This window comes from Bartonella sp. AA168HLJHH, from assembly GCF_042197365.1.
GTDB lineage: Bacteria > Pseudomonadota > Alphaproteobacteria > Rhizobiales > Rhizobiaceae > Bartonella.
Genome location: NZ_JBHIRS010000005.1, coordinates 57,672 through 115,342, shown reverse-complemented (window position 1 = coordinate 115,342; position 57,671 = coordinate 57,672). Strand labels below are relative to the sequence as shown.

53 protein-coding genes, 2 tRNA genes and 1 pseudogene (2 of these 56 cut by a window edge) are annotated in these 57,671 nt (G+C 35.7%); 27 read left to right on the top strand and 29 right to left on the bottom strand.

What is annotated here, in order from left to right:
• Together ACFINM_RS04920 and ACFINM_RS04915 are read left to right on the top strand one after the other, a co-directional pair.
• Positions 1-383, top strand: the 3' portion of a protein-coding gene (locus tag ACFINM_RS04920; protein WP_375613983.1) for a DUF488 family protein. The gene continues 106 nt to the left of window position 1, outside the view; 383 of the gene's 489 nt are visible here — the last part of the coding sequence; the start codon falls outside the window, past its left edge; its stop codon occupies positions 381-383.
• Positions 384-479: 96 nt separating this feature from the next.
• Positions 480-683 carry an AlpA family transcriptional regulator gene (locus tag ACFINM_RS04915; RefSeq protein ID WP_273790351.1) on the top strand — a complete coding sequence of 68 codons (204 nt, stop codon included), beginning with the start codon at positions 480-482 and terminating at the stop codon, positions 681-683.
• A gap of 99 nt (positions 684-782) precedes the next feature.
• Here the strand turns inward: ACFINM_RS04915 and ACFINM_RS04910 are convergent.
• From ACFINM_RS04910 to ACFINM_RS04895, 4 genes are all read right to left on the bottom strand, one after another.
• A tRNA-Thr gene (locus ACFINM_RS04910) sits at positions 783-858 on the bottom strand.
• A gap of 195 nt (positions 859-1,053) precedes the next feature.
• Positions 1,054-2,412, bottom strand: a complete 1,359-nt coding sequence (gene accC / locus ACFINM_RS04905) for an acetyl-CoA carboxylase biotin carboxylase subunit (protein ID WP_375613402.1) — start codon at positions 2,410-2,412, stop codon at positions 1,054-1,056.
• 14 nt (positions 2,413-2,426) lie between these two features.
• A complete protein-coding gene (gene accB, locus ACFINM_RS04900) occupies positions 2,427-2,924 on the bottom strand; it encodes an acetyl-CoA carboxylase biotin carboxyl carrier protein (RefSeq protein ID WP_273787930.1) in 498 nt (165 codons plus the stop codon).
• A gap of 241 nt (positions 2,925-3,165) precedes the next feature.
• Positions 3,166-4,038, bottom strand: a complete 873-nt coding sequence (locus ACFINM_RS04895) for a DsbA family protein (RefSeq protein WP_375621287.1) — start codon at positions 4,036-4,038, stop codon at positions 3,166-3,168.
• Positions 4,039-4,383: 345 nt separating this feature from the next.
• Between ACFINM_RS04895 and glpD the strand changes: the two genes are divergently transcribed.
• From glpD to cobT, 3 genes are all read left to right on the top strand, one after another.
• Positions 4,384-5,913, top strand: coding sequence for a glycerol-3-phosphate dehydrogenase (gene glpD, locus ACFINM_RS04890; RefSeq protein ID WP_375621286.1), 1,530 nt, complete (start codon positions 4,384-4,386; stop codon positions 5,911-5,913).
• 702 nt (positions 5,914-6,615) lie between these two features.
• On the top strand, positions 6,616-7,596 hold the full coding sequence (dusA, locus tag ACFINM_RS04885; RefSeq protein WP_375621285.1) for a tRNA dihydrouridine(20/20a) synthase DusA: 981 nt from the start codon (positions 6,616-6,618) through the stop codon (positions 7,594-7,596).
• Positions 7,597-7,988: 392 nt separating this feature from the next.
• Complete coding sequence (gene cobT / locus ACFINM_RS04880; RefSeq protein WP_375640810.1) at positions 7,989-8,975, top strand: nicotinate-nucleotide--dimethylbenzimidazole phosphoribosyltransferase; 987 nt, start codon at positions 7,989-7,991, stop codon at positions 8,973-8,975.
• 48 nt (positions 8,976-9,023) lie between these two features.
• On the opposite strand, the gene ACFINM_RS04875 is transcribed toward cobT, so the two are convergent.
• From ACFINM_RS04875 to topA, 7 genes are all read right to left on the bottom strand, one after another.
• Positions 9,024-9,515 carry an Lrp/AsnC family transcriptional regulator gene (locus ACFINM_RS04875; protein WP_375608344.1) on the bottom strand — a complete coding sequence of 164 codons (492 nt, stop codon included), beginning with the start codon at positions 9,513-9,515 and terminating at the stop codon, positions 9,024-9,026.
• A gap of 21 nt (positions 9,516-9,536) precedes the next feature.
• On the bottom strand, positions 9,537-10,166 hold the full coding sequence (locus tag ACFINM_RS04870; protein ID WP_375640809.1) for a uracil-DNA glycosylase family protein: 630 nt from the start codon (positions 10,164-10,166) through the stop codon (positions 9,537-9,539).
• Between the two features lie 28 nt (positions 10,167-10,194).
• A complete protein-coding gene (locus tag ACFINM_RS04865) occupies positions 10,195-10,758 on the bottom strand; it encodes a thermonuclease family protein (protein WP_375640808.1) in 564 nt (187 codons plus the stop codon).
• Between the two features lie 315 nt (positions 10,759-11,073).
• Positions 11,074-11,241, bottom strand: coding sequence for a 50S ribosomal protein L33 (rpmG, locus tag ACFINM_RS04860; protein ID WP_004864083.1), 168 nt, complete (start codon positions 11,239-11,241; stop codon positions 11,074-11,076).
• 102 nt (positions 11,242-11,343) lie between these two features.
• Positions 11,344-12,516 (bottom strand): MFS transporter, encoded by a 1,173-nt coding sequence (locus ACFINM_RS04855; protein WP_375640807.1) that lies wholly within the window; start codon positions 12,514-12,516, stop codon positions 11,344-11,346.
• A 276-nt stretch (positions 12,517-12,792) separates the two neighbouring features.
• Positions 12,793-15,063, bottom strand: coding sequence for a ribonuclease R (gene rnr, locus ACFINM_RS04850; RefSeq protein ID WP_375640806.1), 2,271 nt, complete (start codon positions 15,061-15,063; stop codon positions 12,793-12,795).
• A 3-nt stretch (positions 15,064-15,066) separates the two neighbouring features.
• A complete protein-coding gene (topA, locus tag ACFINM_RS04845; protein WP_375640805.1) occupies positions 15,067-17,640 on the bottom strand; it encodes a type I DNA topoisomerase in 2,574 nt (857 codons plus the stop codon).
• Positions 17,641-17,904: 264 nt separating this feature from the next.
• Here topA and ACFINM_RS04840 point away from each other — a divergent pair, with 264 nt between their 5' ends.
• Complete coding sequence (locus tag ACFINM_RS04840; RefSeq protein WP_005773510.1) at positions 17,905-18,111, top strand: hypothetical protein; 207 nt, start codon at positions 17,905-17,907, stop codon at positions 18,109-18,111.
• Here the strand turns inward: ACFINM_RS04840 and dprA are convergent.
• From dprA to ACFINM_RS04820, 4 genes are read right to left on the bottom strand one after another with little or no spacing between them, the layout of a single operon-like run.
• Positions 18,041-19,273: a DNA-processing protein DprA gene (gene dprA / locus ACFINM_RS04835; RefSeq protein ID WP_375629880.1), complete on the bottom strand. Its 1,233-nt coding sequence runs from the start codon at positions 19,271-19,273 to the stop codon at positions 18,041-18,043. The two genes, ACFINM_RS04840 and dprA, sit on opposite strands and share 71 nt — an antisense overlap.
• Positions 19,230-19,862, bottom strand: coding sequence for a glycerol-3-phosphate 1-O-acyltransferase PlsY (gene plsY / locus ACFINM_RS04830; protein WP_375629877.1), 633 nt, complete (start codon positions 19,860-19,862; stop codon positions 19,230-19,232). The genes dprA and plsY overlap by 44 nt, the downstream gene beginning before the upstream one ends.
• 11 nt (positions 19,863-19,873) lie before the next feature.
• Positions 19,874-21,175, bottom strand: a complete 1,302-nt coding sequence (locus ACFINM_RS04825) for a dihydroorotase (protein ID WP_375629874.1) — start codon at positions 21,173-21,175, stop codon at positions 19,874-19,876.
• Positions 21,172-22,137: an aspartate carbamoyltransferase catalytic subunit gene (locus ACFINM_RS04820; RefSeq protein WP_375621278.1), complete on the bottom strand. Its 966-nt coding sequence runs from the start codon at positions 22,135-22,137 to the stop codon at positions 21,172-21,174. Before ACFINM_RS04820 ends, ACFINM_RS04825 begins: the two co-directional genes overlap by 4 nt.
• Before the next feature lie 125 nt (positions 22,138-22,262).
• Between ACFINM_RS04820 and ACFINM_RS04815 the strand changes: the two genes are divergently transcribed.
• Positions 22,263-23,882, top strand: coding sequence for an acyl-CoA dehydrogenase family protein (locus tag ACFINM_RS04815; protein WP_375621277.1), 1,620 nt, complete (start codon positions 22,263-22,265; stop codon positions 23,880-23,882).
• Here the strand turns inward: ACFINM_RS04815 and ruvX are convergent.
• On the bottom strand, positions 23,867-24,346 hold the full coding sequence (ruvX, locus tag ACFINM_RS04810) for a Holliday junction resolvase RuvX (RefSeq protein ID WP_375629871.1): 480 nt from the start codon (positions 24,344-24,346) through the stop codon (positions 23,867-23,869). The genes ACFINM_RS04815 and ruvX overlap by 16 nt on opposite strands.
• Positions 24,347-24,494: 148 nt before the next feature.
• Between ruvX and gatC the strand changes: the two genes are divergently transcribed.
• Positions 24,495-24,782: an Asp-tRNA(Asn)/Glu-tRNA(Gln) amidotransferase subunit GatC gene (gene gatC, locus ACFINM_RS04805; RefSeq protein ID WP_375621275.1), complete on the top strand. Its 288-nt coding sequence runs from the start codon at positions 24,495-24,497 to the stop codon at positions 24,780-24,782.
• Between the two features lie 31 nt (positions 24,783-24,813).
• Positions 24,814-26,298 carry an Asp-tRNA(Asn)/Glu-tRNA(Gln) amidotransferase subunit GatA gene (gene gatA, locus ACFINM_RS04800; protein WP_375640804.1) on the top strand — a complete coding sequence of 495 codons (1,485 nt, stop codon included), beginning with the start codon at positions 24,814-24,816 and terminating at the stop codon, positions 26,296-26,298.
• A 94-nt stretch (positions 26,299-26,392) separates the two neighbouring features.
• On the opposite strand, the gene ACFINM_RS04795 is transcribed toward gatA, so the two are convergent.
• From ACFINM_RS04795 to ACFINM_RS04775, 5 genes are all read right to left on the bottom strand, one after another.
• Positions 26,393-27,103 carry an ABC transporter ATP-binding protein gene (locus ACFINM_RS04795; RefSeq protein ID WP_273791026.1) on the bottom strand — a complete coding sequence of 237 codons (711 nt, stop codon included), beginning with the start codon at positions 27,101-27,103 and terminating at the stop codon, positions 26,393-26,395.
• Complete coding sequence (locus ACFINM_RS04790; RefSeq protein ID WP_375621273.1) at positions 27,090-27,872, bottom strand: ABC transporter ATP-binding protein; 783 nt, start codon at positions 27,870-27,872, stop codon at positions 27,090-27,092. The genes ACFINM_RS04795 and ACFINM_RS04790 overlap by 14 nt, the downstream gene beginning before the upstream one ends.
• Positions 27,869-28,927 carry a branched-chain amino acid ABC transporter permease gene (locus ACFINM_RS04785; protein ID WP_375621272.1) on the bottom strand — a complete coding sequence of 353 codons (1,059 nt, stop codon included), beginning with the start codon at positions 28,925-28,927 and terminating at the stop codon, positions 27,869-27,871. Before ACFINM_RS04785 ends, ACFINM_RS04790 begins: the two co-directional genes overlap by 4 nt.
• Positions 28,927-30,003, bottom strand: a complete 1,077-nt coding sequence (locus ACFINM_RS04780) for a branched-chain amino acid ABC transporter permease (RefSeq protein ID WP_375621271.1) — start codon at positions 30,001-30,003, stop codon at positions 28,927-28,929. Before ACFINM_RS04780 ends, ACFINM_RS04785 begins: the two co-directional genes overlap by 1 nt.
• 114 nt (positions 30,004-30,117) lie before the next feature.
• Positions 30,118-31,251, bottom strand: a complete 1,134-nt coding sequence (locus tag ACFINM_RS04775; protein ID WP_375621270.1) for an ABC transporter substrate-binding protein — start codon at positions 31,249-31,251, stop codon at positions 30,118-30,120.
• A gap of 324 nt (positions 31,252-31,575) precedes the next feature.
• Between ACFINM_RS04775 and ACFINM_RS04770 the strand changes: the two genes are divergently transcribed.
• The 4 genes from ACFINM_RS04770 (at position 31,576) to ACFINM_RS04755 (ending at position 34,516) form a co-directional block, all read left to right on the top strand.
• Positions 31,576-32,151 (top strand): cold-shock protein, encoded by a 576-nt coding sequence (locus ACFINM_RS04770; protein WP_273791031.1) that lies wholly within the window; start codon positions 31,576-31,578, stop codon positions 32,149-32,151.
• Positions 32,152-32,402: 251 nt separating this feature from the next.
• Entirely contained in the window at positions 32,403-32,915 is a 513-nt protein-coding gene (locus ACFINM_RS04765) for a DUF192 domain-containing protein (RefSeq protein WP_375621269.1), read from the top strand.
• A complete protein-coding gene (locus ACFINM_RS04760) occupies positions 32,912-33,685 on the top strand; it encodes an alpha/beta fold hydrolase (RefSeq protein ID WP_375611926.1) in 774 nt (257 codons plus the stop codon). The genes ACFINM_RS04765 and ACFINM_RS04760 overlap by 4 nt, the downstream gene beginning before the upstream one ends.
• 618 nt (positions 33,686-34,303) lie before the next feature.
• On the top strand, positions 34,304-34,516 hold the full coding sequence (locus ACFINM_RS04755) for a DUF3126 family protein (RefSeq protein ID WP_375621268.1): 213 nt from the start codon (positions 34,304-34,306) through the stop codon (positions 34,514-34,516).
• Positions 34,517-34,560: 44 nt separating this feature from the next.
• Here ACFINM_RS04755 and radC read toward each other — a convergent pair whose 3' ends face one another.
• Genes radC through sfsA form a run of 3 tightly spaced genes read right to left on the bottom strand, consistent with a single transcriptional unit; the run spans position 34,561 to position 36,912 of the window.
• The gene (gene radC / locus ACFINM_RS04750) at positions 34,561-35,355 is read right to left on the bottom strand and encodes a DNA repair protein RadC (protein WP_375621267.1); all 795 of its coding nucleotides are present in this window, start codon (positions 35,353-35,355) and stop codon (positions 34,561-34,563) included.
• Positions 35,356-35,372: 17 nt separating this feature from the next.
• Positions 35,373-36,203, bottom strand: coding sequence for a type I methionyl aminopeptidase (gene map / locus ACFINM_RS04745; RefSeq protein ID WP_375629859.1), 831 nt, complete (start codon positions 36,201-36,203; stop codon positions 35,373-35,375).
• Positions 36,196-36,912 carry a DNA/RNA nuclease SfsA gene (sfsA, locus tag ACFINM_RS04740; RefSeq protein ID WP_375640803.1) on the bottom strand — a complete coding sequence of 239 codons (717 nt, stop codon included), beginning with the start codon at positions 36,910-36,912 and terminating at the stop codon, positions 36,196-36,198. The genes map and sfsA overlap by 8 nt, the downstream gene beginning before the upstream one ends.
• A gap of 302 nt (positions 36,913-37,214) precedes the next feature.
• On the opposite strand from sfsA, the pseudogene ACFINM_RS04735 reads away from it, so the two are divergent.
• From ACFINM_RS04735 to ttcA, 4 genes and pseudogenes are all read left to right on the top strand, one after another.
• A pseudogene (locus ACFINM_RS04735) lies at positions 37,215-38,052 on the top strand (RNA methyltransferase).
• Complete coding sequence (gene murI / locus ACFINM_RS04730) at positions 38,045-38,872, top strand: glutamate racemase (RefSeq protein WP_375640802.1); 828 nt, start codon at positions 38,045-38,047, stop codon at positions 38,870-38,872. Before ACFINM_RS04735 ends, murI begins: the two are co-directional and overlap by 8 nt.
• A 170-nt stretch (positions 38,873-39,042) precedes the next feature.
• The gene (rpsD, locus tag ACFINM_RS04725; RefSeq protein WP_273722651.1) at positions 39,043-39,660 is read left to right on the top strand and encodes a 30S ribosomal protein S4; all 618 of its coding nucleotides are present in this window, start codon (positions 39,043-39,045) and stop codon (positions 39,658-39,660) included.
• A 267-nt stretch (positions 39,661-39,927) separates the two neighbouring features.
• On the top strand, positions 39,928-40,803 hold the full coding sequence (ttcA, locus tag ACFINM_RS04720) for a tRNA 2-thiocytidine(32) synthetase TtcA (RefSeq protein WP_375634106.1): 876 nt from the start codon (positions 39,928-39,930) through the stop codon (positions 40,801-40,803).
• A gap of 532 nt (positions 40,804-41,335) precedes the next feature.
• Here ttcA and rimO read toward each other — a convergent pair.
• The gene (rimO, locus tag ACFINM_RS04715) at positions 41,336-42,649 is read right to left on the bottom strand and encodes a 30S ribosomal protein S12 methylthiotransferase RimO (RefSeq protein WP_375640800.1); all 1,314 of its coding nucleotides are present in this window, start codon (positions 42,647-42,649) and stop codon (positions 41,336-41,338) included.
• 460 nt (positions 42,650-43,109) lie between these two features.
• Complete coding sequence (gene lexA, locus ACFINM_RS04710) at positions 43,110-43,814, bottom strand: transcriptional repressor LexA (protein WP_375621262.1); 705 nt, start codon at positions 43,812-43,814, stop codon at positions 43,110-43,112.
• Positions 43,815-45,024: 1,210 nt separating this feature from the next.
• Between lexA and ACFINM_RS04705 the strand changes: the two genes are divergently transcribed.
• From ACFINM_RS04705 to ACFINM_RS04665, 9 genes are all read left to right on the top strand, one after another.
• Positions 45,025-45,100, top strand: a tRNA-Lys gene (locus ACFINM_RS04705).
• Positions 45,101-45,639: 539 nt separating this feature from the next.
• Positions 45,640-46,539 carry a septal ring lytic transglycosylase RlpA family protein gene (locus ACFINM_RS04700; protein ID WP_375621261.1) on the top strand — a complete coding sequence of 300 codons (900 nt, stop codon included), beginning with the start codon at positions 45,640-45,642 and terminating at the stop codon, positions 46,537-46,539.
• 1,089 nt (positions 46,540-47,628) lie between these two features.
• A complete protein-coding gene (locus ACFINM_RS04695; protein ID WP_375640796.1) occupies positions 47,629-48,792 on the top strand; it encodes a D-alanyl-D-alanine carboxypeptidase family protein in 1,164 nt (387 codons plus the stop codon).
• A 28-nt stretch (positions 48,793-48,820) separates the two neighbouring features.
• Positions 48,821-49,465 (top strand): dTMP kinase, encoded by a 645-nt coding sequence (gene tmk / locus ACFINM_RS04690; protein WP_375621259.1) that lies wholly within the window; start codon positions 48,821-48,823, stop codon positions 49,463-49,465.
• Positions 49,462-50,505, top strand: a complete 1,044-nt coding sequence (locus ACFINM_RS04685; protein ID WP_375621258.1) for a DNA polymerase III subunit delta' — start codon at positions 49,462-49,464, stop codon at positions 50,503-50,505. Before tmk ends, ACFINM_RS04685 begins: the two co-directional genes overlap by 4 nt.
• A 76-nt stretch (positions 50,506-50,581) precedes the next feature.
• Positions 50,582-52,141, top strand: a complete 1,560-nt coding sequence (metG, locus tag ACFINM_RS04680; RefSeq protein WP_375621257.1) for a methionine--tRNA ligase — start codon at positions 50,582-50,584, stop codon at positions 52,139-52,141.
• Entirely contained in the window at positions 52,131-52,904 is a 774-nt protein-coding gene (locus ACFINM_RS04675; protein ID WP_375618142.1) for a TatD family hydrolase, read from the top strand. Before metG ends, ACFINM_RS04675 begins: the two co-directional genes overlap by 11 nt.
• 10 nt (positions 52,905-52,914) lie before the next feature.
• The gene (locus ACFINM_RS04670; protein WP_375640792.1) at positions 52,915-53,724 is read left to right on the top strand and encodes an MBL fold metallo-hydrolase; all 810 of its coding nucleotides are present in this window, start codon (positions 52,915-52,917) and stop codon (positions 53,722-53,724) included.
• Between the two features lie 110 nt (positions 53,725-53,834).
• On the top strand, positions 53,835-54,194 hold the full coding sequence (locus ACFINM_RS04665; protein ID WP_273791051.1) for a hypothetical protein: 360 nt from the start codon (positions 53,835-53,837) through the stop codon (positions 54,192-54,194).
• A gap of 301 nt (positions 54,195-54,495) precedes the next feature.
• Here ACFINM_RS04665 and ACFINM_RS04660 read toward each other — a convergent pair whose 3' ends face one another.
• The 3 genes from ACFINM_RS04660 to pcsA are packed head-to-tail and all read right to left on the bottom strand — an operon-like array spanning position 54,496 to position 56,791.
• The gene (locus ACFINM_RS04660) at positions 54,496-54,909 is read right to left on the bottom strand and encodes a DUF6163 family protein (protein ID WP_375613429.1); all 414 of its coding nucleotides are present in this window, start codon (positions 54,907-54,909) and stop codon (positions 54,496-54,498) included.
• Positions 54,906-55,952, bottom strand: coding sequence for an enoyl-CoA hydratase/isomerase family protein (locus ACFINM_RS04655; RefSeq protein WP_375640787.1), 1,047 nt, complete (start codon positions 55,950-55,952; stop codon positions 54,906-54,908). The genes ACFINM_RS04660 and ACFINM_RS04655 overlap by 4 nt, the downstream gene beginning before the upstream one ends.
• 26 nt (positions 55,953-55,978) lie before the next feature.
• A complete protein-coding gene (gene pcsA, locus ACFINM_RS04650) occupies positions 55,979-56,791 on the bottom strand; it encodes a phosphatidylcholine synthase (protein WP_375621252.1) in 813 nt (270 codons plus the stop codon).
• A 185-nt stretch (positions 56,792-56,976) separates the two neighbouring features.
• On the opposite strand from pcsA, the gene ACFINM_RS04645 reads away from it, so the two are divergent.
• Positions 56,977-57,671 carry the 5' portion of a UbiH/UbiF family hydroxylase gene (locus ACFINM_RS04645; RefSeq protein WP_375629829.1) on the top strand. 532 nt of this gene lie beyond the right edge of the window, so 695 of the gene's 1,227 nt are visible here — the first part of the coding sequence; its start codon is at positions 56,977-56,979; its stop codon lies beyond the right edge, outside the window.

Sequence of the window (57,671 nt, the reverse complement as noted above, 5' to 3'; positions counted from 1 at the left end):
TCATAGAAAACAATATCAAAACTTTATGTGATGTTCGTAAAAATCCAATAAGTAGAAAACACGGATTTTCGAAAAGACAATTAGAGGAAGCTGTGAGCAATATTGATATTGAATATATGCATATGCCTGAACTTGGAATTGCTTCTGAAAAACGAAGAAATTTGAAAACACAAAAAGATTATGACCGCCTTTTTGAAGATTATCAAAATACAACTCTCAAGAATAATTCTTGTGCAATAAACAAATTATATAAAATGTTTTTAAACAAAAAGCGCGTTGCAATCACCTGTTTTGAAGCCAATGTATGCATGTGTCATAGAGGACAACTCGCATTAGCTCTTACTCAATTGCCTGATTGGAAATATGAAATTAAGCACATCTAAAAAATAAACTTGCAAATTTTTAAAAGTTGGAGTGCTTCACATGCCTTCCAGCACTCCCACCCATTTAATTAATATAAAAAAGAGAAAGGTAATGAGATGATATTTGATGATGGAGATAGATATGTAACGACACGTGAGTGTGCACAGCTTTTTAGTGTATCCACAACAACGATTCGCAATTGGGTGCTTCAGGGGTTGTTTCCGGAGCCATATAAGCTAGGGAGAGCAGTGAGATGGAGAAAAAAAGAGATCTTAGACTTCACTCCAAAGAAAAATAAGGAGCAAATAAGAACAAATTAGGTAAAATTATATAAACTGTAGAAGGTGGTCTAAAAGGTGGTCTGAAAATGGCTATTTAAAGAAAAAATCTATATATTTCAATATGTTTAAGAAATAAAATGGTGCCCCCAGAGAGACTCGAACTCCCGACCCCCTGATTACAAATCAGGTGCTCTACCAACTGAGCTATAAGGGCGTAACCATGTAGGGGTTAGCACAAACTAACAAAAAGGAAAACAGAAAATTATTAAATTTTATGCATATTAAAAGAAAACTATATAAAAAATAACCAATTTATTTCCTTTTTCCACTTTTTACAGCAAGGTTGGAACTATCCTTATGTTGATATCTTATAGAGTCTTTTATAAGAATGCACCGTTTTGCTATCGAATTACGAATCTGAAGACTTTGATTGATGAGCAAGGTAATTTTCTAGCCAGTGAATATTATAATTACCATCAGCAACATCTTGATTATTAATAAGATCGCGAAAAAGAGGTAGTGTAGTTTTTATCCCATCGACGACAAATTCATCTAAAGCACGCCGTAAACGCATCATACATTCTAAACGGGTACGTCCATGAACAATTAGCTTTCCAATCATGCTATCATAGTAAGGAGGGATACGATAACCTGAATAAGCGCCTGAATCAACACGAATCCCTAAACCTCCAGGTGTATGAAAATGTGTAATGGTTCCAGGTGATGGCGTAAAGTTAATGGGATCTTCTGCATTAATACGGCATTCAATGGCATGACCAGAAAAACAGACTTCATCTTGTGTTACCGAAAGTTTACAGCCTGATGCAATATGGATTTGTTCGTGGACTAAATCTATACCTGTAATTGCTTCAGTTACAGGATGCTCGACTTGTAAACGTGTATTCATTTCAATAAAATAAAATTCGCCATTTTCATAAAGAAATTCAATAGTACCAGCTCCACGATATCCAAGTTGAGCACAGGCATTTGCAACAATATTTCCAATTTTTTTCCGTTCAGTTTCATTAAGTGCAGGTGACGTAGCTTCTTCCCATACTTTTTGATGCCGTCGTTGAAGTGAACAATCGCGTTCTCCTAAATGAATAGCATTTCCCGCACCATCACCTATAACTTGAATTTCAATATGACGAGGTTTTTCTAAATATTTTTCTATGTAAACAGCGTCATCACCAAAAGCAGCTTTCGCTTCTGAACGCGTTGTTTTGAGAGCTATAGAAAATTCTTGTTCAGAATGAACGACTTTCATACCACGTCCGCCACCACCGGCAGAAGCTTTTATAATAACTGGATAACCAATTTCACGAGCAGTGCGTAAAGCATCTGATTCTTCAGTGACTGCTCCATCTGAACCTGGAACTACAGGAATACCAAGTTTTTTGGCGGTTTTCTTTGCTTCGATTTTATCGCCCATGATGCGGATATGAGTAGCTGTTGGACCGATGAATGTAATATCATGGGCTTCTAGAACATCTGCAAATTTTGCATTTTCAGAAAGAAAGCCATAACCTGGATGAACAGCATCCGCTCCTGTAATTTCACAAGCAGCAATAATTTGCTGAATACTCAAATAAGAATCACGAGCGGGAGGAGGGCCAATACAAACACTTTCGTCAGCAAGACGAACATGCATTGCATCTGCATCAGCGGTAGAGTGAACAGCCACGGTTTTTATGCCAAGTTCTTTACATGCACGTAAAACGCGAAGAGCAATTTCTCCTCGATTAGCAATGAGGATTTTTCGAATCATGGTTGCCCCTCGCTTTATTCAACAATAATAAGTGGTTCACCAAATTCAACAGGTTGGCCATCTTTGACAAGAACAGTGGTTACCGTGCCTGAGCGTGGTGATGAAATTTGATTCATTGTTTTCATGGCTTCAATAATAAGTAATGTCTCTCCTTCAGAAACATTTTGTCCTACTTCTACAAAAGGTTGTGCACCTGGTGAAGGTGCAAGATAAGCTGTTCCAACCATTGGAGAGGTTATTGTGTTTTTGGATTTATCTTCTTGGATAGATTGTATGGGAGATTCAGTTGTTGGGACCGGAGAAGATGTTACAGAAAAAGTAGGAGTAGAAACAGGAGCATAGATTGCTTGCTCAGAAGAAGTTAAGGTATTTTGGCGTGAGACACAAATACGAAGCTCCCCTTGTTCAACTTCAATGTTCGTTAAATTGGTATCATTCAAAATTTCAGCAAGATCACGAATAATTTTCGTATCAATTGCGGTTTTTGCCGAATCCATTTTTTTTGTTGCCATTTTATTTCTAACTCCTTGATCAATGAAGATCGTCATTATCTCATTTTATGACCGAATATCTCTAGATTAGGGATGAGATCTTTTGAGGCTTTAAAGATTTTTATTTCCTTTAAATCATTATAGTTTGCAATTTAAACTCGTATCTGCTTTACGTAAAATTGCACTTATAAGCCTGTTATCAAAAAAGAGAAAGCATAAAATTACCTCATTTACAGTATTCTTCCTAAAACGGATCAGGTATTCACTGTGTATTATCTATCGCTTGTTTTAGAATATCTTGTCTGGCTGCGCCGATGAATATTTTATCACCAATGATGTAAGAAGGTGTTCCCGTAATATGAAGTGCAGAGGCAATTTGAATGTTTTCTTTAAAAGCGTTTTGCAGAGTGGGATCTTTTATTGCATTATGTAGTTTTTTTTCATCTGCTCCTAATGAAACAGCTACTTTAATAGCTTTAGCTTCATTTGCACGACCCTGATACATTAAAAGCGTTTTGTGAAACTGAGGATATTTCTCTGGAAATTGTTTTCGAAATGCGTAGGCAACAGTATGGGCTGCCATAGAATCAGAGCTTAAAATTGGTAAGTCCTTGATAATAACCTTTAAATCTGGATATTCTTTTATCAAGTCTTCTATATTTGAATAGGAAATTTTACAATAACCACAGTTGTAATCAAAAAAATTGACAAGCACTCTTTTACCATTTGGGTTTCCCAAAACAGCGTCATGAGGAGAATGAAAAATCTCTTTTTCTAATGAATGAATGACAGAAGTTTGTTTTTGGTTTTCGTATTCATTCTGTTTTTCCAGCTTATCTTGAAGAATAAGCTGCATTTCAATCATAATTTCTGGATGAGTAAGAAGATACTCTCTGACGATTTGTTGAATATGATGAGAATCAGTATGTGGTATCATTTTTTCTTTAAGCTTAGATAAAAAGCTAGAATCTTCCAAAAGTTGTGATTTAAGCTTTTCTAAGCTTAAATCATTTGCTGTTTTTGAGTGTGATGTTGCGTTTGATAAAGAAGGTAAAAAGATTAAAATACTCGACATAACTATGACTAAAATTTTTGAAAAAAGTGTTATTTTCGAGTTTTGAGAGTGATAATTCATTTGTATACCTTCACATTTTTTAGGGTGTCATTGAGTGAACTATATGAAAAGCGCTATCTATGTGCAATGAAGCATTTAGTTATAGTGTATCTTTAAGAATGAGAAAAAACATCAATTTTTCTCTAAAAAGATTTCATATGATAAACCTTGGCTTGGTAAGGATTATGTTTTGTAAAAGATAAAAAAATTCTCTTTAATTTGTCAAATGTTGTTTTGATGTATAAGGGTATCAAAAGCTTTTTGTGCGTGTTTATTTTAGGAAAAAGTACGTTGATAATACAATGAAGAACATTTGTATTATTTTTTCCTGTTGCTTTATTGAGTACTGAGAAACAAAATTAAATAATGAAAAGTGAAATTATGAAAACCACAACACATTATGATCTGTTTATCATTGGAGGAGGGATAAACGGCTGTGGATTGGCAAGAGATGCAGCAGGACGCGGATTTAAAGTGGGATTGGCTGAAATGAACGATCTTGCATCTGGGACCTCAAGTGCGTCAACAAAGCTTATTCATGGTGGGCTTCGTTATCTTGAACACTATGAGTTCAAACTTGTTCGTGAAGCATTGAAAGAACGCGAGATTATTTTACGTATGGCTCCACATATTGTGCGTCCTTTGCGTTTTCTCCTTCCTTATCATAAAGAATTGCGCCCTGCTTGGATGTTGCGTTTTGGACTTTTTATTTATGATTATTTAGGGAATTGGAATCAGAAATTGTGGCGCAGTAAAACGATTAATTTTTCACAAAAATTTTGCTCTACACTGAAGAAAGAATATCAGAGAGGTTTTGAATATTCTGATGCAAGAGTAGATGATGCGCGTTTAGTTATTGGCAATGCTCGTGATGCAGAAAAGTGGGGAGCTGATATAAAAGTACGAACAGAAGTTCTCTCTTTAAAAAAAGAAGACAATAAATGGCGTATCTTTCTTCAAGACAAGTTAAGTAGCAAAGAATATAGTGTCACAGCTTCTTATGTCGCGAATATGACAGGTCCTTGGATTGATCATGTTTTAGCAAGCATATTAGATTGTAAAGAACATCCACCAGTACGGCTTGTTAGAGGTTCTCATATTTTAGTTCCCAAGCTTTATACTCATGATCGTGCTTATATTTTTCAAAATGGTGATGGGCGTATTATATTTGCTATTCCGTATCAAGAAGAGTTTACCTTACTTGGAACAACAGATTGTAATTATCAAGGAGATCCGGCTGACGTTCATATTACTGATACAGAAATTGATTATATTTGTGCAGCAGCCAGTGAATATTTCATACAACCAGTGTTGCCTGAAACGATTGTCTGGTCTTACTCTGGAGTTCGTCCACTCTATGATGATGGAGCTTCAAAAGCACAAGAAATTACGCGCGATTATGTTTTAAAAGAAATGGGAACAGGAACGACACCAAAGATACTTAATCTTTATGGTGGAAAGATTACAACTTATCGTAAGTTGGCTGAAGATGCGATGAAATTTGTTGAAAAAGAGCTTGGTAAAAAGGGAGCATCATGGACGGCTAAGGCAGTACTTCCAGGGGGTGATTTTCCCTATAACAAATTAGATACAATCGAAAATAGGATTGCTCTTTTAATGCCAGATTTAGATGCTTTTACACATCGCAGGCTTGCACGCTCCTACGGTACGGAAGCATTGGTGATCTTTGCACATGGTAAGGCAAATAAAGGAAAAAATTTTGGACATGGGCTTTATGAAGTAGAAGTAAAATGGTTGATGGAAAAAGAATGGGCTAAAGTATGTGAAGATGTGTTATGGCGTCGTTCAAAACTGGGGCTCCTATTTAATGAACAAGAGGTTGATACTCTTTCTTCCTATATGCAAAGCCAACAAGAGATTGAACAACGTTTATGATCATTTCATTTTACAGATTGTATCTGCAATATTGTAAAATATTTTCCTTCGAGAGATACTGATATTAGTTATAGATATTAAAAAGGCAATGGTTGTCTATACCCTGATTTTAGTTTTTTTTTGCAAGAATCACAAAATGGCAAAATTAGATAGAATATTTAAGATGAAATTTGTCTATCTTATAAAGTGAAATCTAAGAATATTACCAAAAAGAACTCATTGATAAAAAATAATTTATAATTAGATTCGTGTGAAATAAGGTTTTTTTCTTCTTTAAGAGAAGATAAAAGCTACTTTCTGTATCGTTTATTTGCACAATGAGTTAAAAAAATATAAAGAAAATTAAATCGATCATGAAAAATTCTATAATGTGTTAGTTTAGCATTTATTATCTTAAACGCTGTACTAAATCATGTAAGGGAAGAGGCTTGAAGAGCGTAATAAGAAGAACTTATAAATGAGTTTTTTATATTATAGTAAAAATCTTCTTTTTTCATGTTTATATACCTGAACACTAATCTATGAGAAATGCGATATTGTGTTGTGGCATGATTGATTGTAGTAAACCTTGATATCAATTGAAAATAATGAGCTGTTATTATACTCATGATAGTATAAGAGAATAAAATTTTCCGTAAACTAAAAGTAAGTATTTTTTTATGTATAAAGAGAGAGCTATAGGGACATGAGAGTAATACCCTCATGATATTTTACAACCTTCCATCGCCTATAAAATTTGCAGTAGCACCAATGTTGGACTGGACAGACCGACATTGCAGATTTTTTTATCGTCTTTTAACGAAAAAAGCTCTCCTTTATACGGAAATGATGGTAGCAGATGCTGTCATTCATGGTGTTCGCGAACAATTGTTGGCTTTTAGCGACAAAGAATGTCCAGTTGCATTACAATTAGGGGGCGCAGATCCGAAAAAGTTAGCAGAAGCTGCACGAATTGCTGAGGATTTTGGCTACAACGAAATAAATCTCAATGTTGGTTGCCCATCAAATCGTGTTCAAGCAGGTGTCTTTGGAGCTTGTTTGATGCTACATCCAGACATTGTGGCAAATGCCGTAGAAGCAATAAAACGAGAGGTTACTATACCTGTAACTGTCAAATGTCGGATTGGAGTGGACGAACAAGATGAAGAGTTAGCGTTAGATCTTTTGGCTAATCAGGTTTGGAATGCTGGATGTGATGCGCTTTGGATACATGCACGCAAGGCATGGCTACAAGGATTGAGTCCGAAAGAAAATCGCAATATTCCGCCCCTTAATTATGAAAGGGTTTACAAATTAAAACGTCAATATCCTCATAAATTCATTGGGATAAATGGTGGAATTAAATCGATTGATGAGATCAAAGAACACTTAACTTTCTGTGATGCTGTCATGGTTGGTCGCCAAGTTTATCATGATCCAACTTTGTTAAAACATATTGATTTTGAACTCTATGGTGAGTCGCAGAATAGTCTAAGTGAGAGTGATCTTATTGAGGTTATGTGTGATTATGCGGCTCGACATATTGCATCGGGGGGGCGGCTTTCTCATGTGACGCGTCACATGATTGGTTTATTTCATGGGCGGGGTGGGGCACGTCGATGGCGGCAAATACTATCAAATGATGCGACAAAACCAAACGCAGATATATGTACTTTAAAAGAAGCTTTTTATGCTCTCATTTAATAACAGTCAGACAATTAACATATATTAGAGTTGAGATCCTTTGCGTTTTGATTTCTTTGCGATAATTTTGATCCTTTTAATTTTATAAGTTTTTGAAAGTTTATAACTTTTATTATGAATAAGAATGTTAGAATTTATATATTAAACGGCATGCTGATTATACTTATTAAATAAAAAATAACTTAAGGGTATCACTGTAAAGGTAGTCATAAGATATTAATAACATTTTGAATCTTGCACGTTTGTTATTGGGGTAGAAAATAGAATATAGAAATTATTGCCTTCATAGTATTTAACTTTTTTAAAGCACTGTTAAAAAAACAATAAATTATTTATATCCTGTATATATGACGTGATTTTCATAAACATTGTAGATTTTAAAAGGTATCCTTATGATCGCTAGTCCATTTGATGATTTTCGTGCTTTGCTTACAAATTTACCTGTTGCTGATGAGTTTTCTATAATTTTGGCAAAAAAACGGCAAAAAAACTTAACAAAAGAGCAAGGAACATTGGGAAAACTAGGAGATATTGCTGTTTGGTATGCGGGGTGGAGGGGTACAGAAAAACCTATCGTAACGCGACCTTTGGTTGCTATTTTTTCTGGAAACCATGGTATTGTAGAGGAGAATATTACACCATTTCCACAATCTATGACACAAAAAATGGTAGAAAATTTTGCATCTGGTAGAGCTGCTATCAATCAAATTTGTATTGCTTATGATCTTGGATTAAAAATTTTTGATTTAGCATTGGAATATCCAACAATGAATATTACGAAGGATGCCGCAATGGATGAGCGGAGTGCGGCTGCTACAATGGCATTTGGAATGGAATCCATTGCGGGTGGGACAGATCTTTTATGTATTGGAGAAATGGGAATTGGAAACACAACAATAGCTTCAGCTTTATGCTTAGCATTGTTTGGAGGGGAAGTGGAAGAATGGACAGGAAATGGTATGGAATCAGAAGGCGATTTTTATCAGCGTAAAATTGCAGCGGTTAAGACAGCCATTTCTTTGCATAAGGATTATTTTAATGATCCTTTTGAGATAATGCGTCGCTTAGGAGGACGTGAGATTGCTGCTATGGTTGGTGCTATTTTAGCAGCAAGAATAGAAAAAATACCCGTTATTTTAGATGGTTTTGTGGCAACAGTAGCTGCAGCGGTTCTTTATAAAATGCATCCAAAAGCTCTTGATCATACCCTTGTTGGACATGTTTCTTCTGAGACAGCTCATCGTAAACTTTTAAAAAAAATTGGCAAAGAACCACTTCTAGATTTAGGGATGCGTCTTGGTGAAGGAACAGGAGCAGCTATGGCAGCTGGTATTGTCAAAGCTGCTGTTTTAACACATGCACAAATGGTGGTTTTTTAACAAGAAAGTTTGAATGCCTAAAAGATCATAAGACGGATATAAAAAATCTTAAGAGCTTTGTTCATGCGTCTTGTCGTGTAATTTAATATAATTAAGTGGAAGTTCTGTTGTATATTTAATCTGTTCCATTGCGAAAGAAGAAGAGACATCACGGATGTCAATTTTAGAAATTAATTTTTTATAAAAAAGATCATAAGCTTCAATGTTGGGCACAACAACACGCAATAAATAGTCAATATCTCCACTCATTCGATAAAATTCAATGACTTCACGGAATTCTTGCACAATTTTTGAAAAACGCTTAAACCATTCATGACTATGTGTATTTGTGCGAATAGACACAAAAACAGTGACGTGTGCGTTTACTTTTTCTGGAGAAAGAACAGCAACACGACGCTGAATGACGCCATCTTCTTCAAGTTTTTGAATTCTACGCCAGCAAGGAGTGGTCGAAAGTCCCACTTTTTTAGCAATATCAGCAACAGAAAGTGTCGCATTTTCTTGCAAAAGATGTAAAATTTTTCGGTCAAGACGATCCATATTTTTTCTCAATATTTTAATTTATAAAAATTTACGCACTAAACGACGCAGATATACAATAAGCTCATCGTTAAACCATGGGTTTTTCTGTAACCAAAAAGTATTTCGCCATGACGGATGAGGCAAAGGCATAACATTATAGCCTCGAGGTTGAGGAATGGAAAGAATATTTCTCCAATCACCAACAGTTGCAGAAACGGTTTTATGTTTTAATTCTGTAATGTGCCACTTTTGCGCATAACTGCCAATAGCAAGAACAAGCTTTATTTGAGGCATTGCCTGAAATATCTTTTCATGCCATATTTCTCGACATTCACGTCTTGGTGGTAAATCAGCTTTATTTTTATCATAACCTGGAAAACAAAATCCCATAGGAACAATAGCAAAGAGAGATTTATTATAAAATTCTTCTTTCGTGACACCTAGCCAATTACGCAATTTTTCGCCAGAGCGATCATTAAAAGGGATAGAAGTTTCATGGACACGCAACCCTGGTGCTTGGCCTGCAATTGCAATCGAAGCAGTATCGGATAAATAAACGACAGGGTTTGGTTCATGAGGAAGAGGAGGAAAATAATGGGGTTGTTGGACGCAAACACGACAGGAATAGATCTCTTTTTCAAGTTTGATAATTGGGCTACATTGTTTCATTAGTAAATAAAATTAAAAAATATTTTTTTTATTCTGTGCGAGGATTTGCTTTGCGCCATTCTTTTGGTCGTTGAAAACTTGATGCCCATATTCCTTTCTTTTTCTTTCTAGCTTCTTGCTCTTCTTTGGGGTATTCATAATAATTTACAGCCCAACCATTATGTACAAGTGTTGCGTTGATATTGCTAACTTGTTTTGTTTTACATGTTGCAAGAATACGGCGATATTTATCTGTTTTTTTCCAGTGACATGTAACAGTTTGATTTTTTAATAGTTTTTCTAAATATTTTTTTGCCTCAAGCCCACAAGGGTAGCGCGCTTCCTTTTTTCCACAAAATTGGTGGAGTTCAGGAGCATCAATTCCAGCTAGTCGAATCTTAATTGAAGAAATCATAATGGTATCGCCATCAATGATTAATGCATTTCCTTCAACAGAGTTTTGAGAAGAAAATTTTTCTTTTTGAGGCAACCGCTGAGTTTTCTTAAAATAAGTTGACATAATGATAAGAATGCTAGCAGCAACAAAAATACTGAAACCGATAACTTTTAGATTAAAGCTTCTTAGATTAAAATGAGAAAAAGATTTTTTCATGAAATAAAGAAACTGCTAACATTATTATAACTCTATTTTAGTATCGAGAAACTTTATTCATATGACGAAACAATGTTTCGTTTTAATGACAAAATTTTCATTAGATATCACAATAATCAAATACTCATACAGAATATATGTAAGCAACTTAAATAATAAATCAACTTATCCAAATCCGTACAAAACATACAAAGTTTAAAGTAAACTTTTTAAACTTAAGGAAATAAAAAACACCCCTCAAAAAATAAATTTGAAGAGCAATACTCCCACATTTCTTTTGGAATATAAAATCTATCAATTCAATGATAATTTTATTTATTTAATTTTTGTTTCTTTAAATTCAACGTGTTTTTTTACAACTGGATCATATTTACGCTTGCTCATTTTATCTGTCATTGTACGGCTGTTTTTCTTTGTTACATAGAAAAAACCAGTATCCGCAGTTGATAAAAGCTTGATCTTAATGGTTGCTGCTTTAGCCATAATGTAAGTACCCTATTTATACTGAAAAAATATTATTGCTGTCAAAACTTATTTCCGACATCATCAGATTTTCCGGCAACACTACGGATGTTCTCAAAAAAGTCAAGAGCTGATTAATTTTCTCATAAGTTGGACAAACACGAAAATGACATATAAACCGAAAAAAACAGCCATAGCTATTGAAAAACCAAAGGGTTTAAAGATATCCATGGATTTTCCGATAAAGGTCGGTCCGATGAGCATACCAATTCCATAACAAAAAATAAAAGCAGAATTAGCAGCAGCAAGCTCTTGCCCCTTGAGACGGGCTCCTAAATGTGCAAGACTAATTGTATAAAGGCTCGCTGATACACCACCCAGAAAAAACAAATCAAGCATCAGAATCCATGGATATTGAAGAATCCATGGTACTATAAAAGTTCCTATAAAACCTAAAATAGCGCAACTCATCAGCGGGTAGCGTCGATCTTTGGCGTAGTCGCTTATAATGCTGATAGGAATTAAGAGGAAAATATTCCCAAGTGCAAGGGTTGCCATAAAATGTGCTGCTTCATTCTCATTATAACCAATGGATAAACTAAAGGGTATTATAAGAGTTAATACGCCCATTTGAATGGCCCCGTAAACAAGGACCGCCATCATTGCACTTGGAACGTGAAAAAGATAACGAAAAAATGGCATATATTGATTTTTTTGAAATTCTGGACTTAATTTCCAAGCGGTAAGAATTGGTATAGTAGCAAGTATAATAAGGCTATATCCAACAGCAAAAGGAATAAATCCTTGTGTTCCCACTTTTGCTAGCAGCGTTAGACCTATTATAAACCCTAATCCTAAGACAATAGCATAAATAGAAAGGATAAAACCGCGTTTTTTGGGGGGAGCATAACTGTTGATCCAAAACTCTGACAGGATAAACATAACTGTCATGCTGAAATGTAATATAAACTTTAAAATAAACCAAACCCATATGGGATCAAAAAAATAGAATCCTAAAAAACTTAAAGATCCTATCGCCATCATAAGCAATATTGTTTGAGCGATTCCTAAGCATAAGGCAATTCGAGACGTAAAAATAGCTGCAATAATTATGGCGATTCCACCAACTGTTCCACTATAGCCGATTGTACTGTTGGAAAGTCCTTTCTCTGCCATAAGAAGAGAGACAAGTTGTGTTCCCATTGCCAATGCTGTTCCAACAGTGCCAATGGTTGCAATAGCGGCAATAATTGCACGCAAAGAATTATTTTGAGAGTCAAAAGGTTTTTTTTTCATGAGAATGGCTTAAGGTACTCTTGTTTATTTAAACAATGAAAAGATGAGCTGAAATGAAAGGGAGCCAAAACTATCCTTTGCAGTTTCTCTCATTTCCTAAGTATAAAAAACTGCAAGATTTTTATATGGTTATTATAGACTTAATAATAAAATTTATCCTCTTGTATACTAAAGAAATAAGATTGTATATATAAAATAATATAAATATTATATAATATAAGTCATTTCTTAAATTGAATTTATTATTCATATTCTATGTAATTGAGGGAAAGAAGCTTAATTTTTTCTTTTCCCATAAAGAGTATACTTTTGTTTTTTTAATTTGTTTTTATGGTAGGATGTCGGTGAAAATTTTATTGGACGAGGTTTTGTTAACAGTTCAAAGCATAAAGCGCCAGCAAAAGGTTGTACCGTTATAAGTTTTACTTCTACAACATCACTGAGCTGATAGCCTTTATGGCTACGCTGTCCTACAAGAACATGTTGTGCTTCATCAAAATGATAATAATCATTTTTAAGTGTAGAAATATGGACAAAACCATCTGTATTGAGTTTATCAAGTGAGATAAAAAGACCTGCTTTTGTAACTCCGGAAATGCGACCTGTAAAAATACGACCGATTTTATTCATTAAATAGTGAGCAACAAGCCGATCAATCGTTTCTCTTTCAGCCATCATTGCACGGCGTTCGTATAAAGAAACTTGCGTAGCAATTTCTGCAAGATTTTGTTCTTGTGTATCTGTTAATTGATCATTTCCTAATTTGAGAGCTTTAATGAGTGCTCGATGAATAATGAGGTCAGCATAACGGCGAATTGGTGATGTAAAATGCGTATAGTTCTGCAAATTCAAACCAAAATGGCCACTGTTTTTAGGGTTGTATTCTGCCTGTGATTGTGAACGCAAAATAACTTGATTGATCAGTTCTTGTTGTTCAGTATGAGCGACCTTTTCTAAAATTCTATTAAGACGTGCTGATGTTAGTTCTGCACTTTTAGAGAGTGATATCCCTAAACTTTGAAGAAAGCTCCGAAGTATTTCTTGCTTAGCAAGAGAAGGTTTTTCATGAATACGATAAATGAGCGGCTGGTGATGTTGTTTTAATGTTTCAGAAGCTGCAATATTGGCTTGTATCATAAACTCTTCAATCAAACGATGGGCTTCTAGATGTTCTTCACTCACAACATCTTGGATAGATCCATTTTGATCAAGAATAATCTTTTTTTCTGCAATTTCTAATTCTAGTGGTTGGCGACAATTTCGCGCAGTTTTAAGGCATGCATAGGCTTCCCATAAGGGGTGCAAAATGCTCTCAAAAAGAGGGGCTATTTTTTCATTTATATTACCTTCAATTGCCAATTGTACTTCTTGATAAGAAAGTTTGGCTCTTACACGAATCATAGTACGATGAAAACTATGTTTTCGTTTATTACCGTTTGCATCAAAAATCATACGAACGGCTAAAGCTGGTCTTTCTTTTCCTTCATGCAGAGAACATAAATCATGAGAAAGGCGTTCAGGTAACATTGGCACAACGGTATCGGGAAAATAAACAGAATTTCCACGTTTCAATGCTTCTTTATCTAAAGCGCTTCCTGTTTTGATATAATAAGAAACATCTGCAATGGCTACAATAATAATCCAACCATCATTATTTGCTGGATCCTTATCCTTGGTTGCATAAACTGCATCATCATGGTCTTTGGCATCTGGTGGATCGATCGTAATAAATGGTAATTGTCGCCAATCTTCGCGGTTATCCATCTTGGCAGCTTTGATATGTTTAACTTGCTCAAGAACGCTTTCAGGAAAAATATAAGGAATTCCTTTTGAGAGAAGAGCAATCATGGAGAGTGTTTTTTCACTCTTAATATGTCCTAAGACATTTTTTACTTGTGCACTTTTTAGTCCATAACCAGTATTTTTTTTTATTTCAACTTCAACAAGATCACCCGTTTCAATCTTCATGTCTGGAGACATTTCAACTATGAGCTCATTGGTTTTGCGATCTATAGGATCAAGGCGCCATTGATTATTTTCCAACTTTCGTACAATACCAAATGCGCTCTTTGGGGATAGTTCAATTTTACGAATAATTCGCCCCCTATATGGGGGATTTTGAGAATTTTTATTTCGAAAAACTTTTACAAGAACATGATCTCCAACGCCAACACTCCCTCCCTTTATGTGATGAAAAGAGTGTATTTCAATATTGGGCTTTGGCGTATCTTCCCATTCAAGAGGTTGTGCAATAAAACCGCCATCTTTATCACGTTCACTAATTTTTACTAAAGCAACAGGAGGCAATTTTCCTTTGTTTATTTCTCTTTTGCGCTGTTTAGATATAAGATTTTGATCCTTTAACGCACGTAATATATCTTTAAGCCAGATACGAGAATTACCTTTTAAGTTAAAAGCTTTGGCTATTTCTCGTTTATTTGATCGATCAGGATTCTCATTAATAAAGGAAATAATTTCTTCCTTATTGGGCAATTTTTCTCCCTTGAATGAGGAGAGATATTTTACGTTTTTTTCATCTTTAGCCAAAATTTATGTCTCTTTTGTCTTTGCTTTTGTCTTGGAAGAAGCTCTTTTTGAAGTTGTCTTTTTGCTCGATTCTTTGGCCAATATAAGTTCTAATGCCTCTGGAAGTGTTACACTAATGGGATCTTTCTCTTTTGGCAATGTTGCATTAATTTTACCCCAATTGACATAAGGACCGTAACGTCCATTGCGTACGGTGACTGTTCCGCCTTCTGGATGCTCTCCTAATGTTGCCAATGCTGCAGATGTTGCTCTGCTTTGCTTGGTTTTATTTTCTTGTTGTTCTGCCAATACTGTAACAGCGCGATTAATACCAATATCAAAAACTTCATCTGCATGAAGAAGGCGTGCAGATTTTCCATTATGACTAAGGTAGGGACCATATCGTCCAATTGTCGCGGTAATCATTTTGCCAGTTTCAGGATGAAGGCCAATTTCACGGGGAAGGGATAGTAAAGCCAAGGCCTTTTCGAGGGTTATGTTTTCTGCCTGCCATTCTTTTGGTAGTCCTGCGCGCTTAACTTCTTTGCTTTCACCTCGTTGAATATAGGGACCAAAACGGCCATTGCGAAGAGAGATATCTTTTCCTGTTTCAGGATCAATCCCAAGTATAACAGGTTCGTCATTGTGCGCAACTTCATTATCTTCTTTTGTATCTGTACCAAGTTGGCGTGTGTATTTGCATTCAGGATAATTGGAACAGCCAACAAAAGCGCCATAACGGCCGAGTTTTAATGATAATTGACCATTTTTACAAAGAGGGCAGGAACGCACATCACTTCCATCTTCGCGTTCAGGAAAAGCAAGAGGTGCTAATGTTACATTTAAAATATCAAGGACATTGGTGATACGGAGTTCTTGGATATTGCTAATAGAGGCATTAAATCCATCCCAAAAATCGCGTAATACATCTTTCCAAGAAAGTTTGCCATCAGAGATAAGATCCAGTTTTTCTTCAAGATCTGCTGTAAAACTATATTCTACATAGCGATTAAAGAAATTTTCAAGAAAGGCTGTAACAATACGCCCCTTAGCATCAGGAATAAGTTTTCGCTTATCAATGATAATATATCCACGATCACACAATGTCGCCAATGTGGAGGCATAAGTTGAAGGACGACCAATTCCTAATTCTTCAAGCTTTTTAATTAAGGAGGCTTCAGAATAACGGGGAGGGGGCTCTGTGGTATGTTGTACAGATTCAACTTTTTCTTTTGTAAGTGCTTCACCAGTGTTTATTTGTGGTAAACGTGTTGTTTCATTTTCTTCATTATTTTCTTCGTCTCGTTGATCCGTGTAGACGGAAATAAAGCCATCAAAGCGAATAACAGATCCTGTTGCCCGTAGATTTGCACAGTTTTCTCCTGTCTGTGCTTCAATTTCAACAGTTGTACGTTCAATTTCAGCAGAGCGCATTTGGCTGGCAATGGCACGCTTCCATATCAGATCATAGAGCTTTGCTTGATCGCTATCGAGAAAATTACGGACTTGACTAGGATTGCGTTGAAAATCTGTTGGGCGGATCGCTTCATGTGCTTCCTGTGCATTTTTTGCCTTTGTTGAATAAAAACGTGGCTTTTCAGGAATATAGTCTTTTCCGAAAGTTTCATGAATAACTTTTCTTGCTGAATCAATAGCCTCTGGTGCTATCTGCACACCATCGGTACGCATATAAGTAATAAGCCCTGCCGTTTCACCATTAATTTCAATGCCTTCATAAAGCTTTTGGGCAATTTGCATAGTGCGAGAAGCTGAAAAACCTAGTTTTGAAGAAGCTGCTTGTTGTAGTGTAGAGGTTGTAAATGGAGGAAAAGGATTTCTCTTTGTAGGTTTTGCTTCAACACTGAGTGTATGATATTGAGCTTTCTCCAGCATAAAGCGAATTTGGTCTGCTTGTTCTTGAGATTGAATATCAAGCTTGCCTATTTTTCTTTGATTAAACATTGTCAATCTTGCTTGGAAACTATCATTTCGGATGGTTTTTAACTGTGTTGTAATGGACCAATAATCTTCTTTGATAAAATGTTCTATTTCTGATTCACGATCACAAATAATACGCAAAGCAACCGATTGAACGCGTCCTGCTGAACGCGCACCAGGGAGTTTACGCCATAAAACAGGTGAAAGTGTAAAACCAACGAGATAATCGAGAGCACGACGTGCAAGATAAGCATCGACAAGGGATGTATCAATATCACGTGGATTGTTCATAGCATCAAGCACAGACTTTTTGGTGATGGCATTGAAGACAACTCTTTTAATAGGTTTATCTTTTAAAACTTTTTTTTGACGAAGAACATCCAGAATATGCCATGAAATAGCTTCCCCTTCACGATCAGGGTCTGTTGCTAATATAAGGCTATCAGCTTCTTTAACGGCTTTTGCTATTTCATTTAAACGTTTAGCGGCAGCAGAATCTATATCCCATTTCATAGAAAAATCTTGATCCGGTAAAACAGAACCATCTTTTGCAGGCAAATCACGAACATGTCCAAATGATGCGACAACTTTGTATTGAGACCCAAGATATTTATTAATTGTTTTTGCTTTTGCTGGAGATTCAACGATAACGATATTCATAATTTTACCCAAATATTGAAATAAAAATTTTTTTATAAACGCCTTTTACGCGAATAGCTAATGCCAATTGCTTAAGAGCACATAAAAAAATATTAGCCATATAAAAAACATGAATATTGTACAACTTATGATTGTTATTATTAGAGTACACCCTATATAGAATTACACGATTTATTTTCCACTGTTATTACAAAAACATACGGCGAAATACTAAGATAACGTCTATTGAGAGGTAGGAGGGGAAATGCTCAAGGATAGAGGATTATGTTTATAAATCATTTAAAAGTTATCCAATATATTACAGACATGTCAAAGCAAATGAATCAGATGGCACGTCAGGCGCACAGTCCGCTTTTAGCATTGCTTTTGGATATGGTTGCCAAAGAAGGGCAAAGCATTATTAATAGTGCTGAGGCTCTTGGGGAAGATCAAGATTCGACAATGACACACAACCACCAGAGTGTCGAATAAGCTTTCCAGCAAGGTCGAGTTCTACCAACAAGAGGTAGAGAGCTGGGAGTGAAACACCTGAGTGGATACTGAGTGTGTCTAAATCGATTGGCGTTGTTGAAAGAGCGGAGAGAACTGCTGCACGTGCTGCATCATCATCTGCTAAAGAGAGATCGCTGTTTTTTTCATCTGCTAAATTAAAATTCTCCTTTTCAAGTTGTAAAGAGGATGGTTCCTCAAAAAAATTGAGTTGCGAATTTGGAAGCGGTGAAATTAATGGCGTAAGTGTTTCTATAATGTCAGAAGGATGTGTGGTGAGTAGAGCACCGTCTTTGATAAGATTGTTTGTACCAACAGATCTTGGATCAAGTGGAGAACCGGGAATGGCAAAAATTAGCCGTCCCATTTCAGCTGCTTGACGTGCGGTAATTAAGGACCCTGAGCGCAGGGCTGCCTCTACAACCAAGAGACCAAGTGATAGAGCTGCAATAATACGGTTTCTTCTTGGAAAATCGATAGCACGCGGCTTCCAAGAAATGGGCATTTCGCTGATGATGGCTCCACCGTTGGCAATAATATCTTCATGCAACTTTTTATTTTCAGGAGGATAGATATGATCAATTCCTCCCGCCATGACTGCAACAGTTCCTGTTTTTAAACTTGCTTGATGCGCAACGCTATCAATTCCACGAGCGAGCCCAGAAATTGTTACAAAGTCTGCTTCTCCGAGAAAACGCCCAAATTGAGCCGTAAGCTTTTTTCCCGCAGCTGAAGCATTTCGAGAACCTATAATTCCAATAGAAGTTTTTTGAAAAATTGAAACATTACCTTTGATAGCAATAAGCGGCGGAGGGGCTTCTGTAACCTTAAGAAAAGCTGGATAATCTGGTTCTCCCATACCGATAAACCGAACACCTAATCTTTCAGCTTCTTGCATTTCTTTTTCTGCATCTTCTAAGCTTGCTATTTTAATAGATACAGAACCACCACCTTTTCTACTAAGCTCTGGCAGTGCTGCCAGAGCATTTTCTGCTGTTTTATAATGATCAATGAGATTGCGAAAACTAACAGCTCCAATATTTTCACTGCGCAATAACCGTAACCAGCTTAGACGTTGATGATCAGTAAGTAGGATTCCTTTATTTATCTCCGCTTTGCGTACCAATCTTACTTTCTTCCCCAATTAATAATCTACCGATATTTGTATAATGTTTTATGAACACAAATATGCTCATCGCAATCAGCATACAACAGAAATAAGAATCGGAAAAATAAAAAACAAATATCGGCGTGATCATAACAGCAACGAGTGCGGATAATGAAGAATAGCGTGTGAGGAGAAAAATCGCACTCCATACAATAATAAAAATAATTGCTGCGGGCCAGTAGGTCCCTAAGCAGACCCCTAGATAGGTAGCAACACCTTTGCCACCTTTAAATTTAAGCCATACGGGGAAAAGATGTCCTAAGAAAACAAAAAAGCCTGCTAGAGAAACAAGGATACTATTGTCTAGCGGATCACTAAAAAACTTTATAACGAAAACAACGATAGTTCCTTTCAACATATCACAAAGAAGTGTTAGAGCAGCAAGCTTTTTATTTCCTGTTCGTAAAACATTTGTTGCTCCAATATTGCCGGAACCGATTGTTCTTATATCACCAATTTTGAACAATTTCGTAAAAAGAAGCCCAAATGGAATCGAGCCAATGAGATAAGATACGAGGAAAATAAACCATGGAGTGGATTGAAAAAATATTTCTGCTTCATTCATTAAGAATCTCATTAAGTTTGTTGATCAAGTTTAAAAACGTTTTTCCCTTTCACAAAAGTCTGGATCACGCGTCCTTGAAAACGTGCATTCTCAAAAGGGGTATTTTTTGAACGTGAATAGAGCTTCTCTTTCGAAACAATCCATGGTTCTTCAAGATCAACCACAATAAGGTCTGCATGAGCCCCTTTTTTGAGTGTTCCTGCATTGAGTCCAAAGAGCTTTGCAGGCGCCGTTGACAAAAGTTCCGTTATCCGTAGAAGAGATAGGCTCTCATCATGATAAAGGCGTAAAGCTGCACTCAATAAGGTCTCCATACCAATAGCGCCAACTGCCGCGTCATTAAATGGTAAATGTTTTTTGTCGATACTCTGAGGATCATGAGAAGAGACAATAACATCTATAGTCCCATCCTTTATTGCTTCAATCATTGCTATACGGTCTTCTTCTGTACGCAATGGGGGCATTAAGCGAAAAGAGGTGCGATATTGTCCAATGTCATTTTCATTGAAAGATAAATGATTAATAGATACACCCGCTGAAATCTTCTCACTGCGTTTTTTACCTAAACGGAGTGCATCAACAGAGAGTGCTGTTGATATTTGAGCGGCGTGATAACGTGTTTGCGTTAATACTGCTAATCGCAGATCTCTTTCAAGTGGAATAACTTCTGCTTCGCGAGGGATGCCAGAAAGACCAAGCCAACTGGCAAGCAGTCCTTCATTCATCACACCTTGCCCTGTAAGATCTTTATCTTGCGTTTCATGTATCAATGGAACATCAAAATCACGTGCATAAGTCATTGCACGCCGTATAACAGATGAATTTTGAAGTGTTTTTTTTCCTTCACTAAAAGCAACGGCTCCTGCATCTTTGAGCAAACCAAATTCGGTTATTTCTTGTCCGTTGAAACCTTGTGTGATTGAAGCAACGGGATAAATATTGACCAATGACATTTCCTGTGCTGTATGCGTAATAAATTTAACGAGTGCTACATTATCAATAACTGGATGCGTGTTTGGCATCATAAGAAAGGAAGTAATACCACCTGTTGCGGCCGCGTAACTTGCTGATGTAATTGTTTCACAATGTTCATTCCCTAATTCTTCAACAAAAACGCGCGCATCAACAAGTCCAGGGAGAATTGCTTTGTTTTGTGCGTTAATAACTTCTGCTTCTTCAGGGAATCCCTGATTCAGAGCTTCTTTTCCAGCGGCTATAATTCGTCCATTTTTAACAATAACTGTACCAATTTCATCGATTGCGCGCGAAGGATCAATAATACGAGCATTCTGAAAAACAATTGGTTTTATCATTTTTTTTCTCCACTGATCTTTGTGCGTGAATCTAATAAAGCCTCCATGACAGCCATACGCACTGCAATTCCCATTTCTACTTGTGTCTGAATCATACTTTGTGGTCCATCTGCTATATCGGATGCAATCTCTACACCACGGTTTATTGGTCCAGGGTGCAGAATAATAGAATCATTTTTGGCATAGGCTAAATTTTCTTTATGTAAGCCAAAATAATGGAAATATTCACGCGTAGAAGGAATAAAAGAGCCTGTCATCCGTTCATGCTGTAAGCGCAACATCATGATAACGTCAGCATTTTTAAGACCTTCTTTCATCGTGTTAAAAACCTCAACACTCATATGAGCAATTTCTGCAGGTAAGAGTGTTGAGGGAGCAACAGCACGAACACGAGCACCCAAAGCATTGAGACACAGGATATTGGAACGGGCAACACGCGAGTGTAAGATATCTCCGCAAATCGCAACAGTTAATCCTTCAATACGACCTTTTGCCCTTTTAATGGTTAGAGCATCTAATAAAGCTTGGGTTGGATGTTCGTGGGCACCATCACCCGCATTAATAACACAACAATCAACTTTTTGCGCTAATAAAGCTGCCGCTCCTGCACTGTTATGGCGAAAAACCAGTATATCGGGCTTCATCGCATTGAGAGTTGTAGCAGTATCAAGTAATGTTTCTCCCTTTTTTACAGATGAGTTGCCGATCGCAAGACTCATCACGTGTGCACCTAGCCTTTTACCCGCTAATTCAAAAGAAGATTGTGTTCGCGTAGAGGCTTCAAAAAAGAGATTAATTTGAGTCCGTCCATGCAAAGTAGATTTTATTTTATCAATTTTGTTAGAAAGGATAATATTTGCTTCTGCACGATCAAGCAATGTATTAAGATCTTGTACACTCAGATCTTTAATAGCTAAAAGATGTTGATGAGGGAAAAGTGGGAAAAAATTATCTTGCATCATAGCATTCTTCTTTATCTCTCTCTAAACAGGTTAAACAAGCATTTGTTTGAATATGATAAATGTTTCTTAACTCTAAAAAGACAAATAGTCTATGATATGAATGATTTGAATGTAGGAATATACCTATGAGTGCTGTATCTGCGCAAAATACTCGTCGAAAAAATACATTTCTTAGCGATACGCTTATGTTTCGTATTGCTTCTACTTTGCCTAAGTTTTTGTTAGCAAGTTTTGAAGAAATAGGGGATTTTGCCGCGAGTCGAGAAGCATGGAAACTTTCTTGCTTAGCGAATCATTATAAGCCTTTACTATGCTATAATGATGAATGGGGGCAACCAACAGAAAGATTAGAGATCCATTCTTCCTATCAAGCTCTTCAACAATATTCTAGACAAGCAGGTTTGGTTACCTCGCTTTGGGAAAATACGAGCTCAGAAAATGGAGTACGCTATCAAGCGCGTGCGATTCGTTTAGCTTTATCTGCTGGTTTAGAAACAGGACATTTGAATGAAGTTATCATAACGAGTGCAGCTATTGCTGTTTTAATTAGTGATATCGAGCTCTTCAAAAAATGGCAAAATGTACTTTTATCACGCCAATATGATTCCTCATCAAAACCTATTCATCATAAAAAGGCTGCTTCTCTAACTTGTGCATTTGACGATATTGAAAAATACGCTTTCAATTTTCCAAGTGTTAAGAAAATTTCTTTCGATGAAAGTATGGAACGTGATCTATATCGTTTAAATGTTGTAAAAACCAACGTTATTAATCCTACCGCTGACGGATATCTTGTTAGTGCAGATTTAGATGGTCATTTAAGTTGTTTTTTTATTCCACGCATACAAGAAAATGGCGCATTAAATGGATCTATATCGATTCGTCATTTAATTCAGCGTTCTGGAGAACTTTTAACACCAGAGGGGGTTGTCGACTTCCAAGGCAGTTATGGCTGGCTTTTGGGAAATGCTGGAGAAGGGCTTAAAGTTATTAAAGATATCGAGACGATGATGCGTTTCGATCAATCTGTCATATCGGCAGGTGTTTTACGAGCGGCTCTTCAATTTGGTATGGATTTTTTCCGGAAAAAAATGCCCAATCAGCCTTTACCTCCACTGACAGAACGTATTTTTGCAGATATTGCATTAGATATAGCTGCCTCACAAGCATTGGTTTTACGTTTAGCGAGAGCATTTGACAATGCAGCAAATGACCGTTCTGAAGCAGCTTTTGCCCGCATTATGACACCTATTATTGCTTATCATGTAAGTCAATTGGTTGTGCCTATTATTGGTGAAATTATCGCACAACTTGGTATTGAAAGTTTTATAGAGAATAATCCATTATCACAAATGTTGCATAATGGGCCTGCGCGGATTGTGAGAAATAGTTCTGCTAATCAATTGGTAAAGGATGCCATTCTTATTGCTGAAAAAGCACCGGGATTGTTTCAGAAATTGTTGGAAAAAATTGCTCTTGATATTGGACCAGCAGGACCCCGAGCAATTGAAATTATTAAGTCAGCAGGTGATATGGCATCAGCAAATGAAGGTGCAGGAAGATTTTTTGTTGAACAAGTAGCTTATGCAGCAGCAGCAGCAGCATTACGTTCTACAGACATAGAACATGTTGCGAATGCCTATATGGAAAGCCGCCTTGGGGGACAATGGAGATCTTCTTACGGGATGCTCATTGCACGATATAATGCAGGGCATTTGCTCAATGTTCTCTATCCTTCCATATGATGAAAGTTTTGAATTCTATTGAGAGCACCTTGCAATATAAAAGCGGCGGCTGCTGAATCAATACGGCTTGCTCTTTTAGCGCGCGATACATTCATTTCTAAAAGAGACCGTTCCGCAGCAATTGTTGATAAACGTTCGTCCCAAAAAACAAATGGAATTTTTGTATAAGCTTTCATATTACTCACAAAAGCTCTGGTTGCTTGAACACGAGAGCCACTGCTTCCATTCATGTTAAGAGGTAAGCCAATGATAATAACGCCTACATTTTCACGGTCAAAAATTTTAATAAGTCTGTAAGCATCTTCTGTAAATTTTTTTCGCTGTAGTACAGGACGCGGATTTGAGACAGTCAGCCCCCTATCAGAAATCGCAATTCCGATAGTTTTTGTCCCTAAATCTAAGCCTGCTATTGTTTGTCTAGGCAAAAGATGTTTTATAACTTCATCTATATTAATAACAGTCATAAAGGTATAATACGTTTTTTAATGTTTCAGATCTATAGTTATATTCTTTATTCATGTTATCTAATATTCTTGCACTTACAAGTGCAGCCTTGTATAGCCAGAATAAAGATCAAATAAATAAACAAAAAAGCAGAAAGGCGTAAAGAGTATGTCTGTTGATCAAGAGACAGTCAAGCGGATAGCACATTTAGCAAGGATTGCCCTCCACGATGATGAGATAGAACCTGTGACAAAAAAATTCAATGCTATTTTAGGTTTTGTAGAGCAATTGAATGAAGTTGATGTCAGTGGAGTTGAGCCATTAACATCTGTGATGCCGATGACTCTACGAATGCGTGAAGATACTGTTACAGATGGCGATAAAGCAGAAGATATTGTAGCCAATGCCCCTGTTACAGAAGAAAATTTTTTTCTTGTCTCAAAAATTGTTGAGTAACTTTTTATATTTTTGAAATTTGAGAACCAATATGACTGATTTAACAACTCTCACAATTGCGCAAGCTCGTGATGCTTTAATAAAGAAAAATCTCAAAGCAACAGAATTAACGGAAGCTTATTTACAAGCAATAGAATCAGCTAATCCAGTTTTGAATGCTTATGTAACAATAACAGCAGAACAGGCAATGAAAATGGCTGCTGAATCAGACAGTCGCTTAGCGAAAGGGCAGGGAGGGCTTTTGGAAGGAATTCCCTTGGGGATTAAAGATCTTTTTGCAACCTATGGTGTTCATACTCAAGCCTGTTCAAATATCCTTGATGGTTTTAAACCGCACTATGAATCAACTGTCACGGCTAATTTATGGCAAGATGGTGCTGTGATGTTAGGAAAACTTAATATGGATGAGTTTGCTATGGGCTCATCCAACGAAACATCATATTATGGTCCCGTTATTAGTCCATGGAGAAAAAAAGGCTCAAATGAAAAACTCGTACCCGGTGGTTCTTCGGGAGGATCCGCAGCCGCTGTTGCTGCACAAATTTGTGCTGGTGCAACTGCAACCGATACAGGTGGCTCAATACGTCAACCAGCAGCTTTTACTGGAACTGTGGGAATAAAGCCAACTTATGGACGTTGTTCGCGATGGGGCGTTGTCGCGTTTGCTTCATCTCTTGATCAAGCTGGACCTGTTGCTAGAGATGTTCGTGATTGTGCTATCTTACTCAGATCAATGGCCTCTTTTGATGAAAAAGATTCTACTTCCGTCAATTTACCAGTTCCTGATTATGAAAGTTATCTTGGTCAATCAATCAAAGGAATGAAAATCGGTATTCCAAAAGAATATCATGTGGATGGAATGTCTCCAGAAATTATTGAGCTTTGGCAAAAAGGAATAAATTGGTTAAAAGAAGCAGGTGCTGAGATTAAAGATATTTCTTTGCCCCATACAAAATATGCTCTACCTTCTTATTACATTATAGCTCCTGCAGAAGCCTCTTCTAATTTAGCGCGTTATGATGGTGTGCGTTTTGGTTTGCGCATGCCTGGGAAAGACATCATTGAGATGTATGAAAATACGCGTTCTGTTGGTTTTGGTGATGAAGTCAAGCGGCGTATTTTGGTGGGAACTTATGTCCTTTCATCTGGTTATTATGATGCCTGTTATCTAAGAGCTCAAAAAGTAAGAACACTCGTAAAACGTGATTTTGATCAATGTTTTGCTTCAGGCATTGATGCTATTTTGACACCAGCAACACCAACACCTGCTTTTGGTATTGCTGATGAAAAAATAAAAAATGATGCTGTAGCAATGTATCTTAATGATATTTTTACGGTACCAGTTAATATGGCTGGTTTACCAGGAATTTCTGTTCCTGCTGGTCTGTCATCAAATGGTTTACCTCTAGGATTGCAATTGATTGGTAAACCTTTTTCTGAAGAAGTCATTTTTCAGATAGCGCACATTATTGAACAAGAAGCAGGAATATTCAGTGCAGAAAAATGGTGGATGTAATAGTCAAAATTCACAAAGGAGCATTTCTCATCCTTAATAAGAAATGCTTTTTTAAAAGGTGGAGGGATGAGCTCTATTTCCTTAATTCGTAGTCTTACCCACCAAGATAGGCTTCTTTAACACGCGAATCAGAGAGCATAGTTTTTCCTTCACCGTGAAATAAAATATGTCCTACCTCTAAAATATAAGCATAGTCAGCTATGGAAAGTGCAGCAAATGCATTTTGTTCAATAAGAAGAACAGTTTTTCCCATATCATTAATTTTTCGAATAATCGAAAAAATTTCTCGAACGAGAAGTGGTGCTAACCCCAACGAGGGTTCATCTAATATGACCATATCAGGATTGCTCATGAGTGCACGGCCCACAGCAACCATCTGTTGTTCACCACCTGACATTGTTCCTCCCAACTGTTTTGCTCTTTCACGTAGGCGCGGAAAAAGGTCAAATATCCATTCAATATCACGGGAAATTCCCTGCTTATCGTGACGAATATAAGCGCCTAGATGAAGATTCTCTAAAACAGTGAGATGGGGCATGATACGTCGTCCTTCAGGGCTTAGAGCAATCCCTAATCGCAAAATCTCTTCTGGTGATTTTTTTATAATAGATTTGCCATTATAGGTAATTTCTCCATAAACAGAGCGATTAAGCCCTGTAATAGAACGTACAATACTGCTTTTTCCTGCACCATTGGCTCCAATTAAAGTGACAATACTGCCCCGCTTTATGGACATAGAAAGATTTTGGACAGCTTTAATGGCGCCATAATGAACATAAAGATTTTTTATTTTAAGAATATCCATAAACATCTCCGCCAAGATAAGCTTCAATAACTTTAGGGTTATTACGAATTTCATCTGGTGTACCACTGGCAATGCAACAGCCATATTCCATAACCAAAATATGTTGGCAAAGCCCCATAACCACTTTCATATCGTGCTCAATAAGAAGAATTGTAAGATCAAAGTCTTTTTGCACTTTTGCTATGAATTTTCTAAGATCTTCACTTTCTTGTGGATTCATGCCAGCAACAGGTTCATCAAGAAGAAGCAATTTGGGCTTTGTGGCTAACGCACGCGCAATTTCTAGACGTCGTTGCACACCATAAGGTAAAGCTGTTGCCGATTGATTGGCAAGATGATCAAGTTGTAGCTGTTCAAGGAGCTCCAAGGAATTTTTATAAACTTCCTTCTTTTCTTTTATTGCTTTTGAAAAAAAGAGAGCTGACGAAAACCAAGGATATTTTTGTCGAACATGCGCTCCTACCATAACATTCTGCAAAACCGTTAACCCTGAGAAAAGACGAATATTTTGAAATGTTCTGGCAATATGGCTTCTACAGATAATATAAGGAGACGCTCCAGAAATTTTTTTCTCATCAAAAAGAATGGTGCCGCTTGTAGGAGCATAAAATCCAGAAATCATATTGAAAACTGTTGTTTTTCCAGCACCATTGGGACCAATTAATCCAGTAATACTTCCTCGTTTAATTGCCATATTAACATTATTTACAGCAACTAATCCGCCAAAACGCATTACAATATTATTGAGTGAAAGGATATTGTCGTTCATAGCTTTCTCTCAGTATTAGAAAGCTTTTTGCGTGTCAAAAAGCTATAAATTCCATTCCATGAAAATTCTCGTTGTCCCATTAACCCTTTTCTCCAAAACAAGATAATTACCAGCAATAAAAGAGAAAAAACAACCATACGAAGCCCTGGGGTTTCTGGAATATGTATAAAACCTAAGTCAAATGGACTTTCAATAATACGAAGCCATTCAAGCATGACTGTAATAATAATGCTGCCAATAATACTCCCTGTAATTGAACCGAGACCACCAGCAACAACAATCATTAAAATATTAAAAGTCAGAAGAAAATTAAACATTTTGGGATCAATGGTTGAAATAAGAGCCGCCATTAATGCGCCACCTATACCTGCAAAAAATGCTCCAACAGTAAAGGAAAAACTACGGTAGAAAAAAGCATTTATTCCCATAGTTTTCGCAGCTATTTCATCATCACGAATAGCACGTAATACGTTACCAGTATTACTTTGCAGTAAGAGGACAATAAAGAGAACTGTAAATGCTAGCCAACCATAGTTCCACCATAATGTTGCATTTTGAGGTATTCCTTTGATTCCCAAAGAGCCATTTGTGAGCGATGTTGCGTTCGTAATGACAATGCGAATAATTTCCGCAAAACCTAATGTTGCAATTCCAAGATAATCGCCACCAAGACGCAATATTGGTAAAGCAATTAATAAACCTACAACAGCAGCACACAAACCACTTATAACAACAGCGATAAAAAAAGGTAACTGTAAATGATATAATGGTTCAGCAATAGGCTCAAGAATCCACATCATTTCTTTTTGTTCAGGGGAAAGAAGTAAAATTGCGCAAACATAAGCACCAATAGCCATAAATCCAGCATGTCCAAGAGAAAACATACCTGTGAAACCATAAATCAAATTAAGCGAAATTGCCAATATCGCATTAATAGCAATCAGATTGATGATACGAAGCGTATAGTCATTAAAATGGCTATCAGCATAAAATAAAAAACCTATGAGAACTAAAACACTTATACACGATAAAACAGTTGTCGCTGACTTTGCCATTAGATTTTCTCCTGATTTCTTTTACCCATTAATCCTGTGGGTAATATCAATAGAATCAGAATCAATAAAATGAAAGCGAAGGCATCTCGATACCCAGATAGCGCGGGGAAAAATGCGATAATCATAATTTCAATAAACCCTAATAATAATCCTCCCAACATTGCACCTGGTATCGAACCAATACCTCCGATAACAGCAGCGATAAATGCTTTAAGACCAGGAAGAACACCCATATAAGGCTGAATTTGAGGATAACGTAAAGACCACATAATGCCAGCTATGGCGGCAAGAGCTGAGCCTATTCCAAATGTAAGCGCAATAACTTTATTGACAGACACACCCATCAAACGTGTTGTTTCAATATCATGGGAGATTGCGCGCATAGCAAGACCCGGTTTTGTTTTATGGATAATCCATAACAGTAATAAAATAAGAATTAATGACACAAAGGGAACGATCAGAGACATGGGAGCAATTCTGATGATACCATCTGCTCCTGATCCTAGATGCCATAAAAATGGTGTTACAAGAAAGTCTGGCTGTTGTACACCTTTCGGAACACCACTAAAGAGTACAGTAGCAAGATTTTCAATAAAAAAAGAAACACCAATTGCACCGATAAGTGCCGAAATACGCGGAGCATGGCGTAGAGGTTTATAAGCAAATTGATCAACAGCAACACCCACAGCACTTGTAATAAAAATGGAAAAACAAAGAGCTAAAACCCAAATCGGTGTAAAGTCTTGCGGGGAAATTTTAAAATAATAAACAAATCCTAGCGCAAGAATTAAAAAAGCAGCAATCCAATAAATTGGAGGACGCCTTTTAAAGCCTATAAAGACCGAATAATAAACAAGAGCAGCAAGGAACAAAAGAAGAAAAGCTGCCCACGCAGGCATAAAGCCAATTGTGGAAAAGAAAACAAAGTATGCTCCCAGCATAAAGATATCACCGTGAGCAAAATTAATGAGTCTCAGTATACCGTAGACCATGGTGTAGCCAATAGCAATAAGCCCATAAAGAGATCCCAATGCCAGTGCATTAAAAAAGTACTGGATGAACATTTCAGTGCTCATCTCTCATCCTTCCACATTTGTTAATTTACATAGGACAATAAGAAATTTCTAAGTTTTTGGTTGAGAAAAAAATCCTCAACCAATTCTTGCATTTTAGTAAGTAAAACTTTTTAATTAAAAAGCAGGTTTAACTTCTTCTAAATAAACACGTTTTCCATCCTGTATTTTAATGATACCAATAGGAATTTTAGGATTATGATTTTCATCCATTGACATATCCCCAAAGGGGGTAGGAAAATCTTTTAATTGGCTAAGTGCGATAGTAATTTTTTCACGATCAGTGCTACCAGCATTTTCAATAGCCTTCATGAACATCATATAACTCGTGTATCCCAAAACAGAATTGATATTTGGCTCTTTGTCTGGGTAAGCTTTTTTCCATTCTTTTGTGAATTCTTGCGCAGCTACTGACATATTTGGCATATCCTCACTATAGGGAAGTGTCGTATGTAAGAAACCTTCTGCAGCTTTTCCTGCAATCGTAATGGTTTCTGGATTATCCATAGCATCTCCACCCATAATTTGAAACTTCGCCCCTAATTCTCGTGCTTGTTTCATGATGATAGCACCTTCAGAAAAGTAAGATGGAATGAATAAGATATCAGGTTTCTGGGCGATAATTTGCGTGAGAACAGCTGAAAAGTCCTGATCTCCAGAATTATAATTTAAATTTGAGATAACTTCACCACCTAATTTTTTGAAAGCACGCGTAAAATAACTTGCAAGACCAATGGCATAATCGCTTGAAATATCTTTAAGGATAGCAGCTTTTTTTGCGTGTAAAGTTTGGCTTACATAAGTTGCGATTCCTACTCCTTGATAGGAATCAATAAAGCAAGCACGAAAGTAATATTTTTTACCCTGTGTAACAAGGGGACTTGTTGAGGACGTTGCAATGGTTGGAGTCTTTGCCTTTTCAGATATTTCACCACCTGCTAACGAAAGTGAAGAACCATAGCTACCAATGATTCCACTCACTTTTTCACTTGCTGTTAAACGCATAACAGCATTAGCCGCTTCTACTTTATCAGATTTATTATCAATAATAACAAGTTCCACTTTACGTCCTAAAATTTCTGGAACTTTTTTATGGGCTAATTCTATACCTCTAATTTCAAGCTGCCCTCCAAATGCATTTTGACCACTTAATGGAAGATAAACACCAATCTTAATAGGTTCACTCGCATAAACATTTGCTGTAAATGCCATAAATGCTGTGATTATCGTAAGGATTTTCTTCAATTGCATTGCGCATTTTCCTTAATTGAATTGTCGTTTTTTCACCTTATATTGAACTTCTTCATCATGCAAGTTACACATTAATCAAAATATCATTATGTAAAAAAACTTTGTATATGACCTCTTTTGTAGGGCACTCCTTGTAAGGTATGTAAAGTGTACAATCAAATAGTTTTATAAATATTCATGTTGATATTCTCTGACATTAACATAGAAGATACGACAATGTGGGGAAATCTTATCTTGGGGCTTGCGTGTTGATACAAGAGCAATGTTTACTTAAACCTAGAGAATCAATATCGTACAATTTATAAGCTACAGGATCACGTTATTATGACGAGTAAGGATGCATTAAAGGATTGTTCCCCATCTGAGGATAGTATAGGTGCTTGTGGGGAGATTATCGAAATCAGTGGTGTCATTAAGTGGTTTGATGGTAGTAAGGGGTATGGATTTATTGTACCTGATTTACCTCATTTTCCAGATATATTATTGCATGTTACGGTAATGCGAAGGGATGGTTTTCAAACAGCTTTAGAGGGAGCTAAAGTCATTTGTGCTGTGGAAAAAACTGAACGAGGGTTAAAGTGCGTTCAGGTGAAATCCATAGATTGTTCTTCAGCAATTCATCCATCAGAAGTTCCTGCCCGTACCCATGTTGTTGTTACTCCAGAAAGTGGACTAGAACGAGCAATTGTTAAATGGTTTAATCGTGACAAAGGATACGGTTTTCTTAGCCGAGGGCAAGGAACAGAAGATATTTTTATTCATATGGAAACATTGCGCCGTTTTGGTTTAGCAGAGCTTCGTTCCGGCCAAGTTGTTCTTGTACGTTTTGGTAAAGGAGAAAAAGGTTTAATGACAGCAGAGATTTATCCGGACATAGGCATTCCTTTAGCTACGCATTGAATTTCACGAGTGAAATCAGTGTGTTTTCTATATTTTTAAAGATGGTTATTCCGTAAATTGCTATAGAGGTAGATTTTTAAAGAAAATATGGCTCTCGTTAATCCATAAACCAAATGAAGAAAATTTCGCATATTACGTTGAAAAAAACTAGAAAATAACAAGGAAGCAATCCTCTTGTTTTTTGACTTTTAAACTCTGGTACTTTTTATTTTAGAAACAAAATTTAAAATTTTTCTGTGGTGGAGACAAGAATGTTAAAGCCTTTTAAAAAGGGGCATATTGTTTTATTGGTGATGCTTTTTATGTTAGATATGCGTGTTGTTGTAGCAAAGGAGCCCATAGAGATTCCTGTGCATCCGGTTCCTTTAGAAATACATACAAAGCAAGGTCCGGTTTTTTATAAGGTAGAGATTGCTTTTACGCCATCTCAAGCAGCAGCTGGTTTAATGTATCGAACTGATTTTCCACGCGATCGTGCAATGCTCTTTAAGCAGCTAAAAAGTTCTCGATCGGGAGATGAGCAGAAAATTTTTATGTGGATGGCAAATACGCCTTTACCTTTAGATATGATTTTCTTAAACTCTGAGGGAATTATTGTATCGATTATTGAAAATACTTCTCCACTTTCAACAAATACCATTTCATCAGAAGTTCCTGCAGCTTTTGCACTTGAAATTAACGCTGGTGAAGTTTCTAAAAAAAAGATACAAAAAGGACAACGTGTTATTCATCCTGTACTTTGTGGAAAGTGCAATAAAAAATGACCGCTGAAGATATTCGTTTTTTTGAATATAATGGTTTGCGATTTGCTTATCGAGAAGAAGGGCAGGGCGCGCCTATTTTGTTGATCCATGGTTTTGGATCTTCTGCACGGGTGAATTGGTATGCAACGGGTTGGTTTCGTATTCTCACTGAAGCAGGATATCGTGTTATTGCTCTTGATAATCGCGGTCACGGAGATTCAGTTAAAAGTTATGATCCTATCTTTTATACACCTCAAGCTATGGCTGGCGACGCAGTAAAGTTACTGCAGCATTTAGAGTTATCTAAAGCCCATGTTATGGGATATTCTATGGGGGCTCGTATTAGTGCTTTCATGGCTCTTTTGCATCCAACATATGTACACAGTGTTATTTTTGGTGGTTTAGGTATTGGTATGGTGACGGGAGCAGGAAATTGGGAGCCTGTTGCTGAGGCCCTTTTAGCAGAAGATATTTCCACTATTACCAATACGCGCGGTTTAATGTTCCGTAAATTTGCAGATCAAACGAAAAGCGATAGGCGTGCTCTTGCTGCTTGTATCATTACATCAAAACAGGAGTTAACGGCGTCTGAAGTTTACAAAATCAAACAACCAGCACTTGTTGCCGTTGGTTCATTAGATGAAATTGGTGGTGATGCAGAGCCATTGGCAGCCTTGTTGCCTTGTGGTGAAGCTTTATCAATTCCTGATCGAGATCATATGCTTGCTGTAGGCGATAAAGTTTATAAAAAAGGCGTTATCGATTTTCTTTCTCGTTATCCTATAAAATAAGAACTCTTCATAGCTTTTAGAATTTACAGAAATACCCAATATTTTTATTTCGTATAAATTGAAAAAAGCTTATTAAAAAATCTTTTTGTTGTGACGTAAGTTTTTATAAAAAATGAAAAGAAAAATAAACTCTTATTAGCTTATTTTGTATATTTTCCAGAGACGTAATTCTTCTAAGATTAGATAATTATACTTTAAAGGTTATTAAAAAGAATTATTTTCGAATGATGTAATAAATATTTTTTGCTAAAAAATGTAGTTTTAAATAAAAAAATATTTTTATTTATATTTTTTATAAAATAAACAAAATTATAAATTATTGATCAATTTATTCTTACGAATATGCATTTTAAATACAGAGGCTAAAATTGGAGATAAAGTAAAATTATTAAAAATATACAGTTTTTTTGCCATTTTTTAATCTATACGGGTATATTTAATAATGATAGACTCCTTTTGTAAACGTTCTTTATGAATGTATAAAGAACGTTGTGAATATATGTAATATTAAGTAAATATTCAGATTATGCTTTTTTACTGACTTTACAGAATCATAAGAGTGTCTTATTTGCACGACACGCAATTATTTTAATCGTTTCAAAAAAACAGGAGAGCATAGTGAATGCTGATGAAATAAAAAAACTTGATAATTATTTTAAAAATATATTCCAAAACTCAGCATTGCAAGTCAGAGCACGGCCTAAAAAGAGTGATTCTTGTGAGGTTTATATGGGAGATGAGTTTTTAGGCATTATCTATCGAGATGAAGATGAAGATGAGCTCTCCTATAATTTCTCAATGGCTATATTAGATATTGATTTAGAAAATTGATTCGTTATTCATAGTTGAATGAAGTCTTTTTTATCCCATAAGATTTATATAAGTTTTAACGCTTTAAAACTCGTATGGTTATTTCGTGCAATAATAAGATGGTCATGGATAATAATGCCTAATGCATTTGCTGCATCTTTTAATCTATATGTCATTGTTATATCTGCATTAGAGGGTGTGGAATCGCCAGAAGGGTGATTGTGGACTAAGATAAGTCCTGATGCGGATAACTCTAAAGCTCGAGAAATAACTTCACGAGGATAAACAGGGGTATGATCAATGGTTCCAGTTTGTTGCACCTCATCAGCAAGTAAGCCGTTTTTCTTATCAAGAAACAAAATACGAAATTGTTCACGTGTTTCGTGAGCCATAACAGCTTTACAATAAGCTAACACTTTATCCCATGATGAAAAAATATCGCGCTTAAACAATTGCGCACGAGCAAGACGTCCAGCAACATCTGAAATAATTTTTAAATCAACTGCAGTGGCGGGACCACATCCTGGAATTTCTTGAAGTCGGTGAATATCCGCTCCCAACACATCAGCTAATGAACCAAAACGTGCTATCAAATTTTTAGCTATGGGTTTTGTGTTTGCACGGGGTATTGTGCGAAAAAGCAATAATTCAAGATATTCATAATCTTCAATTGCATTTCCTTTTGACTTTAAATAGCGCTTCCGAAGACGTTCACGATGGCCTTGATAATGTTTATGAAGCTGTGCGTTTTTCTGAGGCTCTTCACTTTTTCTTTCTGATACTGGGGTGAGTGGAAAACTCGATGTTAATGCAAAGTGATTACTTTGAGTACCTTCCTTTTGATTTAATTTTTTAGCCATAACATCTCTACATTGCGTTAGGTATGGGAATTTGGAATATAAAAAATATTTTTAGGAGATTGTGTAAATATTTCATACCCTTCATTTGTAACACCAATTGTATGTTCATATTGTGCTGTCAGAGAGCGGTCACGGGTAACAGCAGTCCAACCGTCAGATAAAATCTTAACTTGTGGTTTACCAAGGTTAATCATAGGCTCAATTGTAAACATCATACCTTGTTTTAATTCAATTCCTTCTCCAGGATTTCCATAATGGAGGATATTGGGAGCATCATGAAAAAGTTGGCCGATACCATGTCCGCAAAAATCTCTCACAATTGAACAGCGTTCAGATTCTGCATACTGTTGAATGGCTGCCCCAATATCACCTGTCGTTGCTCCAGGCTTAACGACAGCGATTCCTTGCATAAGACTTTCATAGGTTATTTTTAGCAAGCGTTCTGCTGCACGCCTAATTTTTCCAACAGGATACATTCGGCTTGAATCCCCATGCCAACCATCAAGGATAAAGGTTACATCAACATTTACAATATCACCTTCTTGCAAAGGTCTTTTATTGGGAATGCCATGGCAGACAACGTGATTGATAGATGTACAGCATGAATGGCTGTATCCATGATAATTTAGATCAGCAGGAAGTGCTCCTCGCTTAGCTCCAAAAATAAATACAAAATCATCTATTTCTTGCGTAGTAACGCCCGGCTTAATAATATCTGTAAGCGCATCAAGGCATTCTGCAGCAATACGACCAACTTCACGCATTTTAGCAAAAGCATAATCATCGAAAATGCGGATTTTTCCATTAAATTTTAAAGGGATTTTATTATATTCGATATACTCAGTCATTGTTTCTTCTATTTTCTATTTTTACTCTCTGAATCGGAAAAATGCCTTCTACACTTACATGACACTTTACAGCATAACATTCTACTCCTGATTTTAATGCTAAATCAAACTTACGTCCATAGAGTGGATCAAGATCATGACAAATTGTAAAAGCTGAGCAATCTTCTCGTTGAATAATATAAAGCATAGCAGCTCGTTTTCCTTGTTGTACAACTCTTATGAGCTCATCAAGGTGACGTGCACCACGTTTTGTTTCGCTATCAGGAAATTCTGCTAATCCTTTCTGACGAATAAAATGAACATTTTTGACTTCTAGGTAACAATCAGGAAGAATGTCATCACGTAAAAGAAAGTCAATTCGTGATTGTGTCCCATAGCGTTGTTCTTTTAAAATTGTTTTATATCCATTTAATTCTGGTAGTAATCCGTTTTGAATTGCTTCTAACGCAAGTTTATTGGGTAAAGACGTATTAATGCCAACCAAAGTATTATCGGCTTCAATAATTTCTAATTGATAGGCATATTTTCGTTTGATGTTGTTATGATAAGAAAGCCAAATATTGGTATTGAAAGCTGTTAATCCAAGCATTGATCCTGTATTAGGTACAGACACGGTGAGGACATGCTGATCATCTTGTTGAACATCCGCAAGGAAACGTTTATAACGACGGATAAGCTTTGCAGGAAAAAGTTTGGGAATAAAGTGCATATCCCTTTTTTAGGATTTATGATTTCATAATTCAACTGAGATTATGATTTATAGGGACTGTTCCCTATTAAAAAAGATAAAATTGATGTAAAAAACGCTACGATATCTTATATAAATTGTTATAAATTCCATCGTTCACTTTAATGGCTTTTAAAATTTATTATTAGGTTTAGAAACTATTATCTTTGAATGAAAAGATAGATTATCTATAATTTATTATTAAACAGCATTAGAGTATTGTGAAAAAGGTTTCGTAAAAATAGTGGAGAGGGAGATAGTTTAAGTGAAACTAGGTAAAATTGATGGCAGGAACGAATAGGAATCGTGAAAATTTAACAAATGGTCCCATTATTATTTTAGTTGAACCGCAGCTTCCTGAAAACATTGGTATGGTCGCAAGGGCAATGGCAAATTTTGGACTTTCTAAGCTTCGATTAGTCAATCCTCGAGAAATGTTTCCAAATGAAAAAGCTAGAGCTGCTGCAAGTAAAGCTGATCATGTCATTAACAATGCTGTGATTTTTAACACATTGCGTGATTCAATTGCAGATTTACACTATGTTTTTGCCACAACAGCACGTGAAAGATGTGGATTTAAAACTGTAAAAAGTGCTGTCGAAGCAGCAAGCGTATTACGTCAGCGTGAAAGTATCGGACATAAGACTGGGATTGTCTTTGGAAGAGAGAGATGGGGACTAGAAAATGATGAAATCAGCCTTGTTGATGAAATTATTACTTTTCCAGTTAATCCTGCTTTTGCGTCACTTAATATTGCGCAAGCGGTTCTTTTAATGTCTTACGAATGGATGAAAACTGGTTTAGAGAATGTCAGCGATACGGCATTTCGTGCAGCAGAGATGGAACCTGCAAATAAAACAATATTCCATGGTTTTTTATCTCAGTTAGAAGAGGCTTTGAATATCCGTGGGTATTTTAGACCACCAGAACGTAAAGAAGTAATGCTTGCAAATTTGCGCTCTGTTTTTACGCGCGCTAACTTTAGTGAACCTGAGGTTCGTTTATTGCGAGGCATTATATCTTCTTTGGATCATTTTTCGCCACAATATCCACGAGGGAGTAGAGCACCGGAAGAGCGTGATCGTAAAAAAATTAAAAATAAGTGTGAAAACTAATGGATGAACGACCTGTTCTTTTTTTTGATAGCGGTATTGGTGGTTTAACAGTATTCAGGGAAGCGCGTATTCTTATCCCTGACATGCAATTTATCTATGTTGCTGATGATGCAGGATTTCCTTATGGAAATTGGAAAGAAAATATTTTGAAAGAGCGTATTTTGAAGATTTTTAAAAATATTTTAACACGTTACAATCCAGCTTTATGTGTGATTGCTTGCAACACTGTTTCTACACTGATGATAGCAGATTTACGACAGAATTTTCCTCATGTCCCTTTTGTAGGAACGGTTCCTGCAATTAAATCAGCTGCTGAACAAACAAAATCTGGTTTTATTTCCGTATTAGCGACTCCTGGAACAGTTAAACGTGCTTATACAAATGAATTAATTAACTCTTTTGCTGGACAGTGTCATGTTCAGCTTGTGGGAAGTAAAAAGCTAGCTGGACTTGCTGAAGATTATTTACGGGGAAAATCTATCGATTCAGAAGAGTTAAGAAAAGAAATCCTGCCATGTTTTGTGGAAAAAAATGGACAATATACGGATGTTATTGTTTTAGCCTGCACACATTATCCTTTTTTGATTAATTTCTTTCGTGATCATGCTTTATGGTCCGTTGAGTGGATTGATCCGGCGAAAGCGATCGCCAAACATATCAGATCTTTATTACCATTGTCGGGAAAGATACACCATCAATATATAAAGAAATATCAAGATTTTGCGTTATTGACATCGAAAAATATCACTTCTTTAACGGAGAATTTGTTTAAAGGATTTGGCTTAAAACTCATGAAAGGAGTTGACTTTGGGTTACGAGACCAATAATGATGATCTAGCTATTTTTTCAAGAAAATAGCATTAATTGACGTGTCCCGTGGATAACTTTGCATATTGATATGTTAAGGTATTCTGTCAGTCTTTAGTATTTAAAGGCAGAGGAGGGCGCGTTTCCTTGGGGTCTTAAGATCTCGTGTTTTATTTTATAAGGAAATGCGATGAGTAAACGCGAAACAACAAAGTATAAAATTGACCGTCGTATGGGAGAAAATATTTGGGGGCGTCCAAAATCTCCTGTCAATCGTCGTGATTATGGTCCAGGTCAGCATGGACAGCGTCGTAAAGGAAAACTTTCTGACTATGGGGTTCAGTTGCGCGCTAAACAGAAATTGAAAGGGTTTTATGGAGATATTTCAGAAAAACAATTTCATAAAACCTATGAAGAGGCAGCTCGTCGACGGGGCGATACTGGCGAAAATCTTATCGGTCTGTTAGAATCACGTTTGGATGCTGTTGTTTATCGTGCAAAATTCGTACCTACGATTTTTGCTTCTCGCCAATTTATCAATCACGGTCATGTTAATGTCAATGGGCGGCGCACAAACATTCAATCTTATCGTTGTAAACCCGGTGATGTTATTGAGGTTCGGGAAAAATCGAAACAACTTGTTTTAGTGTTAGAATCAGTGCAATTGGCAGAACGTGATGTCCCTGATTATATTGAAGCAGATCATAAACAGATGAAAGCAACCTTTACACGTATTCCTGCTTTTGCAGATGTTCCTTATGCTGTGCAAATGGAACCTAATCTGGTTGTTGAATTTTATTCTCGATAATTTTTCTGTAAGAGAAATTGTTTCTCTCTTCTATTATGATAACTTCAAAATATTGTGTTATTCTTACAATATTTGAAGTTAATAAGTTCTTTTTGTAAATGGTTCTATATTAAGTTTATTGCTATGTTTTATAGTCATAAATTTGTATAGTTCCATTTCTTTTTTGTGTATCTAATTTATAAATTCAAAAAACATAAATATAAGCTTGCTTTAATATTTGTTTTTATCTTTGCAAAACGAACCGTTTATTGTGCAGGATATGGTATTATGAATGATGTTTCAGTTGAATATCAGGCAATAGAAGAAAACAAAGGGAGAGATGATCCTTTAATAAGCGAAGCAGATAATTGTCATCCAATGTTTCGTGTTGCTCCTTCAAGCGTAGAATTTAATAAATTGCGCAAACGGCTTTTACGTCATATGCGACAAGCTTTGGATGATTTTTCTATGCTCTCTACAGGGAAAAAATGGCTTGTTGCTTTATCGGGTGGAAAAGACTCTTATGGTTTATTAGCGCTTCTTTTAGACTTAAAGTGGCGAGGTCTTTTATCCGTTGAAATTCTAGCCTGTAATCTTGATCAAGGGCAACCAGGATTTCCTAAGCATATTCTTCCAGACTTTTTAAGTTCTTATAAAATTCCATATCGTATTGAATATCAGGATACTTATTCCATTGTTACAGATAAATTGGCAGAGTCGCAGACATATTGTTCACTTTGTTCTCGATTGCGACGTGGTAATCTCTATCGTATTGCACGTGAAGAAGGATGTTCTGCATTAGTTTTAGGTCATCATCGTGATGATGTTTTAGAAACATTTTTTATGAATTTGTTTCACGGTGGCCGATTAGCTGCCATGCCTGGAAAACTTAAAAATGATGAAGGAGATCTTTTTGTATTACGTCCTCTTGTTTATGCTGCTGAGGAAGATATGGAAAAATTTTCTCAAGAAATGCAATTTCCAATTATTCCTTGTAATCTTTGCGGTAGTCAAGATGGATTACAACGTAATGCAATGAAAGAAATGCTGAAAAATATAGAAAGACAAATGCCAGGACGTAAAGATACGATGATTCGCGCTTTAACAAATGTACGCCCAAGTCATTTGCTTGATAAGAAATTCTTTGATTTTAAAACGTGTTAATAAAAATTAGATATTTTTAAAATAAGTTTAAAGAGTTTAAGATAAGAGACTTATTTATAATGATAATTTATTTTTTTTCATTTAAATATCGTCAGATTGTTTTGTTTCAAATTCTCTTATATTGCTTCCATAAAAAACATCCGTTTGCATATCACAAAGGAAATTCTTGTGTGCATAAAACACTCTTGAAAAAAGTTTCCTTTCACTAACCAATGACTGTCGTAATATGAAAAATGGGAAAATAGTAAGGTTGTCGATTTGCTCTTTTGTTAATTAAAAATGGTGAGCCTTGTGGATTTTATTCTTTTGCGCCGCCGTCACCGCCATTTAAAGCTCATTTAAGGCATTAAATTAAGAGAATATATAACTGCTTGGTATTTTGGGAGTGTATAGCAAACATTCAGAATAAGGATTGCTCGTAAATTCTCATGAAGTAAGTCACATGATCGGTTCTTGTTATGAAAAGTCGCTTTTTTATAAACCAATGCTGATAGAAATCTTCATCATTGAGGACAGGGAAGGAGTTAAATTTTTAAACTGCTATACCATAAAGGTCATAGGCATCCGATTGTTCGATTTTAACGGTGACAAATTCACCAACACGCAGTGGGCGTCGTGATGATATATGGACAACACCATCTATTTCTGGAGCATCGTACTGACTACGTCCTTTGGCAACTTTTCCTTGACTTTCATCGATAAGCACTCGGAGTCTTTTTCCAATTTTTTTCTTTAAAAGATGTGTAGAAATTTGTTGTTGTTTTGCCATAAAACGATGCCAGCGGTTTTCTTTCACCTCTTCAGGAATATTTTCTAATCCCAAATCATTTGCGGCAGCTCCTTTTACTTCTTCATATTTAAAGCACCCCGCGCGTTCAATTTTTGCTTCTTCTAGCCATTCTAGAAGTATATTAAAATCTTCATTCGTTTCACCAGGAAAACCAACGATAAATGTTGATCGCAAAGTAAGATCTGGACATATTTTCCGCCATTTTTCAATTCTACGGTTTGTTTTTTCCATAAGTGCGGGACGCTTCATGTGACGCAAAACAGTTGGTGATGCATGCTGAAAAGGTATATCCAGATAAGGAAGAATTTTTTTTGCAGCCATAAGTTCGATAACTTCATCAACATGGGGATAAGGATAAACGTAATGCATACGTACCCAAATACCCATATCGCCTAGTTCGCGACAAAGATCAAAGAATTTAGTTTTGATTGTACGATCTTTCCAAGCATTTTCGAGATATTTAAGATCAACACCATAAGCACTCGTATCCTGTGAAATAACCAAAAGTTCTTTTACACCCGCTTGCACGAGTTTTTCAGCTTCACGAAGAACATCGCTGATGGGACGTGAAGTGAGATCACCACGCAGTGTAGGGATGATACAAAAACTACACCGATTAGAGCATCCTTCAGAAATCTTTAAGTAGGCGTAATGGCGAGGTGTTAAACGAATACCTTGGGGAGGAACTAAATCAAGAAAAGGATCATGAACAGGAGGAATTGCTGTATGAACAGCTTCTATAACGCTTTCATAAGCTTGCGGTTTTGTAATAGCCAATACATTAGGATATGTTTGGCGAATAGCATCAGGATCAGCACCAAGACACCCCGTTACAATAACTTTTCCATTTTTTTTAAGAGCTTCATCAATATTGGCTAATGATTCTCTCCTTGCCGAGTCAAGAAAACCACAGGTATTCACAATAACGACATCAGCTCCTTGATGTTGACGTGAAATCTCATACCCTTCAGAGCGAAGGCGTGTAATAATTCGCTCAGAATCTACGAGTGCTTTTGGGCATCCGAGGGAGACAAAACTAATACGAGGTGCTACCATGATGATCCTACAATTACTATGAATGATTGAGTTGCGCTTTTATTAATTTAAAAATAATGTTCTTTATTTTTATACCTATGCAATACAATCTGTTACAAAGTTATTTGATTTTTTTCTACAAAATTTTATGTGTTTTTATGCATGCATACAATTTTGTCTTATTATATCGTAAAATTCCGTTATTGAGGATGATGATATAAGGCAGCTTCCTTCAAAGCATTTAAGTTCTTTTCAAAGTACGTGGTGAATATTTTAAAACTTACTTGTCAAGCCCTGCATTAAGTGAAGAACATGGAGGGAAGGGAAAGTGAAACCCGCTCGATAAGGATCTGGATTGTTTATAAACTGAATTGGGGCCATCCTTTGACTGTGGAGAAGAAGTCAATTGCGTGTGGCACAATAAAAAAATACTCAACAGATTCTTACTGCGATATCTATCGCGTACTATAAGGTTTATTTTTTAATATTTGCGAATAAGTCCGGTAAGTTTTCCTTGTATTTCTATACGCTCGGATTCGTATGTCCGTACTTCATAATGAGGATTTGCGGCTTCTAATGCAATAGAAGCTCCTTTGCGTCGATAACGTTTTAATGTGGCTTCTTTTTTATCAATAAACGCAACAATAATTTCACCTGTTATTGCTGTATTTTGACGTTTCACAATGATCGTATCTTTATCAAGGATACCAGCCTCCATCATAGAATCATCTTTAACTTCTAATGCGTAGTGCTCACCTGTATTAACCATATCGAGTGGAAGAGAAAGGCTGTTTATTTGTTGCAGTATAGCAGAGGCGGGTACGCTCGCAGAAATACGTCCCATAATAGGAATGGTGATATTTTTTTTTTCTTCTTCATCAAAGGGACTCAAGCTTTTTGATATTTCCCTTTTCTTTCTTTCTATCATACTGGGAGAAATTTTACGTGCTAAAGAAAGGTTAAATGTTATTTTCTCAGGAAGTCGAATCACCTCCACAGCACGAGCACGATTGGGCAAGCGACGTATAAAACCTCGTTGTTCTAAGGCTATAATGAGCTTATGAATACCAGACTTTGAAGAAAGTTCTAATGCATTTTTCATTTCTTCAAAAGAAGGAGGAACACCAGTTTCTTTTATATGGTTATGAATAAACAAGAGTAGCTCATATTGTTTACATGTTAACATTCAATATTCCAATCAAAATAATAAAAATTAGTAAAGTAAAAATACATGTATATATAGCACTTTTACAATTTTTATCGCCAAATCAAAATTATTTTCTTTGTTTTTGATCTTATCGTTTAATAAATAAATATGTTTATTTATAGATATATTTAAATTGTTATTTATATACTGCATATATACATTAATATTAAATAATGTATATATATACTTTATAGTTCTGACTGAATTATCCAACACTAAATTTTGTGACTAGTATTATCCTTTTCTTCTAAAAATATATCTACGTATTTTGTAATTTTTGATATAAAAAAGTTAATTAGAAGGCATTCTATATATTCAAAACACTTAAAATAATTTTGCATACTGCATATTATTTCTGCTTTTTTATTCTTAGTAAAATTATCTACAGCTCTAATAGTGAGCATAATTTATAGTCATTCGGGATATTTTCAATGAGACTAAATTTTTGCTTCATATCTACTTGATTCTATAGGATAAATTGGCTTTCGTTATATATTCATTATACATGAATAAAAATCATACTCTCAAAGCCATTGTTGCTCATTGTTCCATTTTCAAGTCTAACGTGTCAACCGCTATATACTATTTTCATGAACCCTAATGTTGCGATAATTTTTGGTTGTTGAAAGGAGGCATAAAAGGTATTTTCATTTCTTTTTTATAGTTTTATTCTCTCGCTTATATCGATCAAGAAAATGCTTTTTATTGTTTCAATATAAAAAAGATTTGAAATGAGAAAAACTTACAGTATTTGAGAATTTTCACTCAAGTGAAAAATAATAAATTATTATAAATCAATATATTATCTTATAAATCTGTATTCATATTTGAGAATTGAACACTAAAATATAAAGATATAAAAATAATATTATAATAAAAGGTATTTTTTCTTCTCTACCCATTATGCTCAACAACCCATGTGAGGGGAAAGGGGTATTTCTCATAATTTTAACGCTTCGAATCTATGCAATATTTTACAGTAAAATTTTTCCTTTATTGAAACTTCAAAAAGAAGATTAAAGAGTACTTATACAATGATGAAGTAAAGGGGCGAAAACGGAAAATTATTGATAACTGAAGAAAATAATAATATTTTTTTTCAAAAGGTGTTGACCTAATGGAAAGTCAACCGTATGTTCCCTTCACTTTCTACAAATTAGATAGTGTGAAAACTAGATAGCTTGTGTGAGAGCGCGTAGCTCAGCTGGTAGAGCAACTGACTTTTAATCAGTAGGTCCAGGGTTCGAATCCCTGCGCGCTCACCAAATTTAAGTAATATCAATAGGCTATAAAAAGTTTAAGAATCTTTTTTGTTTTGATTCTTTTTGAAGTTTTTATTGATTCTATAGCCTGTCATTTTCTATCAGCTGTTTTAGAATAGAGCAGTGCTATGCTGTCTCCATTTTCAACAAACTTGCGGATAGGGTTGTACCTGCGTTGGCAGCACATGCGGTTTCTAATTTTCTCAATCCATAGGTGGTTTTTTAATACCCACTGCATTACATGATTCGCAAAACAGTTGCTAAAATCACCACTTATTCACACTTATATTATGAAATGAATTTTCTATAAGATGTTGATTTGTTTAAATTTTAATCTTTTTAACATCTAGTATAGTACATTTATTTTGTATGAAAACCATAAAAAGGTTAACAATACGTTAATTTCTTGATAGAAGGGGCCAATTCAAGAGTGGTATATGCGTGAGGGGAATCATTTAAAAACGTAAATTCTTCCGTTGCGTACAAAAAGCGTGACGTGGTTTTTACAAGTAGTACTTAACAGAAATAAGTGGACTGAATAGATGCCTTCAAATAGAAAAAAGAAAATTACTTTTATGATTAAACCAACACTTCAATTGTTTTCTATGATCGTCATTTCTCAGTCACTGGTATCTTGTTGCGCAAGCCAAACTATGAATTTTTCAATAAAAGATTCCTATCATAATAAACCAATTAACGTAAACACTTCTGTACTACCTCAACAAGTCTCCAATAAGAAGAATCAATCGGAAGAAAAAAAGCGTGGACGAGCGATTGTTGGTAAACCTTATCAAATAAAAGGAAAGTGGTATTATCCTCAAAGTGATCCAACTTATAAACGTGTTGGCGAAGCATCATGGTATGGTTCAGATTTTCATGGACGTTTAACTGCCAATGGTGAAATTTATGACATGAATCTTTTGACTGCTGCTCATCCTACAATGCCTTTACCTAGTTATGCTCGTGTTACTAATTTGAAAAATGGATCTTCAATCGTTGTTAGAGTGAATGATCGCGGACCTTTTATGAAAGACAGAATCATTGATTTATCAAAGCAAGCTGCGGCAATATTGGGGTATGTAGATAGGGGGGTCGCAGATGTTAAAGTAGAATATATTGCTGAAGCACCTGTTGGCTATTATGATGGTGCATATTTAATGTCCTCTTATACTCCTGGAAATGCTGCCCCATATTCATTAGCGTCGGAAAATATTGCGAAAAAAAGAGAAACTGTTTTGTTAAAAGAGCAGCGCAATACAAGGAACAAAAAAGACTTAGCTAAAGCTGCTGCTGTTGAACAAGAACAACGTAATAAAACTGTTGCAGTTAAATTGCCAGAAATTGGTCCTATCATGGTTGATAAGCCGATACCATTCGATCAAGTTGCTTCTATAAATAAGCTAAACAAAAAAACAAAGGTTAATTGGCTACAACTGTTTTAAGAAAAAATGCATTGATTTTTTATCTATATAATTTTCTAGTAAAAAAGGTAAGAAATTACGGATTTAGTGTAGGATTTTTATCTTAAAGCGCTTTGTCCTTTTCAAAAAGCATGGTTGGGTTCTATTATTATAAATTCAGTACGGCCTTTTCACTCCATTGCTGGTCTATTCGTCGTTTTATGATATTGCTTGCTTAATAAAGCGCGTACTTTTCTTGCTGTAATAGCTTTTGCTAGACGAAGGTAAATTATTGTGTCAGTCTGTTTGTGTAATCTCTAAAACAACTTGTACAATCGATTTGAGAGGAATAAAAAGCTTAACAAGTAAAAAAATATTTTATTTTGATTCGGCTTTGCATCTTTCTAAAGTATCTACGGTAATATCTTATGAAAAGATTATGCATTATCTCATGCTTTTGTTTATCATGTTCTTTAATGGAGTAAGTTCCCTCACGAAAAACAGAGCGTCTCAAACAAAATACACTTACATTGCCAATTCATGGACTTATTTAAAAGAGACATACTTTAACACGCTACAAGCCTATTTTGCGACAGCGCCTGTGAATGGTATAACTGTTAACGCCTTTAGACATCAGCATCTTTACTCTTATGAAGATATAAATCGACACCATCATACACTTTGCAAATCCCCAATGTTTTGTGCGATAATTCTTAACACTTGAGAGGTTTATAAGAAGTATTTTTACTCTCTTTTTTAATAATTTTTATCCATATACGAACCCTACTTATGACCCGTAAGTAAGCGATTTTTAATGAATTCAATATGAGAAGAGGAGATGAGAGAATCTTACAGTATTTTGAGTTAGCTTCAATTTTAAAATGATAATTTATCATAACAAATCAAAATACTATCAATAAAAATAGGAAAAAATCTTTTGTCTCTCATACATTTAAAATGTTAAATTGAACCTACATGGAAGATAAAAAACGTGTCATATTATATATTCTAAAGCTAAATGAAAATAAAATCTTTTTATGAGTTGTAAATAATTCCTCAATTTTCAGAAATCAAAAAGTTTTTTCCTATATAAGATTCTTTATGTTGATCTTTGGGATGGGAGGAGCAGCTATGTATACAGCATTAAGGATCTTATTGATATTATGGGGAGTATTGGCATTTGATATGTGGGGGAGAGCACAAGATTTTCAAACTCCCGCATCACAACTGTTATTACTCGATGATGATACAGAGACAATACTTTATGAAAAACAAAGTGATATTCCTTTTTTTCCTGCTTCATTAGTAAAATTGATGACAGCAGAAGTTGTATTTCATCAATTAAAAAAAGGATTATTAAAAAGTACGCAGAAATTCAAGGTCAGTGAAAATGCTTGGCGCAAAGGTGGAGCACCTTCCGGTACAACCACTATGTTTGCAAAGATAAAGACAGAAATCAGTGTTTCTGATCTTTTACGTGGTTTAATTATTGTGAATGGAAATGATGCTGCTATTATTCTTGCTGAAGGAATATCAGGACATGAAGATCATTTTGTAAAACTGATGAATCAGCGCGCAAAAATAATCGGATTATCTCAGAGTCATTTTGTTAATGCTACAGGGCTACCGGAAGAGGGACAATTTGTAACTGTGCGTGATATGATTATATTAGCACGTCATATTGTTCAGAAATATCCGGATTATTATGCACTTTATTGTGAGCCTCATTTTACATGGAATAATATTTTTCAACGTAATAAAAACCCTCTTATTTCTAAGGAAATTGGTGTAGAAGGATTTGGTTTTGGCTACAGTGAAAAAGAAGGTTTTTCAATGGTTGCCACCATTTCTAAAAATCATCGACGTCTTTTTTTAGCAATCAATGGTTTGCAAGATGGTAAAAAATATACAAAAGAAATAGAACGCATTCTTCAATGGGGGATGACGGCATTTGATCTCAAAACAATTTTCACAAAAGAAGAAACGGTTGGTCTTGCTTCTGTTTATGGTGGAAAGAAAAGTTTTGTCCCACTTATTGTCAAAAAACCGATAAGTTTTATGCTTTCCAATGAAAAAGAAGTTAATGTTAAAGCAAAAATTAAATATCATGGTCCATTGAAAGCCCCCATCGTTTCTGGGCAATCAGTTGGTGTTATTCAAATTTTAGAAGATAAAAAGGTTCTTCTGGAAAAACCAGTTTTTGCCGGAATGAATATTCAGGAAGGAAGTTTCTTTGCAAAAGTAAAAAATGCATTCTATGAAATAACAATTGGATGGTTACGGAAATATTTGTAGTTACGCGCTAATAAGGTTAAGGTCATACGTGTCAGGTTATTTTATTACATTCGAAGGAGGGGAGGGGGTAGGAAAAACGGTGCAGATTTCTTTACTTGCTGAGTCTCTCTCTCACCAAGGTTATGATGTTGTTACAACACGAGAACCAGGAGGAACGCCAGGAGCAGAAGCAATCCGGCATATTTTGTTGTCGGGGCAGGCGCGACAGTATGGACCGTTGATTGAAGCTGTTTTGTTTACAGCTGCACGCGTCGACCATTTTCATGAAGTTATTGCACCTTCTTTGCAAAAAGGTAAAATCGTTTTATGTGACCGCTTTATTGATTCTACACGCGTTTATCAAGGACTCAATAATAGAGTCAGTTCTTCTCTTCTTTCTGTTTTAGAGTGTATTGCGCTCAATGGTATTTTGCCTCATTTAACATTTTTATTAGATATGCCAGCAATGTGTGGTATGAAGCGTGCAAATTTACGAAGAAAAAAAACAGAAGAAATTGATTATTTTGAAAAAGATCAGTTGGAAATTCAAGAACAAAGACGTAAGGCTTTTCTTCAATTGGCCAAACAAGAACCCCATAGATTTCGAGTCATTGATGCCACTGGCTCAGTGGAAGCTATTGCTCATCAAATAAAAAATATTTGTCATCAGGTATTGTTGGATCAGCTTTCATGAGTAATTTAAATACCTTACGCCAATATGATGATATTGATACAATTTTATCACCATCCCAGAACAATGTTATCTTTGGTCATGAGGATGTGCGTCATTTTTTGACACAAATGCTTAAAGAAGAGCGTTTGCATCATGCATTATTATTTGAAGGAGAATACGGGATTGGAAAGGCTACATTAGCCTTTCATCTTGCTTGGAACATTTTAAGTTTTCAACAGAGTTCTTTCTTCAAACCCGATCCTTATTCTACCCCATGGCGCCAAATTACACAAGGAAGTCACCCTGGTCTTTTGTATATTTCACGTCGATTTGATGTGAAAACGCAAAAGTTTAAAACAGGAATACTCGTTGATGATATCCGTGATATTATGCATTTTTTAAGTCGAACATCGCAAGATAATGGATGGCGTATTGTTATTATTGATTCTGCAGATGATATGAATAGAAATGCAGCAAATGCAATTCTCAAAATACTTGAAGAACCACCTACAAAAACGTTATTTGTTATTATCGCACATTCTTCAGGAAAATTGCTTCCAACAATCCATTCACGGTGTCAAAAAATTTCTTTTCGTCCGTTGAATAACGATGAAATGAAAAAAGTTATTATACATATTTTCGCCGATCAGGATTTACCTGATGAAAAAACAATTGAAATGATTATTAAAAAATCTAAAGGAAGCCCTCGAAAAGCCGCTTTACTTATTTGCCATGGCGGTCTTGAAATTATTAAAACAATTGATGCTCTCCTAGAGAAACCTGTTTGTAACGCAACAATTGTACATACTCTTGCACAAACATTTTCATCTGCTTCTTCTACATTCCAATTTCAACAATTTTGTGATGAAATTCTTAATAAAATTCAAAAAAAAGCTATCATGCTCGTTGAAAAGGGAGACTTATTTCTCTCAAAAAAATATGCGGAAAAATGGCAGGAGATTCATCAAGAAATAGAGGAAATACAACTGTTTAATCTCGATAAAAAGCAGTTTGTTATTAACTTACTTTTTAAAGTTCATAAGATCATTCATGAGAATTAGTTTTTCCGTGACAATGCGATGAACAAGCGTTATGTCATTATATCTTCTATTTATAGCGTTTTACAACGAGTATGACATGCGTGACACATATTACATAACAACTCCCATTTTTTATCCTAATGGTGCTCCACATATTGGACATGCTTATAGTGCCATTGCAAGCGATGTTTTAGCCCGCTTTCAACGGTTAAACGGAAAAAATGTATTTTTTCTTTCTGGTACAGATGAGCATGGTCTCAAGATGCAACAAACCGCAGCTGCATTAGGCATGACACCTCAGCAACTTGCAGATCGTAATAGTGCGGTGTTTCAAAAAATGCTTGCAGTATTAAATTGTTCTAACGATGATTTTATCCGTACGACAGAAGAACGCCATTATCAAGCTTGTCAAGAAATTTGGAAAAAGATGGAAGCAAATGGCGATATTTATCTCGGTCGTTATACGGGGTGGTATTCGGTTCGCCAAGAAGCCTATTATGAAGAAAAAGATACGGAAATTGGAGCAGACAACATCCGTCGTGAGAAAGAATTAGGCTCTCCAGTTGAATGGAATGAAGAAGAAAGTTATTTTTTTAGACTTTCTCATTATGAAAAGGCTCTTCTTGAATATTATGAAAAACATCCTGATTTTATTGCTCCATTTGAGCGGCGTAATGAAATTATAAGTTTTATCAAATCAGGTTTAAAAGATATCTCTATTTCACGCGCAAGTTTTAACTGGGGAATTGCTGTTCCTGAGAATCCAAAGCACGTGATGTATGTCTGGGTTGATGCGCTTACAAATTATCTATCAGCAATAGGTTTTTTCAATGAAAATTCAAAAAAACGTGATTTTTGGCCTGCAAATACGCATATTATTGGTAAGGATATTATTCGTTTTCATGCAGTCTATTGGCCGGCATTTTTAATGTCTGCTGGAATTGAATTGCCTAAAAATATTTTTGCACATGGTTTTTTACTTAATCGTGGTGCAAAAATGTCAAAATCTATTGGAAATGTCGTTGATCCTTTTGAAATGGTTGATCATTATGGTCTTGATCAGGTCCGTTATTTCCTTCTCCGTGAAGTGCCATTCGGACAAGATGGTAGTTATAGTCATGAAAGCCTTGTGAACCGTATTAATGCTGATCTTGCTAACGATCTTGGTAATTTAGCACAGCGCTGTTTGTCTATGATTGCCAAAAATTGTAATGCACAAGTCCCGAAACCAGCTTCATTTTTAGCTCAAGATAAACAGCTTTTAGAACAATCTCTTCAAGTACTTGAAACTGTACACCAAGCTATGTCTTCTTATAGTATGCATTTAGCACTTTCAGCTATTTTTTCAATTGTAGCAGATGCCAATCGCTATTTTGCCAACGAACAACCTTGGAGTTTACGTAAAAACGATCGAGAACGATTTTCTACAGTTCTTTATATAACTGTAGAAATCTTGCGTAGAATAGGAATTATGCTTTTGCCTTTCATACCCCAATCAGCAACGAAACTTCTTGATAGCCTTGCAGTTGCTGAAGATGATCGGTTATTGTATCATATAAGTCATTCAAAAATTCAAGAAGGGCTTGATCTTCCACCACCAGAACCAATTTTTCCTCGTTATATCTTGAAGAAAGAAGACACTCATCATGTTGATTGATACACATTGTCATCTTGATTTTGAAGACTTTTCACAAGATTTGGATAATGTTATCCAACGGGCTTTAGATGCTGACGTTAAACGTATGATAACAATTTCAACCCATGTTCATAAGTTAGATAAACTGTTAGCCATTGCGCAAAGCTATGATCAAGTCTTTTGTTCCGTTGGAACACACCCCAATCACGCGCATGAAGAACAAAATATTACAGCGGAAGAGCTTATACAGCTCTCGAATCACCCTAAAATTGTTGCGTTTGGGGAAGGGGGCCTTGATTATCATTATGATTACTCTACACCAGAAGAGCAAAAGAAAGTTTTTCAAGAACATATCATTGCTTCTCGAGAAACACAGATTCCTCTTGTTATACATTCACGCAATGCCGATATCGATATGGAGAAAATATTACGTGAACAGATAAAAGAAGGAGCTTTTCCCTTTATCCTTCATTGTTATTCGTCTGGAATGCAACTTGCTCGTGCTGGAATTGAACTTGGTGGTTATATTTCTTTTTCAGGTATTCTTACTTTTAAAAACGCACTTGAAATCCGTGAAATAGCAAAAATTGTGCCCCATGAGCATTTGTTAGTGGAAACAGATGCTCCATTCTTAGCACCTAGTCCCCATCGGGGAAAAACAAATGAACCATCTTTTGTATGTTATACAGCAGCTGTTTTGGCTGAAACAATTGGCTTAAGCATTGAAGAAATAGCTCAAATAACAACGCGTAATGCTTTTCGTTTATTTAGCAAAATGAAATAAGGCAAAAGATATGTGTGATCAATACCGATTTACAATATTAGGGTGTGGGCCTTCTCCAGGAGTGCCAAGACCTAATGGTGATTGGGGAACATGTGATCCGAATAATCCTAAAAATAAACGCTACAGAAGTTCTTTATTAGTTGAACGTATTAAACCATCAGGGAAAAAAACAACAATCGTTATTGATACGGGGCCGGATTTTCGCTCACAAATGATCGATGCGCGTGTAAGCCATCTTGATGCTGCTCTTTATACGCATTCTCATGCAGACCATATCCACGGTATTGATGATTTACGCAGCTATGCACTTGCACAAAAATGTTTAATAGATATCTATGCCGACAGATTTACACTAGAGCATCTCAAAAGTGCTTTCGGATATTGTTTTCAAACTCCAAAAGATTCATCTTATTCTCCCATTTTAAAAGAGCATCTTATCAATGAAGATAGCCAATTTATTATTCAGGGGCAGGGCGGAGAAATAAGCGTCAATACACATTTACAACACCACGGAAACATTCATTCCTTAGGTTTTCGGATTGGGAATGTTGCCTATTGTACGGATGTTAGTGAATTTCCTGAAAAAACTTTATCCAAATTAATGGATTTGGATGTTCTCATCATTGAAGCTCTTCAATTTAAATCCCATCCGAGTCATTTTTCTGTTGATCAAGCATTACAGTGGATAGAATATTTAAAGCCGAAACAAGCAATACTCACACATATGGATAGAACTCTGGATTACAATAAGGTAATAAATTACGTTCCATCCTATGTAAAACCTGCATATCAAGGTCTTACTTTTGAAACAGATGCATAAGCTTATTATGCGCAATATTTTAAGTTAAATAAAACACTTTTAAATTTATCCTTTATTTTATTTCATTTTTGACATATTTAGTGTTTTTTTATGTTAAAAATGAGGCTTTTATGTATAAGAATTTTAAGCGGGGTGTATGTATTGTGGTTTTAGCGGTTTCCTTGACAGCATGTGGGGGGCGTTTAGAAAAAAATATTGCAACGACAACATTACATGACGGATCAATGAGTTGTGCCGATATTCAACGGGAGTTTTTTGCTAATAAACGTCAGATTAATGATACAATTGCAGAGCGTTCTAAAGCAAGAAATAAAAACGTGGCTTTAGCAGCGGCAAGTGTTGTATTTGTACCTGCTTTGTTTTTTATGGATACTAAATCCAGTGAAAGTAATGAAATTTCGGCTTTAAATAATCGTAATGCTGTTTTAAGTGATCTTGCACGTATGAAACGTTGTAAAATAGTACAGTAATTTTTCTTATTTATCATATGTAATTTCATTTTTTGGTCTTTAAGGAATATACCTTAAAGACCAAAATTTATTTTAAAAGTAAATTGTATGATATAAATATTATGATGATGTTTTAAAGTAGGGTTTTCTTTTTGGATAAAGGATTTATCTTCTGCATCATATTATCGCATAATATATATTATGGAACTTTATGGAAAAGTATAGCTAGCATCAGCGTTTTGAGGAACGAAGCTTTAAAATGAGCTACTTAAGTTAACTAAGATCGAAAATCGAGCCTGTTATTCTGGCTCGAAAATTTCAATTACAATGTTTTTTTATTTTTTACTCTTTTAAAAAAAATAATTACAATTTGTAGTACTATAAAAGCTAAAAACAATATTCCATGAAATAATGGTACAAATGGCTGATAAATAAAATCGGAATAATATATTGTTATTGCTTCAATCAACGCTGCAATACACCACACAATGATACCCCATAGTGAATACATCCAAAGTCCAACTAAGGCAATAGGATAGAGAATAGCCAATATAGCTGATGCAAATTGCCACTGCCAAGGCATAAGATCAAAACGCCATAGAATACCTGGAAAAACCCCAACAAGGCGTATCCAATAACAAATACCTAGAACTAAGCAAATAAATGCCAAAAACCGTAAGTAACAGTTATAGATTAAATTGATTTTTGAAATCTGTTTGTGAGAATTATTTTTCACAATAATAACTCTTGTTCAACAGGTTGGAAGTAAGAATCTACCATTTCATCTGTCACATTTGAAAGTTTATCTGGTTGCCATTGAGGTCTTTTATCCTTATCGATTAACATAGCACGTATACCTTCATAAAAATCATGTGAATGAATCATATGATACGCTATGCGGTTTTCAATTTTCATACAATCTTCCAACGTTTGAGATGAACTTTGTTTCATTTGTTTCCAGATAACTTTTAAACTTGTCGGAGAACGTGACTGCAAAATATCATAACATTCTTTAGCAAATAAAACATCTGCATTGCTTTTTTTATGTAGCAACTCGAGACATTCTTCTAAGGTATGGGCACTAAAACAAGTGTTAATAATACAACGTATTTCATGACTTGTTTCATAATCTTTTGTAATTGCTCGCTCGTTTAAAGCTAAAGTAGGATCTCCTTGCTCAATAACAGCTTTTCTAATCATATCGAATTCAGTTTCAGCAACGGCGTGTGTTGCTAGTCCTAAATTTAAGCAATCTCCCCACTTTATACGTGCACCAGTTAATGCAAGATAGATACCAAAATGATTGGGAAGAGATGGTAAGAAAAAACTTGCACCTACATCTGGGAAAAATCCAATCGCACCTTCTGGCATAGCAAAAACTGTATTTTCTGTAACAATTCGATGCGAGCCATAGAGAGAAATACCTACCCCTCCTCCCATCCAAATACCGTTTAAGAAAGAAATATAGGGCTTTGAAAAATGTTTGATATAAGCATTTAAACTATATTCATTTCTAAAGTATTGACAAGCAGCAGCACTTTTCCCCATATGATAGATTTCTACAACATCTCCACCAGCACAAAAAGCACGCCCTTCCCCTTCAATTAAGACACAAGAAACATTATCATCTGTTTCCCATGTTCTGAGAGCTTTTTTTAAAGCTGAAACCATTCGTTGATTAAGAGCGTTTAATGCTGAAGGACGTGTGAGCTTTATAATACCAGCACGCCCTTCTTTCGTAAAAGAAATATCATCATCTGCTCCAAAATTAATTTGCATCTCACACCCTTCTTAAAACAATTATTTCATTGTTTTTTTATACTTTTTGCCCCAAGTTTAGGAAATATTTGCATGATTGCGCCAATACAATATATATAAATTCCTGTTACCGAAATTCCTATTTTAACCCAATAGGGAGCCTCTAGTTGATAAAAGAAGGCAGAAACACCAAAAAAACACCATAAGAGAAAAATGGGAAAATTAATTCTACGTAAACGAAGGACTCTTACTGGATGAATAAAATAAATTGGCAAAAAAGATATAATCGCCGATAGAACAATAATAATAAAAGTAATCCACTCTCCTGGTCTGACGACAAAAAGCGTAAAAATCATCATATTCCAAACAACAGGAAATCCTTTAAAAAAGTTTTCTTTAGTTTTCATACTAGTATCTGCATAATAAATAGCAGATGAAATAACAATAATTGCACTCAATGAAAATGATAACCCTACCCCCATGAAACCACTTTGATAGAGTGCAAAGGCAGGAATTAAGACATAAGTCACGTAATCAATAATATTATCTAACAGCTCTCCAGACCATGTTGGAAGAACGTATTTAACATCAAGTTTGCGTGCAATTGGTCCATCTATACCATCAACGAGAAGAGCAAGCCCAAGCCAACAGAACATAGCTGTCCATTCTTTTTGAGAGGCTGATATAAGAGAAAGAAACGCTAAAAATGATCCCGAAGCTGTTAGTAAATGAACGGAAAAGGCCTTTGCTTGTGGCATTGTTACTTTTTTATGGCGTAATAATTTAGCATTTGTTTTGATTTTCTTTGTTAATTTACGTTTCAAGGTTTTCTTATCCTCGTTTTTAAAGTCTTCAACCATCTATCAATACGCCATTTTTTAACGATGATATAACTCAGCATTTAAAAAAATCATAAAAAGGTTACTTTTTTATATCGCATTATTTATTACATACTATAATAATAGAAGAGCTTCATATAATAAAAAGAGAGAGATCATTTGGAAATGTTAAAATATTTTCTCAATGAATAAAGGTTCAAATCGTTGTGATATTTGAAAAGGAAGAGTATAAAGATATTGCTGTTATTGGTGCAGGTCCTGTCGGAATGTTAGCCGCGCTGAGTCTTGCACAGAAGGGGCTTTCTGTTTTTCTTGTTGGGCCCCCTGCTCATACAGATGAGTTACGGACAACGGCTCTTATGATGCCCGCGATACGCACGCTTCAAAAACTCAATATTTGGGATAATCTTCAAAAACATGCAGCTGCTTTATCGTCCATGAGAATTATAGATATAACTTCTAGAATTGTGCATGCTCCTACGGTGCATTTTTCTTCTACTGAAATTGGCGAAAAAGCTTTTGGCTATAATATACCTAATGTAAAATTGAACAGTGCTTTAGTCGACGCTGTTACACATACACCCAATATTACAAGATTTGTTTCTGCAGCCAAATCTGTTCATCACACAAAAAACCATGTATGCATTACTCTTGCTGATCATAGAATTATTCAAGCACCACTTGTTGTTGCAGCTGATGGACGTCACTCTCTTACACGTGCCGCAGCAGGGATAAGTGTCAAACAGTGGAATTATCCACAAAAAGCACTTGTTCTCAACTTTTCTCATGAGTTTTCTCATCAAAATACATCAACTGAATTTCATACAGAACACGGTCCATTTACACAGATTCCACTACCAGGACGAAGATCTAGTCTTGTATGGGTTGTTCATCCTTCCCG

What these genes read in the sequence shown, in the direction of transcription:
- ACFINM_RS04700 (WP_375621261.1), top strand. Translation starts at nt 45,640, where the DNA reads ATGCCTTCAAATAGAAAAAAGAAAATTACTTTTATGATTAAACCAACA.
- ACFINM_RS04815 (WP_375621277.1), top strand. Translation starts at nt 22,263, where the DNA reads ATGAGTGCTGTATCTGCGCAAAATACTCGTCGAAAAAATACATTTCTT.
- accB (WP_273787930.1), bottom strand. Translation starts at nt 2,924, where the DNA reads ATGGCAACAAAAAAAATGGATTCGGCAAAAACCGCAATTGATACGAAA.
- ACFINM_RS04870 (WP_375640809.1), bottom strand. Translation starts at nt 10,166, where the DNA reads ATGAAACAATGTAGCCCAATTATCAAACTTGAAAAAGAGATCTATTCC.
- gatC (WP_375621275.1), top strand. Translation starts at nt 24,495, where the DNA reads ATGTCTGTTGATCAAGAGACAGTCAAGCGGATAGCACATTTAGCAAGG.
- ACFINM_RS04875 (WP_375608344.1), bottom strand. Translation starts at nt 9,515, where the DNA reads ATGGATCGTCTTGACCGAAAAATTTTACATCTTTTGCAAGAAAATGCG.
- ACFINM_RS04760 (WP_375611926.1), top strand. Translation starts at nt 32,912, where the DNA reads ATGACCGCTGAAGATATTCGTTTTTTTGAATATAATGGTTTGCGATTT.
- ACFINM_RS04865 (WP_375640808.1), bottom strand. Translation starts at nt 10,758, where the DNA reads ATGAAAAAATCTTTTTCTCATTTTAATCTAAGAAGCTTTAATCTAAAA.
- topA (WP_375640805.1), bottom strand. Translation starts at nt 17,640, where the DNA reads ATGAATATCGTTATCGTTGAATCTCCAGCAAAAGCAAAAACAATTAAT.
- ACFINM_RS04780 (WP_375621271.1), bottom strand. Translation starts at nt 30,003, where the DNA reads ATGAGCACTGAAATGTTCATCCAGTACTTTTTTAATGCACTGGCATTG.
- rimO (WP_375640800.1), bottom strand. Translation starts at nt 42,649, where the DNA reads ATGGTAGCACCTCGTATTAGTTTTGTCTCCCTCGGATGCCCAAAAGCA.
- ACFINM_RS04775 (WP_375621270.1), bottom strand. Translation starts at nt 31,251, where the DNA reads ATGCAATTGAAGAAAATCCTTACGATAATCACAGCATTTATGGCATTT.
- ttcA (WP_375634106.1), top strand. Translation starts at nt 39,928, where the DNA reads ATGAATGATGTTTCAGTTGAATATCAGGCAATAGAAGAAAACAAAGGG.
- plsY (WP_375629877.1), bottom strand. Translation starts at nt 19,862, where the DNA reads ATGAATGAAGCAGAAATATTTTTTCAATCCACTCCATGGTTTATTTTC.
- pcsA (WP_375621252.1), bottom strand. Translation starts at nt 56,791, where the DNA reads ATGGTTGAAGACTTTAAAAACGAGGATAAGAAAACCTTGAAACGTAAA.
- ACFINM_RS04825 (WP_375629874.1), bottom strand. Translation starts at nt 21,175, where the DNA reads ATGATAAAACCAATTGTTTTTCAGAATGCTCGTATTATTGATCCTTCG.
- ACFINM_RS04695 (WP_375640796.1), top strand. Translation starts at nt 47,629, where the DNA reads ATGTATACAGCATTAAGGATCTTATTGATATTATGGGGAGTATTGGCA.
- ACFINM_RS04855 (WP_375640807.1), bottom strand. Translation starts at nt 12,516, where the DNA reads ATGAAAAAAAAACCTTTTGACTCTCAAAATAATTCTTTGCGTGCAATT.
- ACFINM_RS04770 (WP_273791031.1), top strand. Translation starts at nt 31,576, where the DNA reads ATGACGAGTAAGGATGCATTAAAGGATTGTTCCCCATCTGAGGATAGT.
- ACFINM_RS04840 (WP_005773510.1), top strand. Translation starts at nt 17,905, where the DNA reads ATGTTTATAAATCATTTAAAAGTTATCCAATATATTACAGACATGTCA.
- metG (WP_375621257.1), top strand. Translation starts at nt 50,582, where the DNA reads ATGCGTGACACATATTACATAACAACTCCCATTTTTTATCCTAATGGT.
- sfsA (WP_375640803.1), bottom strand. Translation starts at nt 36,912, where the DNA reads ATGCACTTTATTCCCAAACTTTTTCCTGCAAAGCTTATCCGTCGTTAT.
- ACFINM_RS04675 (WP_375618142.1), top strand. Translation starts at nt 52,131, where the DNA reads ATGTTGATTGATACACATTGTCATCTTGATTTTGAAGACTTTTCACAA.
- ACFINM_RS04915 (WP_273790351.1), top strand. Translation starts at nt 480, where the DNA reads ATGATATTTGATGATGGAGATAGATATGTAACGACACGTGAGTGTGCA.
- ruvX (WP_375629871.1), bottom strand. Translation starts at nt 24,346, where the DNA reads ATGACTGTTATTAATATAGATGAAGTTATAAAACATCTTTTGCCTAGA.
- ACFINM_RS04765 (WP_375621269.1), top strand. Translation starts at nt 32,403, where the DNA reads ATGTTAAAGCCTTTTAAAAAGGGGCATATTGTTTTATTGGTGATGCTT.
- rpsD (WP_273722651.1), top strand. Translation starts at nt 39,043, where the DNA reads ATGAGTAAACGCGAAACAACAAAGTATAAAATTGACCGTCGTATGGGA.
- ACFINM_RS04685 (WP_375621258.1), top strand. Translation starts at nt 49,462, where the DNA reads ATGAGTAATTTAAATACCTTACGCCAATATGATGATATTGATACAATT.
- lexA (WP_375621262.1), bottom strand. Translation starts at nt 43,814, where the DNA reads ATGTTAACATGTAAACAATATGAGCTACTCTTGTTTATTCATAACCAT.
- gatA (WP_375640804.1), top strand. Translation starts at nt 24,814, where the DNA reads ATGACTGATTTAACAACTCTCACAATTGCGCAAGCTCGTGATGCTTTA.
- ACFINM_RS04790 (WP_375621273.1), bottom strand. Translation starts at nt 27,872, where the DNA reads ATGAACGACAATATCCTTTCACTCAATAATATTGTAATGCGTTTTGGC.
- ACFINM_RS04895 (WP_375621287.1), bottom strand. Translation starts at nt 4,038, where the DNA reads ATGAATTATCACTCTCAAAACTCGAAAATAACACTTTTTTCAAAAATT.
- ACFINM_RS04665 (WP_273791051.1), top strand. Translation starts at nt 53,835, where the DNA reads ATGTATAAGAATTTTAAGCGGGGTGTATGTATTGTGGTTTTAGCGGTT.
- map (WP_375629859.1), bottom strand. Translation starts at nt 36,203, where the DNA reads ATGACTGAGTATATCGAATATAATAAAATCCCTTTAAAATTTAATGGA.
- radC (WP_375621267.1), bottom strand. Translation starts at nt 35,355, where the DNA reads ATGGCTAAAAAATTAAATCAAAAGGAAGGTACTCAAAGTAATCACTTT.
- ACFINM_RS04795 (WP_273791026.1), bottom strand. Translation starts at nt 27,103, where the DNA reads ATGGATATTCTTAAAATAAAAAATCTTTATGTTCATTATGGCGCCATT.
- rpmG (WP_004864083.1), bottom strand. Translation starts at nt 11,241, where the DNA reads ATGGCTAAAGCAGCAACCATTAAGATCAAGCTTTTATCAACTGCGGAT.
- dusA (WP_375621285.1), top strand. Translation starts at nt 6,616, where the DNA reads ATGATATTTTACAACCTTCCATCGCCTATAAAATTTGCAGTAGCACCA.
- ACFINM_RS04670 (WP_375640792.1), top strand. Translation starts at nt 52,915, where the DNA reads ATGTGTGATCAATACCGATTTACAATATTAGGGTGTGGGCCTTCTCCA.
- ACFINM_RS04655 (WP_375640787.1), bottom strand. Translation starts at nt 55,952, where the DNA reads ATGCAAATTAATTTTGGAGCAGATGATGATATTTCTTTTACGAAAGAA.
- ACFINM_RS04820 (WP_375621278.1), bottom strand. Translation starts at nt 22,137, where the DNA reads ATGATGCAAGATAATTTTTTCCCACTTTTCCCTCATCAACATCTTTTA.
- ACFINM_RS04785 (WP_375621272.1), bottom strand. Translation starts at nt 28,927, where the DNA reads ATGGCAAAGTCAGCGACAACTGTTTTATCGTGTATAAGTGTTTTAGTT.
- glpD (WP_375621286.1), top strand. Translation starts at nt 4,384, where the DNA reads ATGAAAAGTGAAATTATGAAAACCACAACACATTATGATCTGTTTATC.
- cobT (WP_375640810.1), top strand. Translation starts at nt 7,989, where the DNA reads ATGATCGCTAGTCCATTTGATGATTTTCGTGCTTTGCTTACAAATTTA.
- accC (WP_375613402.1), bottom strand. Translation starts at nt 2,412, where the DNA reads ATGATTCGAAAAATCCTCATTGCTAATCGAGGAGAAATTGCTCTTCGC.
- murI (WP_375640802.1), top strand. Translation starts at nt 38,045, where the DNA reads ATGGATGAACGACCTGTTCTTTTTTTTGATAGCGGTATTGGTGGTTTA.